This is a genomic window from Hydrocarboniphaga sp., assembly GCF_028291725.1.
Taxonomy (GTDB): Bacteria; Pseudomonadota; Gammaproteobacteria; order Nevskiales; family Nevskiaceae; genus Hydrocarboniphaga.
Map to the genome: position 1 here is coordinate 1 of NZ_JAQGNT010000085.1, position 56,965 is coordinate 56,965.

Genomic DNA, 56,965 nt, shown 5'->3' on the forward strand with positions numbered 1-56,965 from the left:
TCCTGACCGCGCTTTCCCGCCGGAAGCAAGCGAGCTAACCCCACCACCGAGAAGATCGACTCAGGCTTGGTGCATCCTCCCCCCGATTCCTCAGGGTGCACCAAGCCTGACCCATGTCCGTGCTCAGGAAATCGGGGAGCACACGTCGGCAAAGGATTGCCGACCTACGACTCTCACGTACCGAACGCGCTGCTCAATACCGCGGCGACTGATGCCAGCCCCAGGCGGTCTTGATGATCTCGGACAGCTCAGGCATCCGTGGCTGCCAGCCGAGCACGCTGCGCGCCTTGCCGGCACCGGCGACCAGCACCGGTGGATCGCCGGCACGGCGCGGCGCGAGTTCGGCCGCGATCGGGTGGCCGACCACCGCTTCGGCCGCGTGCAGCACTTCGAGCACTGAAAATCCCAGACCGTTGCCGAGATTGTAGAGCTGGAACGCCGGCAGATCCTCGCGATCCAGCGCGACTGCGGCCAGCAGGTGCGCGTCGCACAGGTCGCTGACGTGGATGAAGTCACGCACGCAGTAGCCGTCGCGCGTGTCGTTGTCGTTGCCGAAAAGGCGCACGATCGGCGCCTTGCCGGCCGCGACCTTGAGGATGTTCGGCAGCAGATGCGTTTCGGGTTCGTGCGCTTCGCCGATTTCACCGCTGGCGTCGGCGCCGGCCGCATTGAAGTAGCGCAGCACCACCGCGCGCAGGCCGTAGCTGCGGCAGCTGTCCTCGATCATGCGTTCGGCGAACAGCTTGCTCCAGCCGTAGGTGTTGACCGGCTGCGTCGGGTGGTCTTCGTCGATGTTGCTCTGGCTCGGCAGGCCGTAGACCGCGGCGGTGGAGCTGAATACCAGGCGGCTGCGGCCGTAGCGGCGCATCGCCTCGAGCAGGTTGAACACGCCGCAGACGTTGTTGCCGTAGTACAGCGCCGGCTCGACCATCGATTCGGCAACCAGCGAGCGCGCCGCGAAGTGCAGCACCAGGTCGGGCGCAAAGTCGGGCAGCGCGCGGTCCAGATCCGCCGGCTGCAGCAGATCGCCCTCAAAGACTTTCAGGCCTGCGACGGCCTGGCGATGGCCGGTGGAGAAATTGTCGAATACCGCGACCTCAAAGCCGGCGCGCTGCAGCGCGCGAACCATGTGGCTGCCGATGTATCCGGCTCCGCCGATGACCAATGCTTTCACTTGTTCTTTCCGTCTGTGCCGGAATCCGTTCCGGCGCCGCGCGCCAATCGTCCAGCGCCAATCGAGTCCTGGAAATGTGCTGCCCTAACCAGGCCGGGCAAAGCCTAGCAGCCCCACGCGGCGTTCGCCGGATGCCGGCCCGAGCCTCTAAACTATTGACATGTACTGCCGTTTTGAATGCTCGCAATGAGCTTGCCGAACTATCCCGCCGCCGCGCGTCTGCAACAGCTGCTGGGCGAGCGCTACCTTGACGAGCCGGCGCGTATCGAGCGCTACGAACTGCTCGAGCGCGGTCCGCGCGGCCACACTGCGGCCGTGCTGCTGCCGCAGACCGAGGCCGAAGTCGGCGAGATTCTGCGCATCTGCAACGAGCTGCGCACGCCGCTGGTGATCAGCGGCGGCCGCACCGGCCTGGTCGAGGCGCAGCGGCCGCTGGGCGAGCCGGTGCTGAGCCTGGAGCGCCTGAACCGCCCGCTGAGCTTCGCGCTGGCCGACGGCCGCGAGTTCGTCTGGCCCGCCGGCCTGGGCATCGACGGCGCGCGCGACGCGCTGCTGGCCTGGTGGGACGCCCTGGGCCAGCCGGCGACCGCGGGTGCCAGCATCACGGTCGAGGCGGGCCTCGCGGTCGACGCGCTGAACGATCTGCTGCGGCCGCTGCAGCTGATGTTCCCGATGGCGATGGGTTCGACTTCGTCGGCCAGCGTCGGCGCCTGCGCGGCCAATGCCTCGGCCGGCGCCAACGCGCTCTGCTACGGCACCGCCGCGCACATGAGCGAAGCGGCCTGGGGTTTCTGGGGCAAGGGAGAGCCGGCCGGTCCCTGTCATGCGGCGCCCTGGGCGGCGCCGGACCCGCAGGCGTTCGCGATCAACTCCGCGCATATCGAAGCGTCCTGGGGCCTGCTCGGCTCGCAGGGCGCGTTCGGCTTGATCACGCATCTGCGTCTGCGCACCTACGCGATCCCGGCTCAGCGCGAAGCGGCGCTGATTCCGGTGGCCGACATGGTCGGAGCGATGCGCGTGCTGGCGGCGGCGCGTCAGCGCTTCGGCGCCGATGTCGAGGAGTTCGAGTTCATCTCGCGCTCGGCGATGGTGCTGGTTCGCGAGCTGCAGGGTGAGGCCTTCCGCCTGCCGTTCGCGGCCGACGTCGACAGCCCGCTGTATCTGCTGCTGCAGATCAAGTCCGGCGATGCCGACGCCGATCTTGCCGGCTCGCTGTACGAGTTCCTGGCCGGCGACCTGGCCTTGCCCGACGAGCACATCGGCTATGCGCCGCTGCCGGCGCTGAAAAAGATCCGTCACTCGATCACCGAGGCCAGCAATGCGCGGATGCGCGCGCTCGGCGGCGGACGCCTGAGCTTCGACACCGCGACGCCGCTGGCGGGCTTCGGTGAATACCTGGACGCGATGCGCGCCGAACTGGCGAGCGCCGCGCCCGACGCGGAGCTGGTCGCGTTTGGCCACGCCGGCGTCGGCGGCGCCCATCTGCACGTGCTCGGCACCGGCGCGCGGCCGATCAGCGCGGTCGGCAAGGCGCTGAGCGATCTGGTCATCGACGTGACGCTGGCGCACCAGGGCTCGTTCAGCGCCGAGCACGGCATCGGCTCCAAGTGGGCCGACGAATATCTGAGCCGCACGCCGCCGCAGGAACTCGCGGAGGTCAAGGCGCTGAAGCGCCGCTATGATCCGAACAACATCCTGAACCCGCGCAGCTTCGGCTTCGACCGCCTGCTCATAGCGTGAGATCGGTATGAGCGAGTTCATCCTGCTGGGCCTGTGCCCGCTGCTGGGCTGGCTGGCGATGCGTTTGCAGTGGTTCCCGGACAACGCGTCGGCCGTGTTCAACGCCTGGCTGATGCGGATCGCGCTGCCCAGCGTGATCCTGATCCAGATCCCGAAGCTGCATTTCGACGCGCGCATGCTGCTGCCGGCGCTGGGCCCGTTCGTGCTGATGCTGTCGACCATCGCGCTGATGGCGGTGCTCGCCAGGCGTTACCGCTGGGACCGCGGCACCCAGGGCGCGATGACGCTGTGTTGGGGGGCGGGTAATACGTCCTTCGTCGGCTTTCCGCTGCTGCTGGCAGTGATCGGCCCTAGCGCGCTGGGCCCGGCGGTGATCGCCGACCAGGCGACGTTCTTCAACGTGACGCTGATCGGCTTGCCGGTCGCGGCCTATTTCGCCGGCCGCTCGGCGAGCCCGCTGGAGCTGGTGAAACGGGTCCTCAGCTTCGTGCCGTTCCAGGCGATGCTGCTGGCCGGCGCGCTGAAGCTGGCCGGTTTCGTCTGGCTGCCGCAGACCGAGACGGTGCTGCAGCGTCTGGCCGAAACGCTGACGCCGATCGCGCTGTTCTCCGTCGGCTTCCAGCTGCGCCTGAACGAGCTCCGGCGTCATCTGCCGCTGGTCGGCATCGGCGCGCTATGGAAGATGATCACGCTGCCCGCGCTGATGTGGGGCGGGGCGCTGCTGATGGGGGTGCAGGGCCTGCCGATCACGGTCGGCATCCTGCAGATCGCGATGGCGCCGATGATTACCGCCGGCATCATCGCCGAGGATCACGGCCTGAATCCGCCGGCGAGCAACGCGATGATCAGCGTCGGCATCGCGCTGTCGTTTGTGACCGTGCCGATCTGGTATTGGCTGATCGGATCGTAGGTCGGCAATCCTTTGCCGACGTGAGGCCTCGATTGCGCATCCGGCGGCACACGTCGGCAAAGGATTGCCGACCTACGGGGTGCCTCAATCTTCGATCGCTTCGGCGTGCAGGTCGTGCTCGTTGGACTGCAGCACCTTGGCTCTGACCATCTGCCCCGGCTTCAGCGGGAAGTCGCAGGACAGGTAGACCTTGCCGTCGATCTCCGGCGCATCGGCATACGAGCGGCCGACCAGGACACCGTCCTCGTCGATCTCGTCCACCAAAATGTCCAAGGTGCGGCCGACCATTTTCTTCAGGCGCGCCTTGCTGATCCTGGCCTGGGTTTTCATGAAGCGCTCGTAGCGTTCGGCTTTCACGTCTTCCGGCACCGGGTCCGCGAGTTCGTTCGCGGTTGCGCCTTCCACCGGTGAATACTGGAAGCAGCCGACGCGGTCGAGTTGCGCGATCTTCAGCCAGTCCAGCAGCTCCTCGAATTCTGCCTCGGTTTCACCCGGGAAGCCGACGATGAAGGTACTGCGGATCACCAGTTCCGGGCAGATCTTGCGCCAGGCCTTGATCCGCTCCAGCGTGTTCTCGGCGAAGGCCGGGCGCTTCATGCGCTTGAGCACGCTGGGCGAGCCGTGCTGGAACGGGATGTCGAGGTAGGGGAGGATTTTGCCTTCGGCCATCAGCGGGATGATCGCGTCGACGTGGGGATACGGATACACGTAATGCAGCCGCACCCAGACGCCGAGTTCACCCAGGCCGCGGCACAGGTCGAGCATCGACGTGCGGTAATCCTGGCCGCGCCACTGCCCGCCGGCGTATTTCAGATCCGAGCCGTAGGCCGAAGTGTCCTGCGAGATCACCAGCAGCTCTTTGACGCCGGCTTTGACCAGACGCTCGGCTTCCTTGAGCACGTCGGTGACGAGGCGCGAATCCAGGCGCCCGCGCATCGACGGGATGATGCAGAAGCTGCACTTGTGATTGCAGCCTTCGGAAATCTTCAGGTAGGCGTAGTGCTTCGGCGTCAGCTTGACGCCGACGTCGTTGGCTTTGGCGCGCTTGGCCGGCAGCAGATCGACGAACGGGTCGTGCTGATACGGCACTGCGCGGTGCACCGCGTCCATCACCGTGACGAAGTCCTGCGGACCGCTGATCGACAGCAGGTCCGGGAACCTCTCACGGATCATCCCGGACTTGGCGCCGAGGCAGCCGGTGACGATGACCTTGCCGTTCTCGTTCATCGCCTCGCCGATCGCATCCAGCGATTCGGTGACCGCGCTGTCGATGAAGCCACAGGTGTTGACGATGACCACGTCGGCGGCGTCGTAGGTCGGCGCGGTCAGGTAACCCTCGGCGCGCAGCTGGGTCAGGATGCGTTCCGAGTCGACCAGCGCCTTGGGGCAACCCAGCGAAACGAAGCCCACCTTGGGCGCGGCGGACTTGGAGCGGGGACGGCGGGGAGCGGCAACGGAGGACATCGGCGGGTACGCGACAGATCAAGAACCGTGCATTCTACCGAAACCGCCGCCAATCCCTGCCCGGTGTGTAGGTTGGGGTGAGCGCAGCGAACCCCAACATCGGCGCGAATGAATGTTGGGGTTCGCAGCCGCTCACCCCAACCTACACGGCGAGCGGCGGAAGTAGGCCCGCGTCAGGCCCGGGCCGCGTTCGCCGCAATCAGCTGCGACCACCGCGGCATCAGGCTCGGCGCCAAGTCGTGGCCCATGCCCGGGATCAGCTCCAGCCGCGACGAGCGGATCATCTGGGCGCTGCGGCGGCCGCAGGCCGGGCGCAGCAGCGGGTCGGCGAGGCCGTGGATGATCTGGGTCGGCGCGATGATGCCGGGCAGCAGATCCTCGAAGCTGCCGGTCGCCAGGATCGCGTGGGTCTGGCGCAGCGTGCCGGCCGGGCGGAACGCACGGTCGAAGGCGCGGCCGGCGAGGCTGGCGCGGTATTCGGTGGGTGTCGGGTAGGCCGGGCTGCCGACGCGCTTCAGCATCGCCAGCGAGCGCCGGATCACCGCCTCGCGGGTCTTCGGCCGCGGTGTCAGGCCGGCGACATGCAGCAGCACGTCGAGCCGCGCGCCAGGCAGCTTCGGGTGGTTGGTGCTCGACATGATCGAACTCAGGCTGAGTACGCGCCGCGGGTAACGGGCCGCGACCAGCTGCGCGATCATGCCGCCCATCGATACGCCGACGAAGTGCGCGCGATCGATGCCGAGCAGGTCGAGCACGCCGATGCTGTCGTCGGCCATGTCGTGCAGCGTGTAGTTGCTGGGGCAGGCCGCGCCGCTGCGCGTCCGCAGCCAGTCGCGCGCCAGCTTCACCGGCACGCCGCGGTTCACGTCGGCGGACAGGCCCGTGTCGCGATTGTCGAAGCGGATCAGCCGGAAGCCGCGCCGCGCCAGATCTTCGCAGAGCGCGTCGGGCCAGTGGATCAGCTGGCCGCCCAGACCCATCACCAGCATCAGCGGCTCGCCGTGTGCAGGTCCGGTGGTTTCCCAGTTGAGTTGCAGCCCATTGACGCAGGCGCTGCTCGCGGACCAGCAAAGTTTCATGACGGCTTGGTGTCGCTTCCGTGAATTTTTCGAGGCAGCGGACATTAGCAAGAATTTTTTTTGGAAGTCACCTTGCGGTGTCATACGGCGACGCGCGGTTGAGTTCGCCCGACCCATGATCAGATTCGCCAAGTGACGTTTGGCCCGCCTCTTGCGGATAGCCCTTTGCGTAACGCCACGTACTTACCAACCAGGGATGGAATCAGTCATGAACATGGGATTGTTGAAGGACGACGAAGTGCAGCAGGTGCATTCGATCATGGCGCGGCACGGCATCGAGCAGTTCGATGCGTCGGTGCGCTTCTGGGGCCGTGGCAAGTCGATTTCGGTCGACGGCATGCTCGGAGAAAAGCATCTGACCTGCCTGCTCGACATCGCGCGAGCGCTCGGCCCGGTCACGGCTCCGGCCGCGCTCGCCTCCTAAACGATAGACGCGCTTTCAACTCTTGCGGATGGATTGGCGCGACCATCTGATCACCACAGCCGATGCGATCCGCCGCCTGCTAAATGCAACGCGGCGGATCGCCGTTCTGGGCATAAAGACCGAAAAGCAGGCCGGGCAGCCGGCGTTCTACGTGCCGCAATACCTGGTCGATGCGGGCCTGGACGTGGTGCCGGTGCCGGTTTACTACCCCGATGTTTCGACAATCCTTGGACGGCCGGTCTATCGCCGCCTGGTCGACGTGCCGGCGCCGATCGATCTGGTCGATATCTTCCGCAGATCGCAGGACCTCGCCGGGCATGTCGACGACATCATCGCCGCGCGGCCGAAGGCGGTATGGATGCAACTCGGAATCTTCGATGACGCCGTCGCCGAAAAACTGGCTCGCGCCGGCATCGACGTCGTGCAGAACCGCTGCCTGATGGTCGATCACCGGCAGTGGTCATCGTCGTCATCGTAGGTTGGGGTGAGCAAAGCGAACCCCAACGTCGGCGCGGACAAATGTTGGGGTTCGCTGCGCTCACCCCAACCTACGCCGCATCGGTTCGATCAATTCAACGCACTCGCCGGCACCACCGGAATCACCACGCTCGACGGCATCGCGGCGTTGCTGTAGATCGTCAGCACGCCGGCCAGCGACTGCAGCAGCGTCGGCACCGGCGGCACGCCCTGCGGCAGATCGCTGGCGCCGACCGCGACGCGCAGCTTGTGGCCCTTGGCGATCATCGCGCTGGTGGCGAAGATTTCCACCGGCACCAGCACCGGCGTGTTCGCACCGACCGCCTGCACTGACTCCTGTGTATACGGATGCCAGGGCTGGATCGTCTGGCCGTCGAGCTTGCGGGAGCGGCTGTCGTCGACCGCGTGCAGCGAGGCGGTCTGGATGCCGTTGGTCAGCGACTTGGCGACGCCGCTGGCATCGACGTCGTCGACGCGCACCGACAGGCCGGCGTCCATCGCCGTGGTCGACATCCAGATATCGGCTTCGATCGGACCGTTGAGGTAGGTGTCCTCGGCCATCACCGGCGTTTCGTATTTGACCGACGAGCGCTCGGTGCTGTTGCTGTTGCTGAAGCACGGCAGCGGGATGTAGCCGAGGATGCCGGCGGTCCACTGCGAGGTGCTGATCGAGCACAGGCCCTCGATCGGCAGCTGCACGATCTTGTTGGCCGACTCGTCGGCGGCCGGCGCGCTCGTCGACAGCGTCTTGTCGCCGTGCAGGTACAGGCGCTGGGCGCTGGCCAGCGGATGCGGCCAGTCGCTGGCGGTGACGTAGTGCTCGTAGCCCGAAACCCATTGCGTGACGTTGGGCAGCTTGTCGGCGCCGACGTCCAGGCCTTTCACGTACTGGTCGAACCAGCGCAGCGTGATCTGGCTCAGGGTCGGCACGCCGTCGACCGGCAGGCCCTCGCCGAGCGCCGCCTGCAGATGCGTCCATGGCCCGATCAGCAGCTTGGTCGGCGCCTGCGTCTTGATCGCCTCGTAGCTCATCGGCTCGCTGCGCTGAAACAGATCGTGCAGACCGCCGACGACGAAGGTCGGCACCGTGATCTGGCCGTCGGTTTCCAGCGGCGAGCGCACTTTCCAGAAGTCGCCGTCGTAGGCCGTGCCGGGATCGCCGGCGAAGGCTTTCAGAGTCGTCGGTACCTGGAAGCCGGCGACCGCGCTGAGCAGATGCTGCAGCAATACCGGAACGCCGATCGCGGGATCGGTGATCGCGCTCGGGTTGGTCAGGCCGAGCACCGACACCAGGCCGAGCCAGATCGGGATGAACGTCGGGTTGACCTGGCCGCCGGTGAACACGATGTCGCGGTAGCCGTCGCCGATCGGCACGATCGGGAACGCGGCCTTGACCGCCGGATGACGCTGCGCCGCGGTGAAGATCGCGGTGATCGCCAGGTAGGACACGCCCTGCACGCCGATGCGGCCGTCGCACCAGTCCTGCGCCGTCACCCAGTCGACCACTTCGGCATAGTCGGCCTGCTCCTGCGGGCCGAAGGCTTCCCAGGATCCCTGCGACTGGCCGGTGCCGCGCACGTCGACGGTGATGCTGGCGTAGCCATGCGTGACCAGCAGCGGGTCGGCGCCGCCGAGCGCGGACACCAGCTGGCCGCTGACGCCGTTGTAGGCGGTCTGGATCAGCACGGTCGGGTAGCGGCCGGCCGCCGCGTTGCCGTCGGCATCGGCCGGCAGTGTGATGTAAGCGGCGAGCAGGGTGCCGTCGCTCATCGTGATGTACTGCAGCGGCAGCTGCTTGGTTTTGTCATACGTCGCGGCCGGGTTGTAGTCGGTCCACACCGCGTCGGCGTTGCTGGTGATGTCGCTGCCGGTGGTGGACGTGACTTGGCGAGTGCCCAGCGTGGTCCACTCGGATTTTGAGGCCGCGATCTTTCCGCCGCTAGCGCTATCGGACCCGCCACCGCCGCCGCAGCCACTGACGGCGACCAGCAGCGAACACGCCGTAGCCAGCAGCACCTGGTTCAGGGTTTGATTCATTGCATGTCTCCATTCCGCACTTTTGTTGCTTATAGCCGTGGAGGCGTACTTGCGCCTGATCCATCAGCAGCAGGACATGATGGCACGGTCATGGCCAGGCATTAGTGGCCGTAGCGCGCGGGGAGTGCTGCTTATACAGTGATCCGGATGCAGTGATCCGGCGAGGCTCAAGCGAGCCCCGCCGGGGATCATCAAGCGATCATCAGTTGGCCGGGAAGAAATCCAGCGGCTTGGTCGTGGTGACTACGCCGACGTCCTTGGCCTTGAAGCGGAACAGTTTGACCCGCTCCACCAGCTTGGCCTCGAGCTCCGGGTCCTTGAGTTCGCTCGATACGATCGAGCAGCTCGATACCGAGCCGTCGGGTTCGATCGTCAGCCTCAGTACCAGCTTGCCCTGCAGCGCCGGGTTGTCGCGCAGTGCGCGGTTGTAGAGCGCGTAGATCGCGCCCTTGTTCTGGTCGAAGACTTCCTCGACCTCTTCGCGGTCACGCCCGCCGCTGCCCTTGGCGGCCTTGCCGGCCGCGCTGCCGGGTTCGGCCTGGACCTTGGCGGTGCTGCGTTCCGACAGACCGGTCGCACCGGTGCCGCGGCTCAGCGAGCCGGTGTTGATGCCGCCGCTGCCGCGGGTCACGCCGAGGCTGGACGAGGCCTGCTTGGCCGGCGCCCCGGTGCCGCTGATCGTGGCGGCACCGCTGGCAACGCGGTCCGCGGTCTGCGAGTCGCGCAGTTGCGCCAGGTCTTCGCTCAGCGACATCAGGCCGGACTTGGCCGCGCGCTGGCGCGCCTGCTCGGCGAGCTGCTCGGGCGTCGGTTCGGGCTTGGGCTCCGGCTTTTTGGGCTCGGGTTTCGGCTCGGGTTTCTTGGGCTTGGGTTCGGGCTCGGGCTTGGGTGCCTCGACCGGCGCCGGCTCCGGCACCGGTTCGACCTTGGGTTTCGGCGGCGGCGGTGGCGGCAGCAGCTGCGCGTACTGGCGCACCGGCGGCGGCAGTGGCGGCGGTGCTTCGCGCTCGAAATGCAGGATCGACATCGCGATGCCGAAAATCAGCACCGGCACCGCGACTTCCATGCAGATCAGCCGAAAGCGGCGGTCCGCATCGGCATTCAGCTCCCAGCTTTCCCAGCGGATCGGATGCGCGCTCATGATTTCTTGCCCGATCCGCCGCGGTTGACGGTCAACGAAATCCGCGCGAAGCCGGCGTCGCCGCCGCAGGTCGTCATCACCTTGTTGAGCAGCGCAAACGGCAGATCCTTGTCGGCCATGATGTTGATCTCGCCGCGGGTCAAACGCCCGGACGGATCGTTCGGGTCCGCGGCCTGCGGCACCAGCAGCAGGCGCTGCTTCAGCGGCGCCAGCAGCGCGCCGCTGTCGGCTTCCGCGTCGGCGACGCTCATCACCGGCTCGCCCTGGAACAGGATCGTGTCGCGCGTGACCATCACCACCGCCATGTCTTCCGGCGGCTGCGTCGACACCGACGGCGGCAGGGTCAGCGAGCGCGGCGCGCGCAGGGTCTGCACGCTGGTCGAGGTCAGCATCAGGAAGAACACCAGCGTCGTGAACACATCGATCATCGACACCAGGTTCAGCGGCACCGAATCGGGCCGCTCGGCCTTGCGCAGCATGCGCCGGCGGCGGGTCGCGCTACCGAGCAGGCTCATGGTGTGACTCCGGCGGGCGTATCCGTGGCAGGTGCCGGGGCGTCGGGCGCCGCGACCGGCGCGACACCCACCGACACCTGCGGGAACAGCTCGGTGCCGCTGGCGCCTGCGACCGAGGAATCCGCACGCACCGCGTCCATCAGCGCGACCAGGGTTTCATAGGCGATACCGGGTTCCAGCAGCAGCGAGATGCGCTGGTCGTCGGGCGCGGCCTGCTTGAGTTCGACCAGCTTGGCGACCAGCGCGGTGTATTCGTAGCCCCGGTCGCCGCGCGGATATTCCGCGAGCGGCTGGCCGTTGTCGGCCAGCGTCAGGCCGGCTTCGCGGACGACCACGCTGAGGTCCTGCTGCGGCGGTGGCGGTTCGGCGCTGGTGACCGGCGGACCGGGCAGCTCGATGCCGAGCACCGATACGCCGATCTGGTTCACCAGCAGAAAAAACACCAGCACCGTCAGCACGTCGATCATCGACACCAGGTTGAGCTCGGTGCCGCGACGGCGCCGCGCGCGGCGCATCGCACGTCGGGTGCCCTTGGCGAGTCCTTGCATCATGGCGGCGGCTCGCTTTCGCTTAGTCTTCGAGGCCGAGGCTGTTGAGGAACTTCACGGCCGCCATCTCGATCTGGTCGACCAGCGAATCGGTGACCGACTGCAGCCAGGAGTGGAGCAGCAGGAACGGGATCGCGACCATCAGGCCGAACGCGGTGCAGTTCATCGCCTCGGACACCGCCTTGGACAGCAGGTCCTGCTTCTGCGCCGGGTTGACGTCGGCGAGCGCGCCGAAGCCGTGGATCAGGCCGATGATCGTGCCGAGCAGGCCGAGCAGCGTGGCGACGTTGGCGAAAGTCGCCAGGTAGTGCGTGCGGCGCTCCAGCTGCGGCGTGACTTCCATCAGGCTTTCTTCCATCGCGCGCTCCACCGGCGTGCGCTTGGTCGCGCCGCGCGAGCGGGCGATGCCGAAGCCGAGCACGCGGCCGATCGCGGTGGTCGAGGCCGAGGCGATCTTTTCGGCTTCGCCGTAGTTGCCGGCATTGATCAGCGGCAGCAGCCGGCTCCACAGCACGCGGCTCTCGTTGTGCGCGCGCTTCAGGTAGATCATCCGCTCGATGGTGATCGCAAGGCCGAGGCCGAGCAGGGCCAGGATCGGATACATGAACAACCCACCGGCCTGGAAGAAGTTGGGAATGTTGCTCAAGCTCATGGTGTTTGCCTTTGTACTGTGACGATCTTATGGGGGTGTAGAGACATCGGGTGCGGCAGCCGGGTCAGGGCCTGGTTTGAGAGCTGTTGGCCGGATCGGCGTAACGGAGTTCGCGCCGGAACTCGACCCGGTTCACCGGCTGCGCCACTTCATTCAGCAATGAATCGGGCGGTGCGCCGGGCAGGTCGCTGGTCGGTGCATGTTTCCAAGGCAGGATATTCATCACGGTCGGGAGTTCGCGGCTGCCGGTGATCGCGGTAGTGTCCAGTTGCAGTTCCTGGCGTGGCGGGTCGGCTGCAGGTTTCGCCGGCGTTTTCGCATCCTGCGCGGCCGCGGCCGCGGGCACGGCGGTCGCCATCACCGCCATTGCCAGCAGCCAGCCGGCGATCGGTCCGAGTTGTCGGGTTCCATGCAAGAGCCGGGTCATGGTGCACCATCGCTGGGAGTGGATGGGGTGGGTGCCGACGTGCGGCGACGCAGGTCGACGATCCATCTGGCGACCTGCGGATCGGGTTCCGGCAGCAGGCTTTGATACTTCTCGTACTCGGCCAGCGCCTGCTGCGGACGCTGCAGGTACAGGTCGTTGAGCACGCCGCGATCGTAATGCGCGCCGCGATAGCCAGGGTCGGCGGCGATGGCGAGCGCCTGGGCGTCGTCGGCCTCGCTGAAGCGGCCGTGGCGGCGCAGCCAGACGCCGAGCTGATGCTGCGCCGGCGCAAACCGCGGGAAGCTGCTCGCGGCTTTCTTCAGCGCGGTCTCTTCGTCGGCCGGATAGTTCATCTGCCGGTAGACCAGGCCGAGATTGACCATGGCGCCGGGGAGGCCCGGGTAGTCCTTGATCAGCGATTTGAATCCCGCTTCGGCCGCCGGATAGTTGCGCGCCTGCAGGTTGGCCACGGCCGCATCGAACAGCGGGATCGCGCCGGGTGGGACGGCGGTCCCCGCCGCCGCAGCGGGCACCGAGGTCTCGGGCAACTCGCCCTTGCCGTAGCGGCCCGGCGACAGGCCGGCCAGTTCGGCGTAGCTCTTCTGTACCCAGACGTCGTACAGGCCGTCGCGCGCGCGCCGCGCATTGCCCTCGTGGATCGCGATCGCCTTGTCCTCGAACGGGAAGATCTGCTCGTCCAGCAACAGCTCGTACTGCTCGAGCGCGGCGGCGTCGAGATCGCGCGGACGCTCGGACTTCTTCAGCGCGCGCGCGAGTTCGTGGTACAGCTCGGCGGTTTCGAACGTGGCCTGGGTCAGCACGTCGGCGACGCCGTAGTCGGCGGCGCGTCCGTAGGCGGCGAGCGCGTCTTCCAGGCGCTTGCGCTTGGCCGCGAGGCTGGCCTTCAGCGGCAGATTCAGCTCCACCGCGAGGAAGGCATCGCGCGCGGCCTGGGCCGGCACCAGCGAGGCATGTGCCGCCAGCGCGCGCGAGCGCTCGGTGCGCGCAGCGCCACCGGTGGACTCGAAGTTCACCAGTCGGCGCGACCATTCGTTCTGCACGTCGATATCGCCACCGGTGCCGGCCAGATCGATCAGCTTCTGATAAGCCTCGATCGCGGTGTCGAACGGCAGCGGATAGCGCTCGACGTACTGGCGCAGGCTGCGTTCGGCGGCGGGTTTGTCGATGGTCTGCAGCAGTTCGGCGCTGTGCCACAGCGCTTCGCGCTGCAGCTGCGGATCGGTGCCCGCCGTGTCCGAAATCCGCTGCAGCTCGGCCGCGGCTTCGCGCGGCTGGCCGTTCTTCTCGTAGGTCGCGGCCAGGGTCTTGGTGACCTCGGCGGCCAGCGGCTCGCCGGCGTGCTGATTGCGGAAGGCGAGCAGCATCGGGATCGCCGCCGCCGGTTTGCCGGCCTTGAGTGTCGCCATCGCCGCGTCGTAGTCGGCGGTCATGCGGATCTTGCTGTCCGGCGCCTCGGCGGCGACGCGCGAGAAATGGTCGGCGGCCTGCTGTGCCTGGCCGTCCGCCTGCGCTTTCTCGCCCTGGCGATAGATCGATGCCGCGAGCCGTTCGGCCATTTCCTGGTCCGGCGCCTCGCCAGACGGCGCCAGCTTCTGCACCTGCAGGTAGGCGGCTTCTGCACGCGCGTAGTCCTGCTTGTCGAACGCCGCATGGCCGATCACGCGCCAGGCGACGCGCCTGGAATCGTTGTCGGCTTTCGGGTCCTTGGTCACGCCTTCGGCCGCCGCGACGGCGGTGACCAGATCGCCGGATTCGAACAGGCCGGCGGCGGCGCTGGATTGCACCTGCGCGGCCTCCTTGCGCTCGGAGAAAGTGCTGGAGAAACGCAGGTCCGCGGTCAGGCGCTTGCGATGCCAGGCGTCGCGTTCGCTGCCGGCGAGTGCGGCCTCGTGTTTCTGGTAGGCCTGCAACGCGGCATAGGAGGCGTCGGAGCGGCGGTCGAACTTCGGATAGTCGTAGGCCGCCGCTTCATAGGCGGTGATCGCGCCGGGCAGGTCGCCGCCGTCGTAGAGCAGGTCGCCGAGCAGGAACTGCGCCTGCGGCGCGCGCGGGTCCTGCGGGAAATAGCGCGCATACAGCCGGTACTGCGCGGCCGCGGCGCGTGATTCGGCGGCGCGTTCGTCCGGCTTGGCATTTTTGTTCTGCGCCAGCGCGTGGTGCTGCTGCGCGAGCATCCAGCTGGAGTCGCGCAGGTAGTCGACGGCCGCGGGCTGGTCGGCGGGTTTGCGGCTCGCCCAGTACGGCTGGTCGAGGCCGAAGCGGTGCACGTAGTCGTCGCGCATCGTCAACGCCTGCGTCGCAAAGCCGCCGGCTTCGAGCGCGGCGATCGCCTGGATCTCGAAGGACGGCGCCTGCGGATGCTGCGGATGCGCCTCGACGAAGCCCATCATCGTGCCGGCGACGTCGTTGTAGCGCTCCTGTTTCAGGTAGATCGCCGACAGGCTGTTGTAGAGCATGTAGCCGTAGACCGGGTCGCCGTGCTTGGCGAGCTGTTCGCCGACGATCTTCGGTGAGCCGAGGTTCAGGCAGGCCAGCGCCATCGCGCGCAGGCTGTCGTCGATCAGCTCGCGTTCGGGCCGCGCCATCGCCGCCAGATGCGCGTCGATCGCGCTGGCCGGCACTTTGCCGAGACGGCGGTCGAGCAGCTGGAAGAACAGATCCAGGCTGGCCTGATACTCGTCCTGCTTCAGCCGCGACCAGCCCTGCTTGTACAGGGCCGGCTCGAAGTAATTGTTCTCCGCATCTTTCGCCGCGGCGGTGCCCGGTCCGCGCGCGACCACGGCGGCGAAGGATTTTTCGGCTTCGTCGTAGTGATGCTGGCCGAACAGTACTTCGCCGCGGCGGAATTGGGCTTCAGTGATCAGCGCCGATTGCGGATAGCGCGCCGCCAACTCGGCGAGCGCGGCCAGTGCGGCCTTGGCGTCGCCGCCGCCTTCTTCGGCGCGCGCCAGCTGATACAGGACCTGGTCGTTGTGCGGGTCTTCGGGGTAGCGCTTCAGCAGGTCGCGATAACGTGCCGCGGCCTGGCGATACGAGGTCACGCGCGTCTCGTTGCCGGCATCGGCGAGATCGGCGCTTTCGAGTTCGAGGTCGGCGATGCGCCGCATCGCCTCCGCGGCGAGTTTCGGATCGGCCTGCGGCTGCTCCAGATATTGCTGATAGCCCCGGCGCGCGCGCTCGTTGGCGTCGGCGCTGGGCGGTGGTTCCGGCGGCAGCTCGGGCCTACGGTCCTGCAGGCTGCCCAGCGTGCCTTCGCGCGGCGGCGGCTCCTTCTTGTCGTCGCTGCTGAACGGCCACATCAGCGATGCGGCGAGCAGGGTGGTCGCCACGATCATGGCCGCTTACCGGCGGCCGGCGCGGTCGCCGAACGGTCGAGCAGACGCGCCTGGCCGAAGCGCGCCTCGGTCTGGTATTCGCGCAACCTCTGCCCGGTACGCTGCAGTTCGGCAGCGGCCTGATCCTGTAAGGCGCTGCGCTGCCTGGCCAGCATCCGCTCGCAGGCATCGGAGAGCTGTGCGATGCGCGCGGACTGCGCAGACCAGTTTGCCGACGGTGCCGAGGTTTTCAGCACCGCGACCCGCTGCGACCAGCCGGCGAGATGCTGTTTCAGAAACGCCAGCCGGCGCGCGTTGTGCAGCCCGGCCTGGAAGCCGTCGGACGCGATCAGCTTGGCGAGCGCGCGGTATTCGGGCGCATCGGGCAAATGATCCAGCGGCGCGATCGGTTTGCCGGGGTCTGTTTTCGCGTCGCCCTGCTGCTCGCTCGCTGCCAGCAGGCGGTCGACGAAGGCCGGTTTGGCGACCGCAGCGCCGAGCCCCGCGAGTTGCTGCACTTGCTGCTCGTAGCGATTGACCGCGACCAGGTACTGATCGGCTGCGGCCGTCGGCGCATGGGCGCGAGCCATCGCGTAGGGCACTGCGAGCAGCGCCTCCTGTACGGCCAGATCGCCGGTATCGCGGCTGGCGAGCTCCATCCACGGCACCAGCGCGTCGCGATCGTGCTCGAGCCCCGACTCGGCCCAGCCCAGCCCGAGCAGCGCCTGGTTGGAACTGGGGCCGGCGAGCCGCACGCGCCGCAGCGCCGTGCGTGCGGCATCCCATTGCCGGGCTTGCAGATAGGAGTAGCCGAGCGCGGTGTTGGCGCGGTCGCGCAGCGCCTGCTGTTCTTCGGCCTGGAGATCCGAGTGGTCGACTTGTTCCAGCTGTTTTTCACCTTCGGCGGTGCGGCCGGCGCGGAGCAGCGCGACGCCGAGGTTGTAGCGTGCGTAGCTCATCCAGTCGCGGCTGCCTTTCCAGTTTTGCAGCGTGCTCGCCGCCTCGTCGTAACGCCCGGCGCCGATCAGCAGCTCCGCCGTCAGCATCTGCCGGTCGGCTTCGAGATCGTCTTCCAGCGGCGCGTCGATGTGTTTCAGTGCGGCGAGTGCCTCGGGGTTCGCGTCGCGCTGATGCAGCGCGCGCGCCAGCGACAGCCAGGCCTGGTTGCGCTTGTCCGGGCGGGTCTCGGTTTGCAGGCCGTGTTCGAAGCCGGCGATCGCGTCCCGGGTCTGGCCGAACGACAGCAGCAGGCCGGCCAGCAGCAGCTCGCCTTCGGCGTCGTTCGCCTGCGGATGGTTCTGCGCGCGGGCCGTCATCAGCCGGGTCAGCGCGTCGAAATCCTGATCCTGATAGTAGTGGTAGAGCACGTCGCCGTAGTACAGATCGCGCAGTGGCTTGGCGCCTTCGGCCTGCTTGTCGGCGCCGGCGGCCGCCGTACATAACAGCAGCAGGCCGGCGGCGGCGAGGGTGGCGCGCGTTCGCGTCATGGCCAGACCCTGGCGGTGAATTCGGGCTGCTGGCGATTCTCGCCGTCGCCGACGCGCAGCTCGATGTTGCGCGGACCGGCGCTCTGGTCGAAATCGAGGCTGGCGGCACGCCGATAGGGCCGGCCATGCGGCCCGATACCGGTGAATACCGCGAGCAACTGATGCGCACCGCCGGCGGCGTTGCCGACATATAGCTGCTGCGTCGCGCCGCGGATCAGCGCCGCGGTTTCGGCGTCGGTGTAGGTGTGCTGCGCGACTTCGCGGCCGTCGAGCTGGATGCGCAGGCTCTGCAGTTTGAAAAAGGCACCGATATCCATCGCGACAAAGACCGCGACCCGGGTCGGCGCCGGGTACAGCGTCTGGTCTTCGAGCACGCGCAGATCGCGATCGAGTTCCAGGATTTCGCGTTTCAGATTCTGCGAATCGTCATCGACGAGGCGCGCGTCTTCGGCCGCTTCAGCCGCCGCCATGCTGCCGGCGAGGGCGCAGACCACGAGTGCCAGTACGCGCGTCATCGACGATCGGCGCACGATCAAAAGTAGCCGGCCAGGCCAAACGTGAATTCGGCGTTGTGATCGATCCCGTACGCGGACCAGGCCTGATCCCTGAGTTCGAAGCGGATCGCCAGCCAGTCGGTCGGCATCATCTTCAGGCCGGCGCCGAGGCTGTACGAGGTGTGGCTGTCATCCTCAAATTTTGCGAAGCCGAAGCCGCCGATCCCATAGATCACGAACGGGACGGTATAGCCCCTGGACACGTACAGGTCGCCCGGGATCAGGTTGTAGCCGGCGCTGAAGCCGAAGCTCTTGTACTTGATGTCGGCTCCGTCGCTGCCGCCGAGCAGGTTGCGGGCCTGGTTGTAGCCGACGGTCGATGCGAACGCATAATTGCCCTCGACGAAGAAGTTCTCCGACTTGTGGTACGCCGCGCGCACGCCGTACAGGCCACTGGTGTGATTGCGGTCGAAGACGATGATGCCGGCGTAGCCGCCGACTTCGTAGTCCTGCGACTTGATCTGCTTGATCCCGACATCCGGCCGCTCCAGGTTCGGATCGACCGGCTGTGCCTGCGCTTCTTCTCCGGGCAGCGGCCGCGCATTGTCCCGTTTGTCGTTCTCGTAGCCCGGCCACAGGCTGCACGCGGACAGTGAAGCCAGCACGGAAAGAATCATTGCCGACTGGCGGGCGCGTCGAATCAAGGCCGTCGATTGCGAGGTCACGTGGGGGGTCCTAAGGGTGATAATCGGAGGAGGTTTCCGGGAGCGAAGCCAGTCCCGCGGCGGTCAGCGACGAGCGCAACTGTTCGTCGGAAACCCAGCCTTGTTTTCCCTCGCTGGTGCGGACCTTGTACCAGCGGGCCCGGCGCTTGATCACGCTCACCTGCTGGCCGTGCTCGGCGATATCGTGAATCGGATAACGCTCGTCCGGAGCGGTGTGCAGTTCGACGAAGGGCACCAGGATTTCAACCGAGGGATAGTCCTCGGCCTGGGCGGCCAGCGGCAGCAGCCCGCAGCAGACCCAGATCCACCATCGCAGATAGCTCAATCGACGTCCCTATTTCTGAGGAGTCCGCCCAGCGGCGGAATCGCGAATAATCTAGCAAGCAAGACTTGCTCGCCGGTTAATGACCAATATTGAAGCCGGGTCTCCGACAGCGGCTTTACGCACAAGGTTTCAAATCGACGAAAGGATTCCAGTCGTCGAGGGGCGGGACACGAGCCCCCGTAAACAAAAAGATAAACAAAAAGCGATCACGAATAAGGGGCAGCCCTCACCTGAACGCCCCATCGGAAAATTATCTTTTGGGGCCCGGCTCCCTCATGCGGCGCGGGCGCGTTGTTGGGGTGCAAATAGGTCAGTCATTCGGGTCCTATTAGAATCAGTCGCTTGCTAAATGTCGAGGGTGCCTGCGAATCCAGGCATTGTCGCATTGTCTGAGTGCTTTTTGCCCATTCTAATTGAGTTCGCGAATAGGGGGAGCCAACAAGCCAGAGGTGGACCGGTAAGATGCGCGACGATGAAATCTCCCCGCTATCTCTACACCGCCGGCTACGAGGGTATGACCTCGGAGGCCTTCATCAGCCGGCTAAAGGCGGAGGGGGTTAAAACGCTAGTGGACGTCAGAGAGCTGCCGCTCTCCCGGAAGGCCGGGTTCTCTAAAACTGCGTTGTCTAAACTGCTCGCAGATCGCGGTATTGCCTATGTCCACATGCCCACGCTTGGGTGCCCCAAGGCGGTCCGCGATCGGTACAAGGTCGACGGAGACTGGAAGCGGTACACCGTGTCCTTCATGGCTCACCTCGCTACCCAGCGCGCGGCGCTGGCCGAACTGGCAAAGATCGGCAGCGTGACGACTGCTGCCCTGATGTGCTTTGAGGCTGACTACACTCGATGCCATCGCACCTATGTGGCTCGGGCGGTGAGCCAGGCGGGCGCTCTGCCGGTGGCACATATCACGGCCCGAATAGTGATCCCTGAGCTTGCTCGCCGAGCTGCAGCTTAGGTGGATAAATCAAGCTGACGATCAGCCCCCGATCCGGGAACCGGTGGATGGTCCCCATCAGGAAACCATTGCCATAAGTTCATTGAAAGTAGTCAGCTTGACCCTTGGTCTTGACAACCTAAGGCCTTCGGCCCGCTCGGTCATGTCGATCCGTTGCCAGTCGGCAAACGAAGTTGTGGACGTAGTGCGCTCGGCGAATTTTGTCAGGGTGGTCTTTGCGTCGAGCGTCCCCTGGCGAGGTAGCGCGGCGGACTCAGCGTCGGCCATAAGTGCCTCGACGCAATCACGCGCACACTTCTTGTTGCTGCCGATGATTCCCTGCGGACCGCGCCGTATCCATCCAGTCACATAGGCTCCGGAAACCGGATTGGGGCCGTCCATCACGCGCCCGCACTGACTCGGTACCACGCCTCGGGCCTCGTCGAACGGCAAGCCCGGTAGAGATCGACCTCGATAACCAACTGCGGCCAACACCATTCCGGTGGTCAGAACTTCATTGCCCGCATCGGGATTGCTTGTCGGCGCGATGCGTATGCCTTCGACTCGGTTGTCGCCGATGAGAGCAACGGGAGATGTATGGAACCGCAGAACGATGCGCCGGCTGCCGCTGCGACGAGTCGCGAGCAGATGCTTCAATACCTGCATTTTCTCTGCGCTGCCCGGGCCGCAAGCCAGCACGGCCCTCGCTGCGTTCTCGTCTTCCACGACGATCGCGGTGTCGGGCAAGTCGCCGAGCTCTTCCAGTTCGGGGAAGTTGTACGCGGCGTCTTCGGGGCCGCGGCGACCGAGGATCACGACCTCACGAACCTGGCTGCGAGCCAGCGCCTCCAGCGCGTGGGCGGCGATGTCCGTTCTGCGCAATTCGTCCACCGGTTTGAGCAGGATTCGCGCGACGTCCATGGACACGTTGCCATTGCCGATGATCACCGCGCGTTGGCTGCGCAGGTCGAACGGCAGATGGCTGAAATCGGGATGGCCGTTGTACCAGCCCACGAAACGGCGTGCCGAGCTGCAGCCCGGCAAATCTTCGCCGGGGATGCCGAGCCGCCGTTCGCCATCGGCGCCGAACGCATAGATCACGGCGTCGTACCAGTGCGACAGTTCTTGGGTGGTAACCGACTCGCCCACGTTCACGTTGCCGATGAAACGGAAGCCCGGACGGTGTGCGATCGCGTCGTAGACCCGGCTCATCTTTTTCTTGTCGGGATGATCGGGCGCCACGCCGCCGCGGATCAGGCCCCAGGGCGTGGGTAGGCGGTCGAGCACATCCACCTCGATGGGCCGGTTCACGCGTTTGATCAGTCGGCCTTGCATGAAAGTACCCGCCGGATTCTCGAGCAGATGACCGGCCGCATACATGCCGGAAGGTCCACTGCCGACGATGGCGACTCTCAGGGGGCGTTGCTCAGCCATCGATGGGCTCCGCGCTTTGAACGTGGAAGTACTCGGCGTTGATCCGCGCGTAGTGCACCCACTTCGCTGGCAATTGATCGTGGGCAAAGATCGCCGTCACGGGACATGCTTCCTCGCAGGCGCCACAGTCCGTGCATTTTCCTGGGTCGATGTAGAGCTGCGCGGCCTTGTCGAAGCCGGATTCGTCTGGCATCGGATGGATGCAGTCGACCGGACAAACCTCCACGCAGGAGTAATCGGCCACGCAGGGCGCTGCTACGACGTAAGGCATGAGACGCTCGCCTCCAATGCTTTCAATGAACGGATGCGCACCGCGATTCCATTGACCGTGGCATTGCCGCTGGGCAGATCGGTGGAGTCGACGCGATTGCTGGTCAGGCGGTTGTAGCCGGCGCCGCCCACGGCCACGGCTCGGTTCCAGGTGCCGGTGTGTCCCCAGCCTTGAGGGAGTGCAACGCTGCCGGGCATCATCTCTTCGCTGACCCGAGCCGCCGGCACGCGAATTTGGCCGTAGCGCGAGGTGATCTCGACCGGGTCGCCATCCTCAATGCCGAATCGCGCCGCATCGTCGGGATGAATGCGCAGGCGTTGCACGCGATCGCCGACGATCAGCTTCGGGATATTGTGCAGCCAGGTGTTCTGCGTCCGCAGTTCGCGCAGGCTGATCATGCTCAGCGGATATTGCGCATCCACCTCGGTATTGAATGCCAGCAGCCGCCTCATCTCATCGCGGATCAGCGCGTGGTCGAGCTGGACCTTGCCACCCTTGGTGAAGATGCGCTTCTTCAGAATTCCGGTTGGCACACTGTCGGCGAGTTTGACCGCACCGTTGTTGTCCATGAGCTTCTTGCGCGTCAAGCCGCTCGGGCGCAGGCCGTACCAGTCGCCTTCGGGGCCCGTGCGTAGTCCGACGTCCATCAGGAAAGAAGGCGTGGCTCGCAGGCCGAGCTTGCCCAGCATCTGGGCGCCAGGGAAATCGGCGGGGACGATGCCGATCCGCCTGCAGATCTCGTCCATGATCCACGAGTCGTCACGGGTGTCGCCGCGTGGGGCAACGGTCGGCCCCACCCACTGTGCGTGCGGCACGCCCGAATGCGATTGCGTGAATATCGGAAAGCCTTCGCGCTCGATCCAAACCGTAGGCGGCAGGATGTAATGCGCCAGGCGGCTGGTTTCCGTCATGTAGACGTCCTGCGAGATGAGCAGGTCGAGCTGTTCAAAAGCGTCGCGCAACTCGTCGGCGGCGGGGCTGCTGGTCACGGGATTGGCGCCAATGACCATCATCACACGCAACCGCCCCTTGCCGGGCGTCATGATCTCGCGCGGGATGCTCACCACCGGGGAGGTACCGGCCACTTCGGGGAACTGGTCGACGCGGGTCCGCCAGCGATCGTATCCGGTGCTCTTCGTGCGATGCATCATGGTTTCAAGATCGATGAACGGTCGTCCGAAGCACCAGCCGCCGGGCCGGTCCAGATTGCCGGTAACGATGTTCAGCGCATCGAGAAAGTACTTGCCGAGAGACGCAAACGGGCCGATCGACATGCCGCAACGTCCATAGGCGCAGGCCGATTTCGCCGCTGCGAAATCGCGGGCCAACTGCCTGATCTGATCGACCGGGATGCCGGCGACGCTCGCTGCGCGCGACAGCTCCAGCGACGCCAGAATATCCGGCAGTATCTCGTGCCCGGAAGTCTGTGTCCGCAGCGCCTCCATGTCGGCAAGACCTTCGTCGAAGATCACCTTGAGCAGCGCCGCCAGCAGCCAGACGTCGCCATTGGGCCTGATCGGAATGTGCTCGAACAACACCGCTGTTTCACTGCGCCGTGGATCGACCACCACGACACGTCCGCCGCGCTGCGTGACTTCCACCATGGTGTCGCGGAAGCGGCCGATGTTGGCCATGCTGCCGTGCGACACCGCCGGGTTGGCGCCCAGGCAGAGCATGAAGTCGGTGCGCACGATATCCGGAATCGGATTGAGGAAGTTGCTGCCGTAGAGCAGCTGGCTGATCAGCCAATACCCGTTGATGTCGATGGAGGCGGCGCTGTACAGGTGCTTGGTCTTGAGCGCGCCGGCCATTCCGAACAGGTTGAGGAAAGCACCGAAGTTCCAGGCCACCGAGTTGCCCTGGTAGAGACCGATCGACTCGGTTCCGTGCTCGGCGATGATGGCATTCATCCGCGCTCCGATCTCGTCGAGCGCTTGGTCCCACGACACTTTCACGAAGCTGCCGTCGGCTTGCCGCTTGAGCGGATGCAGCAGGCGATCCGGGTCGTCGCGAACCGCCGAGAAGGCAAGACCTTTGGCGCAGGCGAACCCGCGGGTATTGGGATGATCGGGATCCGGCCGAAGACTCAGGATGTCGTCGCCGCGGACCGTCGCCTCGAGTCCGCAAGAGCCTTCACAAACGCCGCAGAAGATTTTCTTTCTGATGGTCGCGGGTTCGGCGGCGGTGATCGTCGCTGCGCCAACGGCGGCCTGCTTTGTGAGCGATCTTTCTGTCGGCAACTTCTGGCTCGACATCGCGTTACTCCTCACTGATTTTATATTTCGATAATCGCTGCGGCCCCTCATCAAGACCGTCGGAAGTCACTTGAACTTCCGATGAACGGCATCTTGCACTGGTCTAATGGATGTGGCAACGTATGATTCACCGGTAAATCATCTTTGTTAAAACAACAAACGGATTTGTCGGCGTGCCGCAACGCAACATTAAAGTCGGTGTGTAGGTCGGTCTCTCCGTCGAATCCTAATAGGGTTGATGAGTGGCCCTATAAATAATCTGGCACCCGATCGGGATGCTGGCGAAAGTGAGAGGAGAGCAAACGATGACAACGACAAAGACATAACTCGATAGACCGCCTCTGAACGCGGTCCATGAGTTTTGGAAATTCATTTCTATTCGAAGCAGATCTTATCTGCAGTGGTGGCGGCTGCCCTTCGCAAGGCTCAGTCCGAAACTTGGGCTCATAACGGCACGGCGTGAATAGCCGGACGCGGCCGCATTTTATCAACCGGACGGTTAGCTCCTGATAGTGAATCAACCAAGTGCAATGGATAGGGGAGCATCAGTGAGAAGAGCAATACGTCTAGCGCGGGCAACAGGCTTGGCCGTTCCGGCAATGACGTCTGCATCGCAGCGAACAACTTTCCCGGATAGCAGCGTCGCACCGGCGACTCAGCGCGCCGATTAAGGCAGCGCTTGCGATCGGCCGTCGGCCTGCTTGGGTTGTTCGGCAATTATTTAAAAAGCTATTGATCTGAATTGGCAGGAGAGAAGGGAGACATGAAGAACATAGTGCGATTGATGTTGGCCTGTGGTGCAGCGATTCCCGTGATGCCGGCTTATGCGCAGATGGAAACCCCGCCCGCCGAGGCCGCCACTACTCAGCCCGGAACACCCGATCCGACAGCGGCCGATTCTGCACCGGCGCCGGAAACGACGACCGCCTCCGATGCCGTGCCCGAGGCTACTGCGCCCGTGGGCACTGCCATCTCTGTTACTGCCGAAGCTGCGCCCGCCGGGGCTGAAGCATCCGGCAGTGGCAACCGTCTGATCGAAGAGGTCATCGTGAGCGCCCAGCGCCGCGACGAGAGACTCCAGGACGTGCCGATCTCGGTGCAGGCATTCACCGGCGAAAAGCTCGACGCGCTCGGTGTCAAGAAGGTCGAGGACTTGCCCGCCCTCACGCCCGGCCTCGTGCTGCAGAACAAAGCGGGCTATACCGTTATCTTTATGCGCGGAGTGGGCACGGACGCCTTCCTGCCCTCGGCTGACCCGAACGTGCCGGTGTACGTCGACGGCATTCCGCAGCTCTCCGGCCAGGGTGCCGCAAACGTTCTGGGGCGCCTACAGCGCGTGGAAGTGCTCAAGGGGCCGCAGGGCACGTTGTTCGGTCGCAACTCCACGGGCGGCGCAATCTCGTTGACGACGCCCGACCCCCAGGGCGCCTTCGGCGGCGATGTCACGACCGAGTTCGCCAACTACGACACTTTCAACACGAGTTTCTTTTTGAATGTGCCAGTCAGCGAGCAATTCGGCGCCACCCTTTCCGGATACTCCAATCGCAGCGACGGCTACTACCGGAACGTCGCCGGCCCGATAATCGACACCTTCCAGCGTGGCGCGCGCACCAAGCTGGTGTGGAATCCCACGGACCAGCTCACGATCTCGGCATTTGGCGTCTATGGTGAGCAGTCGGATCCGCTGTCGCTCACGACCAAACTGACGCGGCCCGCGCCCCTGCTGTCCTTGGGCGGCATTCTCTTGCCCAAGGATCCGACGCCCAGAGCCCGGTCTGTGGCGCAGGATCTTTCCGGCGGCGACGCACTGATCAACTTCAGCTATGGCGGTAGCGCGGACTGGAAGTTGGATGCGATCGAATTGAAGGCTCTGGGCTCGATCCAGAGGCTCAACATTTCGTTTGCACAGTGGGACTTCGACAGTACTGACCGGCCGCTGATAACGTTCTACACCGACAATCAGTTCCAGGAGCAGAAGACCGCCGAAATCCAGTTACTGTCGAACGAGGGCACGCCTTACAGCGAGTACTTTTCGTTCGTGGCGGGCGCCTTCTATCTCACGGGCAACGGCGGCTTCCCTAGCCTGCAGCTGCAAGTCGGCGGCGCCAATGGTTTCGGCGATCTGCCTGCCGCGATCCTCGGATTTCCGGGCTTCGCCGCTGCGTTCACGACTCCCTTGAACGCGGCGCTGGCCGGGGTAGGGCTCGCGCCGATCGCGGGGCTCACAGGCCCCACCACGCTGACGGCGGGCGGTATCCTTTCGACCGAATCGCTGTCGGGCTACTTCCAGGGCACGCTGAATCTGCAGAGCACCTTAGACCTGAGCACCAGGCTCAACCTGACTCTCGGCGCGCGTCTCGACCAGGAAACCCGCGGCCTCCATGGGGGGCGTCTGGGCATCATACTGCCGCCGAACAACCCGCACAGCGACCGTATCCAAGACCAGACGACGCTGCTCACGTTCCCGGTGCCTGACGTCTCGGCGACGCAGGTTCCGCTGCGGGCTGCGCTGAACTGGTTCCCGGTGGACGATACGCAGCTCTACGCCTCGTTCGCGCGCGGCTTCACGTCGCCCACTTACAACACCATCAACTTCTTCACGCCGCCGGACCAGGTGAAGGCGTCGCGGGTGGACAACTTCGAAGTCGGCGCCAAGACGCAGCTGTTCGATCGCACGCTCACGCTGAACACAGCGGCCTTCTACGTCAACGAGTACGAACTGCTGACGGCTTTCCTGTCGGTGACCTCGGGCGGTGTCGTGCGCTTCGCCAATGCTCCGAAAGCGCGCATCTACGGCGCCGAGTTCGATTCGACCTGGCAAGCGCTGCCCGAAATCGACCCGGGCCTGGCGTTCACCGCGAGCGGCGCCTTCCTCAAAAGCAAGTACGTGAGTTTCCCCGATGGCCGCGGTTTCGACACGGCCACGGGCCTGTCGTTCGGTCCGGGCTCACCGCTGCCGGCGCGGGACTTTTCAGGCAACCGAATCGTCAACACGCCGACCTTCACCTCCAGCGTGGGAGTGAACCAGGCCATCAACTTCGGCAACAGCAGCGTGGAGCTTGCGGCCAACGCGAATTACAACTCGGGCTACTACAACACGCCGCAGCAGGAGAAGCTCTATGCCACCAAGGCCTATACGCTGGTCGATACCCATGTGAGCTATTTCTACACGCCCTGGGGTATCGAGCTGACGGGCTTCGTCAGAAATATTTTTGACGAGAGCTACACGTCGTCCCGCTACGCGGCTGACTTCGGTGTGCTGGACACCCTCAATGCACCCAGGACCTATGGCGCGCACGTCAAGGTGACGTTCTAGTCCGCAGGGATGGGATAAATACTACTGGCGTCGCTCGTATCCAGCGAGATCGAGAGATGCCCAAGGGAAGAGAATCGACATGCAGACTCGTACCAAGCAGTTCCTGAAGTTGTCGTTACTAATGTCCACGGCGATTGGCATGCTGCCGCTTGACGCGCGCGCCCAGGACGACACGGTGGATCCTCTCTACCGCGATGGCGCCTATGCGGGCATTCTGGGCACCGTCACCGGTTTCATTGGCGACGGCAATCGGCCTACCGTGGGTGGCGGCGTCGATGTGCTGGGCGGCGTTCGCCGCGGCCCGGTGGCGCTCGAAGCCGGCCCCACCTATACCTACGCCAGTCACACCAACCTGGCCGGCGGTTACGCGAATGTACTGATATTTCCGTTCGGCAAAATGCCCGGCTTGTACGGGCTGGGCGGCATCGGCATCCTCGATGCCATCACCTACGCCAAAGCTGCCGACCCATTTGTCATTTCGACGGCGCAAATTGGCTCGGGCTACATGTTCCCGTTGGAGATAGCCGGCTACCGCATGGGGCTGCGCGCTGAAGGCTTGTTCCGCTGGGGCCGATACAACGACGGCGTCACCGAACAGCGGCCGGTGGACGACCCGCGGACGAAGCCGCGGCCGGACGTGCCCTACAACTACCACGACCTGATTCTGCGCATCGGCCTGCAGATTCCCCTACCGCTGACTTCGCCGACGCCGCCGACTCCGGCACCAGTTGAGGTCGTACCCGCCACTCCTCCTGTTGATAGTGACGGAGATGGCGTGCCAGACGATATCGATCAGTGCCCCGGCACGCCGCCGAACACATCGGTGGACGCGAAGGGCTGCCCGCTGCCGTTGCCACCGCCGCCCTGCAAGTCGCCTGAGCCGGGGGAGAAGGTGTTGCTGTCGGGCTGTGCGACGGGCGAGACCATCGTACTGCGCGGCGTGAACTTCGAATTCGACAAGGCGCGGCTCACGCCAAACGCCCAGGTCATTCTCGACGCGGTCGGCGACGAACTGGTCGCACATCCGAACATCAAGGTTGAACTCAGCGGACATACCGACTCCAAGGGTTCGGACTCGTACAACCAAAAGCTGTCGGATGCGCGCGCGAAATCAGTCGTTGAATATCTGGAGTCCAAGGGCATCGATGCGTCGCGGATGACGGCGATGGGCTATGGCGAAACGCAGCCGATCGCGGACAACGACACCGATGAAGGGCGCGAAATCAATCGTCGTGTCGAACTCGAGGTGACTTTCAGCGACGCCGCCGTCGCGACTTCGACGGGTGCGAACGATCCGGTGTCGGTGACCGTGCCACCGGAGCCTACCCCGGCGCCGGCTAGCGCACCGGACTCAGTGGAGGCGCCGCCCGCAAATTGATAAAGGGTCCATCACGGCGGATGCAACGAGAGAGTTTCGACTTGCACTCGCCGTAATGGCCAGATTCCCCATTTCATTTCGGCAATGAGGCGGCCGCAATTCAAGCGCTGGTTTCCTGGAATTAGTTTATCGGCAACCCGCAGTCAATCCGAGTGAATGGCTCTTGAAGCGCGTGAAAACCGATTGGCCAGTCACGCTCCCTCCCACGCACTCGTGATCTGGCCTTTTTTAATTGATTGATGTCAGCTGAGTTCGACAACTCAAAAGAGGAGACACCATGTATCGCATCGCCATCCCTGCACTCCTGCTTGCCTTTGCAGCTTCCAGCAACGCCGAGGCCGCCGGCCTGAACCTCAACAACTCGGTTGCCAAGCTCACCGGGAAAATTCCGGTTATCGACAATCTCGTCACTTCCAAAGGACTCGCCCTGCCGGTCCTGGGCAAACTGCCGGGCGTGAACCTGACCTTGGGTAAGCGCTTTGTCCTACTCGGCGGTGTCAACGTCGCCGACCTGCTCAACGGCATTGATGTTGGGGCCTCCGGCACTCAGTATGCCGGCCAGCTCGGCCGACAGGTCCAGAAGGAAATCGACCTGTTTCGATAGTTGACCGCCAGCGTTTCACGGCATGAGGCCGCTGAGGTCCATGCTGTGAAGCGGCATTGTTCCGGCCGTATCGATGTCGATATGAATATCCTCAGGCCGCTCTGATGCACGTCACGGTAATGGGTGCGTTAGTGTCGGAAATGTGGCGGATCACGATGCGACGAACGGCAGCGGCCGCCCCCTTTTTCGATCAGCCGCGCCAAAAGTGCGGTAGCGGTGCTTGCACGCATGTCCGTTGATCTACCGCCTCCGATCCCGGCTGAGCCCGTCGAAATCTCCGAAATTCGCCGTCAGGGCGACGACTTCGTGTCGGTCGCGGTACAGAAGTATCAGGTGCACATCATCGGCCCGGCGCTGGTCGACAGGACGGGACTGGCGGATTCCCTTGGCGCTGCGGTCAAGCTCTCCGAAGTGGTGGAAATCGTGCGGGCGAACTACTACAAGGCCGGGTATCCGGGAACCCGCGTGCGCTATGCGGCGGTCGATCACGACATCTACGTGCAGGTCATCGAGGACCCCATCGTCAGGATCGAGATGGCGCAGCCCTATGCAAGCTATTTCTCTGGAGTGGCGGAAAAGGCGCCCTTGACCGATGCGATGATCGAGCCTGCGCGAACGCTGGCTTCGGAGCTGGCCGATCGCACTGGCTCAACGGCCCAGCTAATTCTCGCTGCGGAATCCGGCGGCCTCGCCCTCGGCCTGGCACAGCAGCCGTCCGACCGCTCCCCCCTGCATTTCGACGCCGGATTCGGCAATCCCGGTAACCGCTTCCTCGGCCGCTACTTTGCCAGCGCGGCAGCGAGTCTGGACACGCGCTGGGGAGACAGCTTGCGCGTGTCCACGACCGACGTGGTGCGTGGGCTAGACGGCCGCAGCGACGGCGTTTCGTATGGGGGCTACACGCTCGACTGGAGTCGTGTCACGCCAGCGGGGATTTTCGGGATTTCGGGGCAAACCCTGCGCTATCGGCAGGAATTGCCGGCGACGGCGACCGGCTTGGCGGCGCTGTTGGGCTTCGCTGATCCCGTGGAGCTGCATGGGGCGCTGGACCAAGTGGAAGCCTCATGGGCCACGATTTTGGCGGCAGGTTTCGACCATCGCGTCGGCGTTACGCTCAAGGCGGATTACGTCGACAAGCGCGTCCACGCCGAAAATCCCGAGAGCACGGTGCAGTCGCAGGAATATCCTTCGCTGGAAGCCGGCCTGCAGTTTCTGAAGGCCGTCCCGCTGTTCGATGAGAAACTGCAGCTTTCCGGCGGACTGTCGGCACGCAAGGGTCTGGACGGCGGCAGGAGTCCGTCGCCCGAGCAGGCCGATCTTGGCTATGTGCTGCTGCGTCCCTCCGTTCGGCTGGAGATGTCCATGGACCAGGGCTGGGGTGGTTCAATGTCGTTGTCGGGCCAGCTGTCCCGCGACAGCGTGCCGGAGCAACAGCAGTTCTTAGGCGGCGGCGTGGGCAACCTCGACGGCTTTTTGCCTGGGGCCTTGATTGGAGACGAAGGTGGCCTTGCACGCTTACAGGTCGATGCAAAGACGTTTCGATCCGGCAACTTCAGCTTGACGCCGCACGCCTTCGTAGAGGTTGCGGGTGCGAGCCTGCACGCCACGCCGCTGAATTCTTCGGAGCATTCCACACTCGCCGATGCCGGAATCTCGCTGGACCTGAGCTACAGAACCTGGCTGACCGCTGCCGTCTCCTCCGCAATGCCGATCGCTCATCACGGCTACAGCTCGACCGAGTTGCACAATGAACGCTCGGATATCGTGTTTTCCCTATCGGCTCATCTCTGAATATGCTCTTGGCATTAATGATCTACGGTGCTTGCGCGGATGCGTGCTCCCTGCAAAGGCGGCGCCGGAAGGACGTCGCAAAAGCCGATCCGGCAACTCCGGGTGATGCGCCGGGTTTGGCCGGGAAACACCGCTGGTCGAGCCGTTCGTCGCAGGTAATTTCAGGCTCTTGCGTTCTGCATTCAAGCTTGCGATCCTTATAGTTCATCGATAAACTACTTGAGTACGAGACATGAAAGGAAAAGAACGTCTGCTGGCAGTTGAAAGGAGCACGCCTCCCATGGCCGCCGCTTTGCCGAATCTGCCGATGGACGCCACTGTGATGATCCGGCTGATTCGGATCAGCGCGTATGGCCTCGGCAACTACTTTGAGCCAGTCTTCCGCGCACTGGATCTGGGCGAGCATTCGTTTCACGTGCTGTGTCTGCTGGTGGCGGCTGACAAAGGTCGTGCTTCACCCAGTGAACTCAGCGAACTGGTTGGTACCAGCCGCGCCAACATGACGCGCATTCTCGAAGAGCTGAACCAGGCCGGTCTTGTGGCCCGCACGGTACAGGCCAGGGACGGCCGCCGTTTCGACATCTGCATCACCGCCGCGGGCCGTAAACGCGTGCGCGACGTGGTGCCGCAGCTCGCCGAGCCGCTTAGCCGGGCATTCTCGGATCTCGATGCCGAAGAGTTCGCACTGCTCGACAAGCTGATGCGCAAGCTGATCGTTTCACTCGACAAGCCCGCCAAGGCGCACCGCGCCGCGGCCTGACGTCCAACGATTCACGACGAAGACTCGACCCTCGATGATTCTTTCCGAAGACCAGAAAGCCCTGTTGGAAGCCGCGCGGCGATTCTCGCGCGAGCGCCTGCTGCCGACGTACATGCAGCGTGAACGCGAGGGCCGCATGGACCGCGCATTGTTGCGCGAGATGGGCGAGCTGGGCCTGCTGGGCGTGGATGTGGCGCCGGAGTTCGGCGGCATGGGCGTCGACGGCGTGACCACCGGGCTGATAGTGGAAGAGCTGGCCTACGGTGATTTCAACGTCAGCGCCGTAGTGTTGGTAATGTCGTTGTGCGCCACCGTGATCGCTCGCAATGCGAGCCCGAAAGTGGCTGCGCAATGGCTGCCGCGCGTGCCTCGCGGCGACGCCATCTTGGCGTTGTCGATCACCGAACCCAAGTGCGGTTCCGATGCGGGCGCGCTTCAGCTCAAGGCGCGCCGCGATGGCGACTTCTACGTGCTCGACGGCGAGAAGACCTCGACCACTTACTGTGACTCGGCCGACGCCTTCGTAGTGTTCGCGCGCACCGGCACACCGGAACAGGGAGCGCGCGGCGTTACCGCGTTTCTGGTGCCTTCGGACATGCCCGGTATACAGACCACGACCTTCAAGGATGTGGGCAGCCGTATGTCGAGCCGCGGCTCGGTATTCTTCGACAGCGTGAAGATTCCGCTCGACCATCGCCTTGGCGACGAGGGCAAGGGCTTCAGCCAGGTGATGGCCGGCTTCGACTACAGCCGCGCGCTGATCGCGCTGCAATGCCTGGGCGCGGCTCAAGCCTCGCTCGACGAGGCCTGGGCCTACACCAAGGAACGCGAAGCCTTCGGCGGCCCGATCGCTCGTTTTCAGGGCGTGAGCTTTCCGCTCGTGGAAGGCGAGACGCTGGTCGCCGCGGCGCGGCAGCTTTCGTATCACGCGCTGTCGCTGCGCGATGCCGGCGAGCCGCACACCGTCGAGGCAGCCATGGTCAAGTGGATGGGCCCCAAGACCGCATTCGATGTGATCCACCAATGCCTGCTGACCTTCGGCCATTACGGCTGGTCCATGGACCTCGCACATCAGCAGCGTATGCGCGATGTCATGGGGCTGGAAATCGGCGACGGCACGGCCGGCGTCATGAAACTAATCGTCGCGCGGGCTCGTGCCGGGCGTGCCGCCACAGCTGAAAGAAATTTGGAGAACGCATGAGTTACCGGTCCGTATTCGCAGCCGACCTTTTCGAAGGTCAGGTCATCATCGTGACCGGCGGCGGCAGTGGTATCGGTCGATGCACGGCGCACGAACTGGCAGAGTTGGGGGCAACCGTCGCAATCGTGGGCCGCAATGTTGAAAAGCTGGTCACGGTCGAACAGGAAATCCTGGCCGACGGCGGCAAAGTCAGCACGCATGTCTGCGACATTCGGGACGAGTCGACGGTGATAGCGACCATCGAAGCGATTCTCGCACAGCACGGCAAGATCGACGGCCTGGTCAATAACGCGGGCGGACAATATCGCGCCGAGCTGAAAACCATCTCCACGAAAGGTTTCGAGGCGGTGATACGCAACAACCTCACGGGCGGCTTCATTTTCATGCGCGAGGTCTATAACCGCTGGATGGAAGCGCATGGCGGCTCGATCGTAAACATGATCGCGGACATCTGGCATGGCTGGCCCAACTTCGCGCATTCCGCTGCGTCGCGCGGCGGCATGCACACGCTCACCGAGAGCGCGGCCTGCGAATGGGCCGTGTCGGGCACGCGCGTGAACACGGTTGCCCCGGGGACCATCGCCTCTAGCGGCCTGGACACCTACGAGACCAAAGACCACGCCTATATCCAGCGCGAAATCGCGCAGGAAGTGCCGCTGCAGCGCTTCGGCAACGAGGCGGAGGTGTCGGCCGCAATCGTATTCCTGCTGTCGCCGGCCGCGTCGTACATCACCGGCTCCTGCATTCGCATTGACGGCGGCGGTCCCAACGCACGACGCATGTGGTGGAAGCTGGAGCCTTCGGATCGCAGCAAGCCCTTCGATGGTTTCCATCGCGCCAAGCTGCCCGATATTCTGAATACATAGTCGCAAGCAAGAGACGACGCAACGGCGTACCGTCGGTCAAAGCATAGGAGGAGAAACCATGCTGAACGTTTCACTGATGGCGACCCGGATTTACATCCAGCGAAATTTCGCCCGCAAGATTGTTTGCGCGGTTAGCCGGCCGCAATAAACCCCATGTCGATCACGATTGCTGTCGTCGGTGGCGTGCGGACCAGAAAGTACCACGCTGAATTATTGATAAAACAGTTACTGATTTCGAAAGTTGTCGAGGGTTTTCTCGCCAGATGCAGGGACCCGAACCGCATGGTCCTGATCGGGCGGTGCCTGTTGCATTCGATCGACTCTTCAATCACGGCCGGTAGTACACCGCGTCGCTGTCTCTCTGCGTTTTGAATGTCGCGTCGCGGCTTTCATCCAATCCATAACTGACACTTCGAGATCCCATGTCGAACAAAGTGCTGTACGAAAAGAAAGGCCCCATCGCCTACATCACGCTCAATCGCCCCGAGGTGAAGAACGCGATTGATCTCGAAGTACATCATCGCCTCGGCGAAATCTGGTGCGATTTCCGCGACGATCCCGAGCTGCGCGTGGCCATTCTCACCGGCAAGGGCGACGCGTTCTGCGCGGGTGCCGATCTCAAGACCCATGTGCCCGAATGGGACGGCGTGGGCCCCAGCCTTGGCCGCGACAAATTGCTCGATGGCTTCGCGGGCGGGATCACGCGCGGCGTGCATCGCATCTACAAGCCGATCATCGCGGCCTGCAATGGATGGGTACTCGGCGGCGGGCTGGAGCTGGCCATGGCCTGCGACATCCGCATCGCTTCCGAGCGTGCGCAGTTCGGCTCCTTCGAGCTACGCCGCGGCATGCATCCGGCCGACGGCGGCATCGTGCGCCTGGTGAACACCTGCGGCGTGGGCATTGCGCTGGAGATGGAACTCACCGGCGAGCCGATCAACGCGCAGCGCGCGCTGATGGCCAACATGGTGTCGAAGGTTGTCCCGCATGACGAGTTGATGTCGGCTGTGGAAGACATGGTCGCGCGCATCCTGCGCAACGATCGCCGCGCCGTGGAATCGGCCAAGGAGACCATCTTCGAAGTTATCGGCCGCACGCTCGACGAGCAGCTCAAAGTGGAATGCCTGTATGGCTACGCGCTCTGCGGCGGCAACCCGGAACTGGTCAAGCGCTCCAACGATTTCCTCGAGAAGAAGGACAAGGGCCGCGTCGGCGTCAATGCCAATTCGCTGTGAGGCCTGATTCCAAAATGACCACCCAGACCGCCCGCACCATGATCAACCTGAGCGACGATAAGGTGATCCGTGCGCGGCTGACGGAATACTTGCTTGCGCAGACTGGAACGACATGGACGCTGGGCGTCTTCAATCGCTATTCGGTGGGCTTCTCCTGGATCACATACGGCTTCGATGCGCAGCAGCAAGGTGATACCCAGCCGCAGGGCATGATCCTGCGCCTCGGCCCGCCTTATGGCTTGTTCGCGCCTTACAGCGCGCTGCCACAGTTCGCCGCACTCAAGGCACTGGAAGGCACCGGTGTGCCGGTACCCAAAGTCTATTGGTGGAGCGACGATGCTTCGCTGCTTGGAGCGCCGTTCTTCGTCTGCGAACGCGTCTCCGGGTCGGCGCCGGTGCCGTGGGTGTCGGGCGACACTTCGGGTTTCGAGGAAGGCTGGCGCAAAGAAATTGCCCGACAGTTTGTGTCAGCACTCGCGGCGCAGCATCGGGCGCCATGGCGCGAGTCGCCGGGCTTCGAGCAGTTTGCGCATATCAACGAGGACAACGCCGCGTTGGTGCAAGTGAAGTTTTGGGAAGAGGCGCATGGGCGCTGGGCTCTCAAGCCCTATCCGATGCTGCGCTGGGCCATGCTCTGGCTGCGCCGCAACCTGCCGGTCGCGCCGCGCGTGAGCCTCGTCCACGGCGATTACCGGCTCGGTAATTTTCTCGAAGTCGATGGGCGTATCACGTCGATTCTCGATTGGGAGCTGGTGCATCCGGGCGATCCGCATGAAGACCTGGGCTGGGCTTTCCTGCCGCAGTTCACCGGCGGATCCGGTCTGGTGTGTCGTCTGGTCAGCCAGGACGATTTCATCGCGCAGTACGAGCGCGAAGTCGGCTTCAAGGTCAACCTGCAGTCCCTGCACTTCTATCGTGTGTTCTCGTTGGTGAAGCTCGCGTTGACGCATCTCGCCGCGGTGCGTTGCTTCGAGGACGGCCAGTTCAACGACCTGCGCATGCCCGCGATGGGCACGCAGGTCGCGCCCGTGTTGCGTCAGATCTCGAAGCTCCTGCAATGAACAATTCTTTCGAACGTCTCATCGACGGCATGGTGGCCACGCTGCGCGCCGAGATCATTCCGAAAATCGGCAGCGAATTCGCGCGTGGCCAGGCTTTCGGTGTGATCTACATGCTCAACTCCATGCGCCTGCGCGCGGCCTGGTCGACGGAGTTCTATCTGGAACAGATCGCGGCGCAGACCGCGCTGCGTGATGCATTGGCCGCTCTAGTTGAGGGTCTCGATGCACCGGCCTTGCCGCAAGCCGCTTCCGGCAGTTCCTCGTCGCCGGTGCTTGAAGCGCTGCGCAACGCCAATGAAGGACGCATTTCCGATCTGATCGTCTGGCTATCCGAGCAGGGACCGCAGATCGACACCGACAAGGCCACCGCAATCGACGCGGCCTTGCATATCTACATGAACCGTCATCTCAAGCATGAGCTCGTGACGTCAGCCAAGCCGATGTTCGCCGAGATTTCGGCAGGCGCTGAATAGGAGACGCATCATGCTTACCGCACAAGACGATCTGATCGGCCACCAGCTGCCTACGAGTTTCGACCACGTGGGCACCAGCGATCCCGCGTGGATGGAACGGCTTTGGTACACCGGCCATCCCAAATCAGGCGAAGTCATTTTCGATATCGGTTTGGGCTACCACCCCAACCGCAACGTGATGGATGCGTTCGCCGGCGTGACGGTCGGCACGACGCAATACAACTTCCGCGCTTCGCGCCGACTGCGGCCGAATCCGCTGGAAACCACGGTCGGCCCGATCAGCATCAAAGTCATCGAAGGCCTGCGCCGACACCGCTTGCAGCTCGCGCCCAACGAGTCGGGACTCAGCTTCGACATCGAGTTCCTCGGCACGATGAACGCGCACGAGGAAGAGCCGCACTTCCGCCGCCGGAATGGACGCGTCACCGAGGACATGGCGCGCGGGCAGCAGCTCGGTGCCTATCAGGGATGGCTCGGAGTGGACGGCAAGCGCTACGAGATCAGCCCCGAGGAATGGCTGGGCCAGCGCGATCATTCCTGGGGCGTGCGCTCGGAGATGCGCACCGACGAGAGCAGCCCGCCGCTCACGTTCTATCCGCCGTTTTTCTACGCCTGGACGACGGTGCAGTTCAAGGATCGCGGCCTGCATGTCTTCTTCAAGGAGCGCGCTCCTGGCGATCCGATCTACATCTCTGGCGAAGAGGTCTTTGCGATTGGCACCAAGTCCGATCCGGCTCGCCATATGTCCGGTGTCAGTCACGACGTGATCTGGGCCGAAGATCCTCACGGCCAGACCGTGAGCGCGGCGACGTTTGACATGCACCTCGAGAACGGCAGCACGCACCAACTCAAGATCCGCACTTTGCCGGCGCGCTACTTCCTCAAGGGCGGGCTCTATGGCGGCCTCAACGGATGGTTTCACGGTGACGACAAGGGCAAGCTCTACGTCGAGCACGATCGCTGGGATCTGAACGATCCGGCCGTACGCAAGCTGGTGCGCACGATTTGCGATCACGTCATCGAAGTGCGCGTCGGCGACGAGGTGGGCTACGGCATCATGGAATACGGTGTCGGCAAGGGATACATCAAGTACCCGTCCGTGCAGCAGCACCCGCCGATATGAGCAGCAAGCCGGACTACCTGGATGACCTGCGTATGCGCGAGCGTGCGACTTATCCATTTTGGTTTCAGGACCATGTGCGCTGGTCGGATACCGACATGATGGGGCACGCGAACAACCTCGCATTCGCCGGCTTCTGCGAGTCCGGTCGTGCAAGGCTGCTGCAGGTTTTTATGCATCAAGAGGCCCAGCCACGCATCCTGGTGGTGCTCGCCGAAATGCGCATCCGCTATCTGGGCGAGGCCAAATGGCCCGCCGTCATCGATATCGGCACTTGCGTGACAACCATCAGTCAGCGCGCGTGCTGGATGGCACAGGGTCTGTTCGACGGTGAGCGCTGCATCTGCGTCGCCGAGTCCGCCTTGGTAGTCGTCGATGAGACAACGCACCGGCCACGCGAGATGCCGGAGCCACTGCGCGAACTGTTGGCCGGCCATCACTTTGAATTCGGCGAGTCACAACTCGCCCGGGCGGCCGCATGAGCATGAAGCCCATCAGCGAATGCGGTGTGATGGTCCTTGGCGGCAGCGCCGGCGTGGGCCTGGAGAGCGCGATGCAGTTCGCCGAAGCGGGCGCGCGCGTGATCCTGTTGGGTCGCGGCGAGCCGCGCGGCGCAGCGGCGCTTGAGATGGTGCGCGCACGCGCACCCAATGCTGACGTGAGTTTTGTGCAGGTTGATGCTCTCGACACCGCGCAGGTCGGCCGCGCCGTGGAAATCTGCGAGGCGCGTCTCGGCATGATCGACGTGCTGGTCTGCACGACCGGTCCCAGCCAACCGCCGAGGCTGCTGAGCAATATTCCGATCGAAAGTATCCGGCCGCGCATCGAGGAAATCTTTCTGCCGCCGCTGCACATGATGCATGCGGTGTTATTAGGCATGCGGCGACAGCGTAGCGGCTCCATCGTGATCGTCGCTTCTGACGCCGGCAAGCTCGCCACGCCAGGCGAAACCCTCGTGGGTTCCGCTATGGGCGCGATCATGATGTTCGCCAAGGCCGCCGCATTGGAAGCCAAGCGTGAAGGCGTTCGCATCAACCTGCTCACGCCCTCGCTCATCGCGAATACGCCTGGCGCCGCGCTGATTGCGGCAGATCCCTTCGCAGCCAAGATGTTCCAGAAGGCCGCATCTCTCGCGCATCTGGGCGTTGCCGAAGCCGAAGACCTTGCGGCCATGGCGCTCTATTTGTCGAGCCCTGCTGCAAGACGCATCACCGGGCAGGCTATCAGCATCAACGGCGGCATATCCGTCGCCTAGTTTTTTATTAAAAGGCACTCGTTGCCAGTTGCAGGAGAACGCTATGAAGGACTATCTGAAGTACTGGGTACCGGTTCTGGTACTGGCCATCGCGTACACGGGAATATTGCTCGGCGGTGATTTCGTCTGGCTCGGCTTCCTGATGTTTCCCACGCTGGCGATAGGCGATGTTCTGCTGGGACGCGACTACAGCCCGCGCCATATGAAGAACGAGTTCGTGGCCGACATTCCCCTGTGGGTCTGCACCGTTGGTCCTATCCTCATGTACTGGGTCTTTGCGTGGCAGGTCTCTCGCGGCGCATTCCCGGAGGTCTCGCAGATGATCGGCGGCGTGTTGAGTCTCGCATGGACCTCGATCGTTCCGCTCGCACCGGCTGCGCATGAGATGTATCACAAGCGTTCTGTACTGGCCCGCACGATGGGCCGCTACGCGCAGCTCTGTCAGCTTGATCCGATGCGCGACATCGCGCACGTCGTTGGCCATCACATCGACGTGGCCACCGTGAAGGACGGCGACACCGCTAAACGGGGCACCAGCTTGTATGCTTTCGTCGGGCACGCGGTTTGGGAGCAGACCCTGCGTGATGTGACGATGGAATCCGACGCGCTGCGCAAGCGGGGTCTGAGCGCTTTCAACTACCGTCATCGCATATATCGCGCGGTACTGGCCCAGGGCGTGTTTCAGGGCGGCTCCTACCTGCTCGCCGGCTGGCACGGTGTGGCTCTCACGTTTGGCGCTGTGTTGGTCGCGCGCTTTTGGGCGGAGGCCTTCAACTACTTCCAGCATTACGGGCTGATCCGGGTGGTGGGCACGACAATCGGACGTCGCCATCTTTGGAACCATCTGCACTGGTTTTCGCGCGTCCTTTCCTTTGAGATCACCAATCACGCCGATCATCATCTGAATTCCTACCAGCGCTACTACCAACTCGTGCCGCATAAGGGCGCGATCGAGATGCCGAGCTTGTTCGTCTGCTTCATCGCCTCATTGATACCGCCGTTGTGGCACGAGAAGATCGTCAAGCCTGCGCTCAAGCGCTGGGATCTCGAGTTCGCTACGCCCGAGGAACAGGTGCTCGCCGCCGCAGCCAATCGTGCGGCGGGCTGGCCGGATTGGATCAACGAACGCGAAGCGCAGGCCTCGGGTCCGCGCGTGCGCGCGACCACGCAAGGCTGCTGATCGCGTCCGGAGCACTTTGCTCATGACCGATGCGCCGATCACCTTGAGCATCGAAAGCGGGCTGGCGCGCCTGGCGCTCAACCAGCCCGCGCGCGGCAATCCTTTCGACGCGGCCGCATGCCGGGAATTCGGCCTGCTGGCCAATCGACTGGCCAGCCGAGCGGACGTGCGTGCCGTGTTGCTGACCGCGCAGGGCAAATACTTCAGTGTCGGCGGCGACCTCGGACTTTTCTCGTCGGACCTGGATGCGGCACCCGCCGCAGTGCTGGACAACACGCAGAGTCTGCACATGGGAATGGCGCGTCTGGCGCGAATGAACGCGCCCATTGTGGCTTGCGTGCAAGGCGCCGCAATGGGCGGCGCGGTGGCGATCCTCGCCAACTGCGATCTCGTCTACAGCGCGCGATCGGCGCGCTTCGGCGCCGCGTACTCGCATATTGGTTTCACGTGCGACCTGGGCGCCTCGTATGGACTCGCCTCGCGCATGGGCATCTCGCGCGCAAAGCGATTTCTGCTGCTGGGCGAAGTGCTCGAAGCAGCGCAGGCCGAGCGAGTTGGATTGGTCGACTTCGTGGTGGACGACGCGGTGCTAAGCAAATGCGCCGAACAGGCGGCGATCCGCCTAGGCCAGGCGCCCCAGCGTCATCACGGTGCCGTCCGACGACTGCTGCCGAGAGTGCTGGATCGGCCGCTGGAGGTTCAGTTGCAGGATCAGATGCAGGAGCTGGCTGACATGATCGACGCTCCGCAGGCCAATCGTGGATCGGTGCTGCAATCAACGACGTAGCTAAGTCACTTCAACGATGTCGGCGCGGCACGTCATCGGGTCGCACGCGAAACGGAGAGCGAAAATGTGGCACTACAGCGAGATCAAAAGCCTGGGCGACATACCGCGACACTACGCCCGCACGAGGCCCAACAGCCCGGCGCTGATCGATGCCTACGGGCCGGTATCTTTCGCGGAACTCGATGCCCGATCGAACCGCGTCGCCAACGTGCTGGCAGAAAGCGGTGTCGTTTACGGTGATCGCGTCGCCTTCCTGGGTAAGAACTCCACGCGGTATTTCGAGACGCTGTTTGGCGCGAACAAGATTGGCGCCGCGTTATTGCCGCTCAACTGGCGTCTTGCCCCGCCCGAACTCACGGAAATACTGCGTGATGCCGGCCCGAGCGTTGTCGTCGCCGATCGCGAGTATGAGGAAGCCGCCAGGAGCGTGGCCAAGGCCAGCGGCCACAAAGTAGCGGTCCTCGTTTACGACTCGTCGAATCCCGGCGTCTCACAACTCGACGAGCTGCTGCGCGACGCATCGTCTGTCGATCCCGCCTCGGTGATCGATCCCTGGCAGACGGCGGTACTGATGTACACCTCTGGCACTACCGGCAAGCCCAAAGGCGTGCAGCTATCGCACCAGGGCTACTTGTACCTGCGGCTATGCGAGCACTTGGAAACCTCGTTCCGCTACGAGTCCGGTGATGTGATGCTCACCGTGATGCCATTGTTCCATGCGATGGGTACGGGGCTTTCGCTGCAGGCGCTCTACAGCGGCGCCGCGATCGCGGTGTATTCGATGCCCGATCCCGGTGAGCTCATGCGCCTGATCGCACGCGACCGGCCCACAGTGCTGCCGCTGGTGCCCACCGTGATCCAGATGCTGCTGGATCATCCGGACGCAGCGTCGGCAGACTACTCGTCGGTGCGCATCGTGGTTTATGCAGGATCTTCAATCGGCGCGCATCTGCTCAAGCGCGCGATGGTGGAGATGAAGTGCCAGTTCATGCAGTTCTATGGCGCCACGGAAACCGGCGCGGGCGTGACTTTCTTGCGCCCCGCTCAGCATCGTCTCGACGACGAGGAAAAGCTCAAGTCCTGTGGTAGCCCTTTGCCGCTCATCGAACTCAAGGTGGCTGATGCGGACGGACATGAGCTGCCGGACGGACAGGTTGGCGAGTTCCTGATCCGCTCGCCCTCGCTGACTACGGGCTATTTCAGGCAGCCGGAGCTGACGGCTGCAGCCTTCCGCGACGGCTGGTATCGCTCGGGTGACGGCGGCTACCGCGACGCCGATGGCTTGTTCTACATGGTCGATCGCGTCAAGGACATGATCGTGAGCGGCGGCGAGAACGTCTATTCCACGGAGGTGGAACAGGCGGTACAGAAGCTTGGCGGCGTGCGTCTGTGCGCCGTCATTGGGCTGCCCGACGACAAATGGGGTGAGCGCGTGGTCGCCGTCATCATCTGTGAGCCGGCGGTGCCGGTTTCCAAGGAGCAGATCGTGGCGCACTGCCGCAAACTGATCGCCGGCTACAAGGTGCCCAAGCAGATCGAGTTTGTCGACGCACTGCCGATGACGCCGAGCGGCAAGGTCATGAAACGCCTGCTGCAGGAACAGTTTCTCAAAACCATCGCTGCATAACAGAACGACTCAGGAGAGCCATCATGTCGGATCGCAACTCGTTTTTCATCGGCGGCGAGTGGGTAAAGCCCGCCACGTCCAGACAGTTCAAGATCGTCAACGCGACCACCGAAGAGATCATTGCGCTCGTGCCTGAAGCAGCCGAGGCCGATGTCGATCGCGCTGTCGCGGCCGCTCGTCACGCTTTCGAACATTCAGGTTGGGCCACCTGTGCGCCAGCAGAACGCGCTGCTGTCATGCGCCGTTTTGTCGCTGCGCTGCAGACGCGCAGCCTTGAACTTGCGAGCACCGTGAGTCGGCAGAACGGCATGCCGCGCCAGCTCAGCGATGGTTTCGAAGGTGGATTCTCCATCGGCGTGCTGAGCTACTACGCCGAGCTGGCAGCCAGCGTGACGGCCGAGGATTCGCGACCATCACAGATGGGCCTCGAGACCATCGTCGGCCGCGGTCCCATTGGCGTTGTCGCGGCCATCGTGCCCTGGAATTTTCCCATTACCCTGGCCATGAGCAAGATCGGCCCGGCGCTGGCCGCAGGCTGCACGATGGTCATCAAGCCCTCGCCGGGCACGGTGCTCGACAGCTATCTCCTCGCCGAGGCTGCAATTGAAGCTGGCATTCCGGCCGGCGTGCTCAACTGGGTGGCGGCGGACCGCGAAGTCGGCGCATATCTGGTCTCGCATCCGGGCATCGACAAGGTCGCATTTACCGGTTCCACGGTCGCCGGCCGCTCCATCGCGCGGACCTGCGGTGAATTGCTGCGTCCTGTCACGCTCGAACTCGGCGGCAAGTCCGCGGCCATCATTCTTGACGATGCCAACCTCGATATCGTAATCGCCGGTCTGCAGCAGGCCTCGCTGATGAACAACGGCCAAGCTTGCATCAACGGCACCCGCATCCTCGCGCCGGCGAGCCGCTATGGCCAAGTGGTCGATGCGCTGGCGTCGATGGCGTCGTCACTCATGGTCGGCGATCCGCTGGATCTCGCCACTCAAGTGGGCCCGATGGCTTCTTCTGCACATCGCGACCGCGTGGAGGGCTACATCGCCAAAGGCAAGAGCGAAGCCCGGCTCGTGGCTGGCGGCGGCCGCCCAAAAAATCTCGGTCGCGGGTGGTTCGTGGAACCGACAGTATTCGCTGACGTGAGCAACAGCGCCACCATCGCACGCGAAGAAATCTTCGGGCCGGTGCTGTCGATCATCTCGTACACCGACGAGACCGACGCGGTGCGCATCGCCAACGATTCGATCTACGGCTTGGGCGGCTCGGTCTGGGGCGTGGACACTGCCCGCGCCAAGAACGTAGCGCGCCGGGTGCAAACCGGTACCATCGGCGTCAACGGCTACGTGCCTGCGATCGGTTCGCCCTTCGGCGGCGTGAAGGCCAGCGGCCTGGGCCGAGAGTTTGGACCCGAGGCACTGGCGAGCTATCAGCAACTCAAGTCGATGTATGTGATGGCTTGATGCTCGGCCGATCGTGATCGCCAGATTTTGCAGGTCGGCTTCGCGCCGACCTGCATAGGCCTTCACTGTCAGGTGCTGCGCTGTGCTTTGGACGCCGCCGTGGCCGCGGTACTCGCCGCTCGGATCTTGGCCCAGGCCTCATCGCTGAGCTTGGTCAGGCCCGCGAATGTCGAAGGCGCGGCGAGGTGATGGCCGCCGTCGATGCAAATCGTCTCGCCGGTGATGTAGTCGGCACCATCGCTGAACAGCAGCACCATGAGATTGGCAAGTTCCTCGATCTCGCCAAACCGGCCCATAGGAATGTCGTCTACCTGGGTGGCGCCGACCTTCGCGTCGTCGGTCGGTGACAGCATCTGCCAGGCGTATTCGGTTGGGAAAGGTCCCGGTGCCACAGCATTGATCCGGATCCCGTAGCGCGCCCATTCCACTGCGAGCGACGCGGTCATCGCATTTACGGCGGCCTTTGCCATGGCAGACGGCACGACAAACGCAGACCCGGTCCAGATCCAGGTGACCAGTGTGGACACCACCGAACCCTTCAGCCCCTGCGCGATCCAGCGTTTTCCGCACGCCTGCGTCGTGAAGAACGCGCCGTTCATGACGGTGGATGTAATCGCCTCAAAAGCCCGCGGGCTCAGGTCCTTGGTTGGGGCAATGAAGTTGGCTGCGGCGTTGTTGATCAGACCAGTCAACGGGCCGTGCTTGTCCCAGATCTCGCCGATTGCGGCGTCGACCATCTCGGGTTTTCGAATGTCGACAGCTTGGGTGAAGGCACGCGTCGCACCACAGGATTGATTGATCTCCGCGGCGGCCGCCTGGAGTACCTCCGGACGGCGTCCCCAAAGGTGGACTTCGGCTCCATGCGATACGAGGAACTTCGCGACGCCCTTGCCGAGGCCGGTGCCGCCGCCCGTCACGAGAATTCTTTTTGTGGAAAGGGCGTCTTGAGAGTAAAGAGGCATTGAAATTTCCGAATAGTTAATCGATAGTTCAGTACAGTACGATATGCCGTATCGTGCTTCAACTGTTGGTTTGCCCCGATTTTGAATTGCTGCAACGCACACAGATTGGAACGAGGAGAAGCAGGTGACATACGAATCGATCACACTAGACGTGAGCGACGGTCTTGCTCGGATTGCGCTCAACCAAGCCGACATCGGCAATCCCTTCAACGCAGCGTTCTGTTCCGATTGGGGCAATGTCGCCAACGAGTTGTCCAGCCGCAAGGAAGTGCGCGCCGTTCTCATCACGGCCCATGGCAAGTTCTTCAGCGTGGGCGGCGATATCCAGATGTTCTCGAAGAACATCGATGTCCTGCCCGACAAGATCCGCGACTGGACGGCCGGCCTGCATATGGGCGCCGCCAGGATGGCGCGCCTCAATGCGCCCATCGTTGCGGCGGTACATGCCACCTGCATGGGCGGTGCCTGTGCATTGGTTGCCCACAGCGATCTGGTGTTCAGTGCGCGATCGGTGAAATTCGGTGCGGCCTATTCCCAGATTGGCTACAGCTGCGATGCGGGCGCTTCCACCGGTCTGGCTTCGCGCATGGGCATTTCGCGAGCACGCCGCTTCCTGATTCTCTCGGAAGTTTTGAATGCCGAGGACGCGGCTACCGCAGGTCTGGTCGACTACGTTGTCGATGATGCGATGCTGTTCGTCGAGGCGGAAAAGGCGGCCATCAAGCTTGCCCAGGGCCCCACGCGGGCCTACGGCGAAATCCGCCGTCTCATGAGTCGCTCGCTTGCGCAGCCCTTCGAGGCTCAGCTTGAAGACGAAGCGCAGGCCCTTAGCCGCGTGGCCGCCGGCAACGACGCTCGTGAAGGAATCACCGCGTTTGTCGAAAAGCGGAAACCCCGCTTTACCGGCCAGTAGTGTCTATAACCATAAAAGAGGAGAGAACCAAATGAGCGCAACGCAGGAAATCAGCTCCAAGGCCGCGCTGGTCCGCAAAGTTGGCGGAACTTTCGATATCGAAGACGTGAGCGTTGCCGCTCCGCGCGATTACGAAGTGCGCCTGCGCATGGTCGGGTGCGGCATGTGCCATACCGACATTGTGGCCCGCGATGGTTTTCCGGTGCCGCTGCCCATCGTGTTGGGACATGAAGGCTCCGGTGTCGTCGAGTCGATCGGTGCCAAAGTGAGCCGGGTCAAGCCTGGCGATCACGTGGTGCTGAGTTTCAATTCCTGCCTGGAATGTCCGAGCTGTGCCGAGTCCAAGCCGGCGTACTGCTTCAATTTCTTTCCAAACAATTTCTCCGGCGTGCGGCCTGCAGACGGGACCAGCGCGGTGAGTCAGAACGGAGCGGTGATTCACGCTAATTTCTTCGGGCAATCGTCGTTTTCCACTTATGCCATTGCGCACGAGATCAACGCGATTCCCGTCGACAAGGATCTGCCGCTCGAGATCCTCGGCCCGCTGGGTTGCGGCATCCAGACTGGCGCGGGCGCGGCCATAAACGCACTCGCTATCAAGGCCGGCCAGTCACTGGTGATCTTCGGCGGCGGCGCAGTGGGCCTCAGCGCCTTGCTCGGTGCTCGGGCCGTCGATGCAGGAATCGTAATCGTGGTTGAGCCCAATGCGGCTAGGCGTGTTTTGGCGCTCGAATTGGGGGCCACTCATGTAATAGATCCAAAGGCGACTACCGACGTACTGGCGTCGGTAAAGAAACTCAGCGGCGGCGGTGTCCGCTATGCGCTAGACACCACCGGCAATCCTGCGGTCGTCGGTATCGCCGTCGAGACGATGCTGCCCAACGGCATGCTGGGCCTGCTTGGCATTCCGCCGCCTGACGCCACGCTGCCGGCAAGCATGATGAGCATGCTGGTCCGCGGAATCGGGGTCAAATGCATCACAGAAGGCGACAGCGATCCCCAGGAATTTATTCCAAGATTGCTCGCGTTCTATCGAGCAGGGAAATTTCCGTTCGACCGCCTGATCACCAAGTTTCCCTTCAGCCAAATCAACGAGGCAGCGCACTCTTCCGAGAGGGGCGAAGCGATCAAGCCCGTGTTGATTTTCTGAATGGCAATGGGTCAAGAATGCAGCGGATTATCTGCTTGGTTGAATCCGCTGGCGCTTTGTTGCCGGAACTGCCGATTGAATCAGCGTTTTGAATGTAATACTTATAACTGCAGACTCCTTATATGAAATCGGCTTCAAGGCCTCAGACCACAGCAAGAATGACGAAAGTCATGGCAGAAATCCGAGCTTCGCACGGTTTGGCCGAGCCGGTTGAGTTTAGCCCTGCGCAGAGATCCGCCCATCCATCAAATTCAGATGTCAGCGAAAGCGAGCATAAAGAAAGTATCCGCCTGTGTTTTCTGATTTACGATGTAGCAAGAATGCATCGAGAAGCATACGACGAATTCATGAGGCCGCTGGGGATTACCCGCGTGCAGTGGTCTGTTTTAGCTCAATTGTCGCGGCACGACGGTCTCGTACAGACGCAGTTGTCGGAATTGCTCGAGGTCAAGAAAGCTCAGGCCGGTGCCATCCTTACGTCGCTCGAAGCTGCGGGTTGGGTCGAACGTCGCGATGATCCATACGATAAAAGAGTGAAAAGGGTCTATCTGGTTCGCCCTGCTCACCACGTGATTCGGCAGATGTCGATACTGGCGGGACAATATGGAAGCCAGATATTGGGCAGCCTTTCGGAGGAGGAGCGTGCGGCTTTAGCTCGGATGCTGGTAACTATCAAGCACGACTTGAAGCAAAGACTTCTGCCACGTATCGAGAACTGACCCTCTCGCCGCTTGCCCGAGATCGATCATTTCAGGCCTGTTCTGTTCAGACTCTTATGACCAGCAAAGGCTGATGTAAAACGGCCTTCTCCATAACGCTGGTCAGTTGTTCTATGAACAGTAATGGCGAAACGGGAGTGGTACCTCGGGAATATCGGTAGCAGGCGCAGCCGTAAGGATCTCGCCAATCGCATCCGCGAAGCGCAAAGCGACCGGTAGCCTGTCTCCAAAAATGCAGGAGTTAAAATTCAGCTTAGTAAGCTGGAAGACTCAGGCCATCAGTTCGCGCTGGATTCTGTGGCCCGACGCGCATGCGCTGCCACTTGCTGATTCAGATGCTAACCGTCTCTTTTCGAGTAAGCGTCTGATTTGCCCGCTACTTATTTCGCAAACCATTTAGCTCATTGACGCAGCGATTTAGCATTGCCGGACTTAATTGTCGTTTCACGGCGTGTTTTTTTTGCAGAGAAGTTCAGCAGGAACTCCATCTGATCGGCAAGGATACGGCGGTTGCTGAGTATCAGATACTCGGCGAGGTTGGGTGTGTACGGCACCGCCAGCAGTTTCATGCCGGCTTCTTCGGGCGTGCGGTTGGCTTTTTTGTGATTGCAGCGCTCGCAGGCGGTGACGCAGTTGATCCACACGTTCTCGCCGCCGCGCGAAGCCGGGATCACGTGGTCGCGAGTCAGTACCGAGGGCGAGAACTGGTTGCCGCAGTACAGGCACAGGTTGTGGTCGCGCTGGAACAGCGTGCGGTTGGTCAGCAGCGGCGCGCCGGCGGCGAATTTACGGGAGCGGTCGGTGACCGCGATGATCGAGCCGATTTCGATGGCGGAGCGTTCGCCGGTGCTGGCGTTGAGGCCGCCGAAGATCCGGAAACGCTCGGCCCCAGCCTCCCAGCAGACGCGCTTGCGCGCATACAGGGTCGCCGCCGATTGCCAGCGTATCCAGCCGACCGGCAAGCCGCCAGCATCCAGTTTCAAAATCGAAGGGATCATCACCGCTCCGTTTCGCCACGCCAACCAATGCATCCTTTGTCGTTGATATTGCTATGCCATTTGCCAGCGCCGTGGCGCCCGCAGTATGAGCGCGCAGCATGGCCATTCTAAGACACTGGCGGGGCGTGTTAGCAACCACCACCAATTACAGCTTTGATCGATAAAAAAACTCAGATATCGGGAGTCTTGAAAAAGACTTCCGCCAAGGCCTCGTGCAGGTCGCTAAGGCCCAGCTGGATCTCGTCGATCAACTCATGCAGGCCTTCTTCTACCAGCTTGTCGACGTTGGCGTCCTGAACCAGGGCCCGCACTCGCCACAGTGTGCGCTCGACGCTGCGCGCTTCCGGCAGATGCGGCAGTGTCGACGCCACCGCGCTGAGGCAGAACGTCACGCTGCGCGGGAACTCGCGATTCTGCAGCAAAAAGCGCAGCACGCCGGTGCGGTTGACGCGCGCTTTCACATGCCGGCGATACATCTGGTAGGCGGTCAGCGAGCGCAGCACACTCATCCACTGGATGTTGTACAGCGGCGCCAGCTGCTCGGCGCGGCCGGTCGGGTCGAGCAGGGACGTCGAGCGCACGTCGAGGATGCGCGTGGTCATGTCGGCCTGTTCGAGGCTGGTGCCGATGCGCAAAAACTGGAAGCCGACATCCTGGCTCATGTTGAAGCTGAGCACCGCGTAGACCAGCATCGTGCCGTCGATCACGCGCTGCAGGAACGCGCCGCGTCGCGAGCGGCTGAGCGCGCCTTCGCCCTGGCCGATCACGTAGTAATGCAGGTCGTTGAGCTTTTCCCAGACTTCGCGCGGGGTCGCGTCGCGCACCGTGCGCAGGATCTCGCGCGCGGCGTGCAGCGAGCTGTGGATCGAGCCCGGGTTGCGCTGGTCCAGCAGCAGATAACGCACGACGTTGGATTCGCTGTAGTCCTCGCCGTACAGCGAGCGGTACAACTCGTCGGAGCCGACGATCTGGACCAGCGGCTGCCAACCGAACGGGATGCCGCGCGGCAGGTCGAGCAGTAGCAGCGCGTTGACGTTGACCAGGCGCGCGGTGTTCTCGGCGCGCTGCAGATAGCGGCCGAGCCAATAGATGTTGCTGGCGACGCGCGACAGCATCAGTCGTCACCCCGCGCGGCGATGTCCTGCGGCGTGGCGCCGTCCAAGGTTTGCGACTGAGTCATGCTGCCCATGCTCTGGCTCTGCGTCGGGGCCTCGTCCATGTCGACGATCCAGGTGTCCTTGGCGCCGCCGCCCTGGCTGGAGTTGACCACCAGCGAGCCGCGGATCATCGCGACGCGGGTCAGGCCGCCGGTGGTCACATACGTGGACTCGACGCTGCCGCGCGACAGGATGAAGGGCCGCAGATCGAGATGGCGGGGCTCCACGGTGTTGTCTTCCATCATCGTCGGTGCGGTCGACAGCGCCAGTGTCGGCTGGGCCATGTAATTGCGCGGATTGGCCTCGATCAGGCGGCGGAATTTCTCGCGCTCTTCGGCGGTCGAGCGCGGGCCGATCAGCATGCCGTAGCCGCCGGATTCGTTGGCCGGCTTGACCACCAGCTTGTCGAGATTGGCAATCACGTATTCGCGCTGCTTGGGGTCCATGCACAGGAAGCTGGGCACGTTGGGGATGATCGGGTCTTCGCCCAGGTAGTACTTGATCATCGCCGGCACGAAGGCGTAGACCACCTTGTCGTCGGCGACCCCGGCGCCCGGGCAGTTGGCCAGCGCGACGCGGCCGCTGATCCAGGCACGCATCAGGCCGGGCACGCCGAGGATCGATTCCGGATTGAAGGCTTCGGGATCGAGGAACAGGTCGTCGATGCGGCGATAGATCACGTCGACCCGGCGCGGGCCGTAGATCGTGCGCATGTAGACGCAGTCGTCGTCGGCGACGAACAGGTCGGTGCCCTCGACCAGCTCGATGCCCATCTGCTGCGCGAGGTAAGCGTGCTCGAAGTAGGCCGAGTTGAAGATGCCCGGCGTCAGCAGCACCACGTTGGGCTGGTCCAGCGGACGCGGCGAAATCGCGGCCAGCGTGTCGTAGAGCTGGGCCGGGTAGTCGTCGACCGGCAGGATCGTGGTCGCCTCGAACAGCTCCGGGAACACGCGCTTGGTGACCAGCCGGTTCTCGACCATGTAGGACACGCCGGACGGGACGCGCAGGTTGTCCTCGAGCACGTACATGGTGCCGTCCTTGTCGCGCACCAGGTCGCTGCCGCAGATGTGCGCCCAGACGCCGTTGGCCGGCTTGACGCCGACGCACTGCTTGCGGAAGTTGACCGACTCGTTCAGCAGATCGGCCGGGAACACGCCGTCCTTGATGATCTTCTGGTCGTTGTACAGATCCTGGATGAACAGGTTCAGCGCGTAGGCACGCTGTTTCAGACCGGCTTCGGTCTTGACCCATTCGCTCAGCGGGATGATCCGCGGGATGATGTCGAACGGCCAGGCGCGGTCGACATTCTTGCCCTCGGAATACACCGTGAAGCTGATGCCCATCACCTTGATGGCCAGCTCCGCCGCAAGCCGCCGTTCGGCCATCTCCGGTTCGGACAGGGACCCTAGATATTCGGCGAGCTTGAGGGCCGCGGCGCGGGGCCGTCCGGGCGCCTCACACAGCTCGTCGTAGAAGTTTTCGCAGCGGTATTGCCGCCAATCGATTGCCATGAGCTCCGCAGGGTGATGGCTGCTTTTTTTCGTTGAACTACTAGGGGGCTATGCTAGAACTACGCTAACAGGAAGACGAAGCAAAACATAGGCCATAGGCGCACTGCTTCGGTGCGGCCCGGGGCCTTCAAAGGCCTCGGTGATGGCGAGCACGGATGCTAGACTGTCACAATTCCTGTAGACGATTCCATGCCCAAAGCCAAGCCTGCTCTGGAGTTCAAAGGGCGCGTGCTGTCCTTGACGCGGGTGCGCGTGCTCGACCCCGATCTGAAAGCGATCGAAGCGCATCTGCGCAATTTCGCGCGGCAGATGCCGCAGGCGGTCGAAGGCCTGCCGGTGATTCTCGAGAGCGAGTATCCGATCGAACTCGCCGGCGTGCTCAAGCTGATGCGCGACCTGGGCATGCAGCCGCTGGCGGTGATGGAGGGCGCGCTCGCCGCTGACGCGCGGCTTTGCGGCCTGCCGGTGCTGCCGCTGGACGTGGTCAGCGAAGGCCGCGGCAGTGTCCGCACCGCCGAGCCGGTCGAGGCGCCGCCGCCTCCACCCCCGCCGCCAGCGCCCGCTCCCGCGCCGCCGCTGGCCGTGCGCCGGTCGACGCGCATCGTCACCGAGCCGGTGCGCTCGGGCCAGCAGATCTACGCCGAAGGCGCGGATCTGATCGTGACCCAGCTGGTCAGCCCCGGCGCCGAAGTGATCTCGGACGGCTGCATCCACGTCTACGGCACCTTGCGCGGCCGCGCGCTGGCCGGAGCCCGCGGCGATACCGCGGCGCGGATCTTCTGCCGCAAGATGGAGGCGGACCTGCTGGCGGTCGCCGGGGTCTACGCGGTCGCCGACCAGATGCAGGGCGCCTTGCGCGGCCAGGCTGTGCAGGCCAGCCTTGTGCAAGGCAAGCTCAAGATCGAACGCCTGGACTCGTGATGCGGCTCGCCGCGCCGGTCCGGACGAACATTTACGAATAGCGGCCGAATAGGCAGCAACGAACTTAAAGAGGGACAGCGGTGACGAAAATCGTCGTAGTGACATCAGGCAAGGGCGGCGTCGGCAAAACCACGACCAGCGCCTCGTTCTCCACCGGCCTGGCCGCGCGCGGCAAGAAAACCGTCGTCATCGACTTCGACGTCGGCCTGCGCAACCTCGATCTGATCATGGGCTGCGAGCGCCGCGTGGTGTTCGACTTCGTCAACGTGATCCACGAAGAAGCAAACCTGCGCCAGGCGCTGATCAGGGACAAGCAGTACGACAACCTGTACGTGCTGGCCGCGAGCCAGACCCGCGACAAGGACGCGCTGTCCGAAGCCGGGGTCGAAAAAGTGCTCAACGAGCTGGCCAAGGATTTCGACTACATTGTCTGCGACTCGCCGGCCGGCATCGAGCGCGGTGCGCACCTGGCGATGTATTTCGCCGACGAGGCCCTGGTCGTCACCAACCCGGAAGTCTCCTCGGTGCGCGACTCCGACCGTGTGCTCGGCCTGTTGTCGAGCAAGACCAAACTGGTCGAGAGCGGCGCCGGCCGCGTCAAGGAGCATCTGGTCATCACGCGCTACAACCCGGCGCGCGTGCTCAAGGGCGAGATGCTGTCGATCGACGACGTCAAGGACATCCTCGGCATCCCGGTGCTCGGCATCATCCCGGAATCCGGCAGCGTGCTGTCGGCTTCGAACTCCGGCTCGCCGGTGATCAACGACAAGCTGACCGATGCCGGTCAGGCCTACGAAGACCTGGTCGCACGTTTTCTCGGTGAGGATCGGCCGCACCGCTTCATCACCGCTGAGAAGAAGGGCCTGCTCAGCAAACTGTTCGGAGGCTGATCATGGCCTTCGACTGGATGAAGCTGTTTCGCACCGAACAGAAAGCCAGTGCGCAGACCGCCAAGGAGCGCCTGCTGGTGGTGGTGTCGCATCAGCGTGCCGGCCGCGCCAACGGCCCGGAATACCTGACGCGGCTGCGCGAGGAACTGCTGGCGGTGGTGCGCAAGTACGTGCCGGTGGACGATTCGGCGGTGCATGTCGACATCAAGCGTGAAGACGGCGACGAAGTGCTGGCGATGACGATTTCGCTGCCGGAACGCAGCTGATTTTCCGTCTCCCTCCCCTGCATAGCGGGGGAGGGCCGGGGTGGGGGCGGATGTCGCGGATTACCGTCGCGCCCCCATCCCGGCCTTCCCCCGCAGGCGGGGGAAGGAGCAGACGCGACAATTCAAGCCTTGCCGCGCAGCTCCTTGCGCAGGATCTTGCCGATCGGCGACTTCGGCAGCTCGGTGCGGAACTCGATGATCTTCGGGATCTTGTAGCCGGTCAGATAAATCTTGCAGTGCTCGCGCAGCGCAGCGACCGTCAGATCCGGATCACGCTTGACGACGACCACCTTCACCGCCTCGCCGCTCTTGTCGTCGGGCACGCCGACGCAGGCGCACTCGAGCACGCCGCTGTGCTTGGCGACCACGTCCTCGATCTCGTTCGGATATACGTTGAAGCCCGAGACGATGATCATGTCCTTCTTGCGATCGACGATCTTGAAGTAGCCGCGCTCGTCCATCGTCGCGATATCGCCGGTGCGCAGGTAGCCGTCCGCGGTCATCACTTTTGCGGTTTCTTCCGGCAGGTTCCAGTAGCCGGCCATCACCTGCGGGCCTTTCACGCACAGCTCGCCGGGTTCACCTGCCGCGACGTCGTGGTTGTCGTCGTCGCGCAGCACCACGTCGGTCGACGGGATCGGTGTGCCGATCGTGCCGTTCCATTCCAGCGAGCTCATCGGATTGATGCAGACGGCCGGCGAGGTTTCGGTCAGGCCGTAGGCTTCGGACAGCGGCTTGCCGGTGACTTTCTTCCAGCGTTCCGCGACCGCCTGCTGCACCGCGGCGCCGCCGCCGAGCGTGAAGCGCAGCGATGAGAAATCCAGGTCGGCGAAACCCGGCGTGTTGAGCAGGCCGTTGAACAGCGTGTTGACGCCGGTGACGGCGGTGAACCTGTGCTTGCGCAGCTCGGCGATGAAGCCCGGCATGTCGCGCGGGTTTGGGATCAGCACGTTCTTGCCGCCGACCGACAGGAACACCAGGCAGTTCGCGGTCAACGCGAAGATGTGGTACAGCGGCAGCGCGGTGATGATCAGCTCTTTGCCTTCATTCAGATAGCCGCTGAGCCAGGCTCGTGCCTGCAGCACGTTGCCGACGATGTTGCGATGTAGCAGCTGCGCACCTTTGGACACGCCGGTGGTACCGCCGGTGTACTGCAGGAATGCGGTGTCCTCCTGCTTGACCGTCGCGCGGTGATACGGCTGCGACCGTCCGCGCGCCAGCGCCTTGCGCAGCGGCACCGTGCCCGGAATATTCCAGTCCGGCACCATCTTCTTGACGCGCTTGACGACGAAATTCATCAGCGGGCGTTTCGGGAACGGCGCCAGGTCGCCGATCTCGGTGGTGATCACGGTCTCGACCTTGGTTTTCGGCAGTACCTGCTGCAAGGTCACGCAGAAATTCTCGATGATCACGATCGCCCGCGCGCCGCTGTCGTTGAGCTGGTGCTCGAGTTCGCGCGGCGTGTACAGCGGGTTGACGTTCACCACGATCAGGCCGGCGCGCAGGATGCCGAACATCACCACCGGATACTGCAGCAGGTTCGGCAGCATGATCGCGACGCGATCGCCGGCGTTGAGCCCGAGCACGTTCTGCAGATAGCTGGCGAAATCCTGCGTGAGCCTGTCGAGCTCGTCGTAGCTGATGCTGATGCCCATGCATTCGTAGGCGAGCAGGTTGCGATAGCGCTTGCAGGCAGATTCCAGGATGTCCACGACCGACTGATAAGTGCCCAGGTCGATCTCGGCCGGCACGCCCGGCGAATACTGCGAGAGCCAGATCTTGCCGCTGGCAGCGGCCTTGTTCCCAGTCATTGGCGAGAGTCCTGCCCTGTCGTTCTTAATGCGTTTATATAGTGTTTTTCAGGCTCGATCCGCGGCACGGCTCGTCCCCCGCGGTCGCCGGATGATAGGGGATTCGAAACCGCGCCGCGAACCCCTGTCAGCGAGCGCGGCGCACCCTTCGCCCGGTGTTTCGGCGGTATGTCGCCGGCTTGGAGACCGGGCACTATTCGGCGGTTTCTGCCGGTGTCTGCTTCATCAGCCAGTCGCGCAGATTCAGATCGCCGCCCTTGGCGTCGAAGCAGATCTCGGCGGAATCGAGCAGCGCCGCAATGCTATGGCCAAGCGGGCCGCGCACGCGCACCGCCATGCCATGAGAACGCAGCGAGCGCCACATCGCACCCAGGTAGATCGCTGCCGGATCGCGGGCCGGCAGCAGCAGCGCGCGGGCCGGGCCGGATTCGATCAGATATTCGCACTCGATCAAGGCCTCGATCGTATGCGTGACATTCTCCGGCGGCGCGTCGATGCCATCGATCAGATCGTCCTGGGTCAGCCCCTTGTCACCGCCGATGAAGCGCTGCGCAGCCAGCGCCATGATCGTCAGCGCGAGGTATTCGGCTTCGCGGCCGGCGATCTGGGTGGCGCGCCGCGACGGGTCCAGATGCCGCGGGTTCTGCACGTAGAACGCGAGCTGGCAACCGATCAGCAGGACCAGCCAGCCAACATAGATCCAGATCAGCAGGAAAATCACGATCGCAAAGCTGGAATACACCGCGTTGTAGTTGCTGGCATTGGCGACGAACGAGGCGAACAGCAGGCTGCCGGTCTGCCACAGCACGCCCGCGGTCAGCCCGCCGGCCAGCGCCGCGCTCCAGCGCACCTTGGCATTGACCAGGAAGCTGTACATGAAGCTGAAAAGACCGACGATGATCAGGTACGGGATCACCCGGGTCAGCAGATAGATCAACCAGCCGAAAGGCTGGTAGCTGGCGATATTGGCGACGACGCCGCTGTTGAGCACGCTCGCGGTCAGGCCCAGCGCCGCGAACACCAACACCGGCCCGACCATCAGCACGCCGAAGTATTCGCCGATGCGCTGCGCGAACGGCCGCTGGTGCTCGATACGCCAGATGAAGTTGAAGCTGGACTCGACTTTCTGGATCAGCGAAATCGCGGTGTAGAACAGCAGCGCGACGCCGACCGAGCTGAGTACGCCGACCTGGATCTTCTCGATGAAGGCCATCACCTTGGCCGAAATCTCGGCGGCCTGCGGCCCCAGCGGGCGCAGGAATTCGGCCAGCACCGGCTCCAGGCTGTTGTGCGCGCCCAGCGCCTTGAGCACCGAAAAACCCAGCGCCAGCAGCGGCACGATCGACAGCAGCGTCGTGTAGACCAGGCTCATTGCGCGCAGCGACAGATCGCCGGCGAGCAGGTCGCGAACCACGGCGTAGGTGTAGCGCCCGCACCGCATCAGAACCCGGTGATGGCGGGCCTGCAGCACGCGCTCATCCCAAAGCAGGGCACGCAGACGGCCAATCGGGGACGGTTTCGGGGACGGTTTCATTGGCACGATCCTAAAGGCCTATGCAGCGGCAGCCGTTGCTCGGTTGGCACTTGACTTTGTTGCAGTGCAAAAATATTCTGCGGTTGTCGCGTTGTTGCAGTGCAACATCGCATTCCAAACAGGCCAAGGTTTCTCAGTTCGGGAAACCGGCCGTACCCAAGCTTAAGG

Annotated in this window: 51 protein-coding genes; 28 read left to right on the plus strand and 23 right to left on the minus strand. The window is 63.7% G+C overall.

Annotation, left to right across the window (positions count from 1 at the left end; translation table 11 throughout):
• Positions 1–193: 193 nt before the first annotated feature.
• Entirely contained in the window at positions 194–1,174 is a 981-nt protein-coding gene (gene galE, locus JWQ90_RS22080; RefSeq protein ID WP_299697155.1) for a UDP-glucose 4-epimerase GalE, read from the minus strand.
• Between the two features lie 186 nt (positions 1,175–1,360).
• Between galE and JWQ90_RS22085 the strand changes: the two genes are divergently transcribed.
• Together JWQ90_RS22085 and JWQ90_RS22090 are read left to right on the plus strand one after the other, a co-directional pair.
• The gene (locus tag JWQ90_RS22085; RefSeq protein WP_299697156.1) at positions 1,361–2,914 is read left to right on the plus strand and encodes an FAD-binding oxidoreductase; all 1,554 of its coding nucleotides are present in this window, start codon (positions 1,361–1,363) and stop codon (positions 2,912–2,914) included.
• A gap of 7 nt (positions 2,915–2,921) precedes the next feature.
• The gene (locus JWQ90_RS22090) at positions 2,922–3,824 is read left to right on the plus strand and encodes an AEC family transporter (protein ID WP_299697157.1); all 903 of its coding nucleotides are present in this window, start codon (positions 2,922–2,924) and stop codon (positions 3,822–3,824) included.
• A gap of 84 nt (positions 3,825–3,908) precedes the next feature.
• On the opposite strand, the gene rimO is transcribed toward JWQ90_RS22090, so the two are convergent.
• Entirely contained in the window at positions 3,909–5,288 is a 1,380-nt protein-coding gene (gene rimO / locus JWQ90_RS22095) for a 30S ribosomal protein S12 methylthiotransferase RimO (RefSeq protein WP_299697158.1), read from the minus strand.
• A gap of 173 nt (positions 5,289–5,461) precedes the next feature.
• Positions 5,462–6,367, minus strand: a complete 906-nt coding sequence (locus tag JWQ90_RS22100) for an alpha/beta hydrolase (protein WP_299697159.1) — start codon at positions 6,365–6,367, stop codon at positions 5,462–5,464.
• Between the two features lie 208 nt (positions 6,368–6,575).
• Here JWQ90_RS22100 and JWQ90_RS22105 point away from each other — a divergent pair, with 208 nt between their 5' ends.
• Both JWQ90_RS22105 and JWQ90_RS22110 read left to right on the plus strand, forming a co-directional pair.
• Positions 6,576–6,791, plus strand: coding sequence for a hypothetical protein (locus JWQ90_RS22105; protein WP_299697160.1), 216 nt, complete (start codon positions 6,576–6,578; stop codon positions 6,789–6,791).
• Between the two features lie 28 nt (positions 6,792–6,819).
• Entirely contained in the window at positions 6,820–7,269 is a 450-nt protein-coding gene (locus tag JWQ90_RS22110) for a CoA-binding protein (protein WP_299697161.1), read from the plus strand.
• Between the two features lie 89 nt (positions 7,270–7,358).
• Here the strand turns inward: JWQ90_RS22110 and JWQ90_RS22115 are convergent, their stop codons facing one another.
• The 11 genes from JWQ90_RS22115 to JWQ90_RS22165 all read right to left on the minus strand — a co-directional run bounded on the left by JWQ90_RS22115 (position 7,359) and on the right by JWQ90_RS22165 (position 18,954).
• Entirely contained in the window at positions 7,359–9,305 is a 1,947-nt protein-coding gene (locus JWQ90_RS22115; protein WP_299697162.1) for a CocE/NonD family hydrolase, read from the minus strand.
• A gap of 202 nt (positions 9,306–9,507) precedes the next feature.
• A complete protein-coding gene (locus tag JWQ90_RS22120; RefSeq protein WP_299697163.1) occupies positions 9,508–10,446 on the minus strand; it encodes an AgmX/PglI C-terminal domain-containing protein in 939 nt (312 codons plus the stop codon).
• Positions 10,443–10,961, minus strand: coding sequence for a biopolymer transporter ExbD (locus tag JWQ90_RS22125; RefSeq protein WP_299697164.1), 519 nt, complete (start codon positions 10,959–10,961; stop codon positions 10,443–10,445). The genes JWQ90_RS22120 and JWQ90_RS22125 overlap by 4 nt, the downstream gene beginning before the upstream one ends.
• Positions 10,958–11,512 carry a biopolymer transporter ExbD gene (locus JWQ90_RS22130; protein WP_299697165.1) on the minus strand — a complete coding sequence of 185 codons (555 nt, stop codon included), beginning with the start codon at positions 11,510–11,512 and terminating at the stop codon, positions 10,958–10,960. Before JWQ90_RS22130 ends, JWQ90_RS22125 begins: the two co-directional genes overlap by 4 nt.
• 19 nt (positions 11,513–11,531) lie before the next feature.
• Positions 11,532–12,161 carry a MotA/TolQ/ExbB proton channel family protein gene (locus JWQ90_RS22135; protein ID WP_299697166.1) on the minus strand — a complete coding sequence of 210 codons (630 nt, stop codon included), beginning with the start codon at positions 12,159–12,161 and terminating at the stop codon, positions 11,532–11,534.
• 64 nt (positions 12,162–12,225) lie between these two features.
• Entirely contained in the window at positions 12,226–12,588 is a 363-nt protein-coding gene (locus tag JWQ90_RS22140; protein ID WP_299697167.1) for a hypothetical protein, read from the minus strand.
• Positions 12,585–15,944 carry a tetratricopeptide repeat protein gene (locus JWQ90_RS22145; RefSeq protein ID WP_299697168.1) on the minus strand — a complete coding sequence of 1,120 codons (3,360 nt, stop codon included), beginning with the start codon at positions 15,942–15,944 and terminating at the stop codon, positions 12,585–12,587. The genes JWQ90_RS22140 and JWQ90_RS22145 overlap by 4 nt, the downstream gene beginning before the upstream one ends.
• Positions 15,941–17,410: a tetratricopeptide repeat protein gene (locus JWQ90_RS22150; protein WP_299697169.1), complete on the minus strand. Its 1,470-nt coding sequence runs from the start codon at positions 17,408–17,410 to the stop codon at positions 15,941–15,943. The genes JWQ90_RS22145 and JWQ90_RS22150 overlap by 4 nt, the downstream gene beginning before the upstream one ends.
• Complete coding sequence (locus JWQ90_RS22155; protein WP_299697170.1) at positions 17,407–17,925, minus strand: hypothetical protein; 519 nt, start codon at positions 17,923–17,925, stop codon at positions 17,407–17,409. Before JWQ90_RS22155 ends, JWQ90_RS22150 begins: the two co-directional genes overlap by 4 nt.
• Before the next feature lie 17 nt (positions 17,926–17,942).
• Positions 17,943–18,581: an outer membrane beta-barrel domain-containing protein gene (locus JWQ90_RS22160; protein WP_299697171.1), complete on the minus strand. Its 639-nt coding sequence runs from the start codon at positions 18,579–18,581 to the stop codon at positions 17,943–17,945.
• A gap of 58 nt (positions 18,582–18,639) precedes the next feature.
• Positions 18,640–18,954 carry an SH3 domain-containing protein gene (locus tag JWQ90_RS22165; RefSeq protein ID WP_299697172.1) on the minus strand — a complete coding sequence of 105 codons (315 nt, stop codon included), beginning with the start codon at positions 18,952–18,954 and terminating at the stop codon, positions 18,640–18,642.
• A gap of 472 nt (positions 18,955–19,426) precedes the next feature.
• On the opposite strand from JWQ90_RS22165, the gene JWQ90_RS22170 reads away from it, so the two are divergent.
• The gene (locus JWQ90_RS22170; RefSeq protein ID WP_299697173.1) at positions 19,427–19,912 is read left to right on the plus strand and encodes a DUF488 family protein; all 486 of its coding nucleotides are present in this window, start codon (positions 19,427–19,429) and stop codon (positions 19,910–19,912) included.
• Positions 19,913–19,969: 57 nt separating this feature from the next.
• Here the strand turns inward: JWQ90_RS22170 and JWQ90_RS22175 are convergent, their stop codons facing one another.
• Genes JWQ90_RS22175 through JWQ90_RS22185 form a run of 3 tightly spaced genes read right to left on the minus strand, consistent with a single transcriptional unit; the run spans position 19,970 to position 23,851 of the window.
• On the minus strand, positions 19,970–21,325 hold the full coding sequence (locus JWQ90_RS22175) for an FAD-dependent oxidoreductase (protein WP_299697174.1): 1,356 nt from the start codon (positions 21,323–21,325) through the stop codon (positions 19,970–19,972).
• Positions 21,318–21,596, minus strand: coding sequence for a 4Fe-4S binding protein (locus JWQ90_RS22180; RefSeq protein WP_366919572.1), 279 nt, complete (start codon positions 21,594–21,596; stop codon positions 21,318–21,320). The genes JWQ90_RS22175 and JWQ90_RS22180 overlap by 8 nt, the downstream gene beginning before the upstream one ends.
• A complete protein-coding gene (locus tag JWQ90_RS22185; protein WP_299697176.1) occupies positions 21,581–23,851 on the minus strand; it encodes a molybdopterin-dependent oxidoreductase in 2,271 nt (756 codons plus the stop codon). Before JWQ90_RS22185 ends, JWQ90_RS22180 begins: the two co-directional genes overlap by 16 nt.
• A gap of 763 nt (positions 23,852–24,614) precedes the next feature.
• Between JWQ90_RS22185 and JWQ90_RS22190 the strand changes: the two genes are divergently transcribed.
• The 17 genes from JWQ90_RS22190 (at position 24,615) to JWQ90_RS22270 (ending at position 43,965) form a co-directional block, all read left to right on the plus strand.
• Positions 24,615–27,167: a TonB-dependent receptor gene (locus JWQ90_RS22190; RefSeq protein WP_299697177.1), complete on the plus strand. Its 2,553-nt coding sequence runs from the start codon at positions 24,615–24,617 to the stop codon at positions 27,165–27,167.
• Between the two features lie 79 nt (positions 27,168–27,246).
• Positions 27,247–28,545 (plus strand): OmpA family protein, encoded by a 1,299-nt coding sequence (locus JWQ90_RS22195; RefSeq protein ID WP_299697178.1) that lies wholly within the window; start codon positions 27,247–27,249, stop codon positions 28,543–28,545.
• A gap of 277 nt (positions 28,546–28,822) precedes the next feature.
• Complete coding sequence (locus JWQ90_RS22200) at positions 28,823–29,149, plus strand: hypothetical protein (protein ID WP_299697179.1); 327 nt, start codon at positions 28,823–28,825, stop codon at positions 29,147–29,149.
• 228 nt (positions 29,150–29,377) lie between these two features.
• Entirely contained in the window at positions 29,378–30,940 is a 1,563-nt protein-coding gene (locus JWQ90_RS22205; RefSeq protein ID WP_299697180.1) for a ShlB/FhaC/HecB family hemolysin secretion/activation protein, read from the plus strand.
• Positions 30,941–31,220: 280 nt separating this feature from the next.
• The gene (locus JWQ90_RS22210) at positions 31,221–31,700 is read left to right on the plus strand and encodes a MarR family transcriptional regulator (RefSeq protein WP_299697181.1); all 480 of its coding nucleotides are present in this window, start codon (positions 31,221–31,223) and stop codon (positions 31,698–31,700) included.
• A gap of 34 nt (positions 31,701–31,734) precedes the next feature.
• The gene (locus JWQ90_RS22215) at positions 31,735–32,901 is read left to right on the plus strand and encodes an acyl-CoA dehydrogenase family protein (protein WP_299697182.1); all 1,167 of its coding nucleotides are present in this window, start codon (positions 31,735–31,737) and stop codon (positions 32,899–32,901) included.
• Positions 32,898–33,767 carry an SDR family oxidoreductase gene (locus tag JWQ90_RS22220; RefSeq protein ID WP_299697183.1) on the plus strand — a complete coding sequence of 290 codons (870 nt, stop codon included), beginning with the start codon at positions 32,898–32,900 and terminating at the stop codon, positions 33,765–33,767. The genes JWQ90_RS22215 and JWQ90_RS22220 overlap by 4 nt, the downstream gene beginning before the upstream one ends.
• A gap of 422 nt (positions 33,768–34,189) precedes the next feature.
• Positions 34,190–35,002: an enoyl-CoA hydratase/isomerase family protein gene (locus JWQ90_RS22225; protein ID WP_299697184.1), complete on the plus strand. Its 813-nt coding sequence runs from the start codon at positions 34,190–34,192 to the stop codon at positions 35,000–35,002.
• Positions 35,003–35,016: 14 nt separating this feature from the next.
• The gene (locus JWQ90_RS22230; protein ID WP_299697185.1) at positions 35,017–36,063 is read left to right on the plus strand and encodes a phosphotransferase family protein; all 1,047 of its coding nucleotides are present in this window, start codon (positions 35,017–35,019) and stop codon (positions 36,061–36,063) included.
• A complete protein-coding gene (locus tag JWQ90_RS22235; RefSeq protein WP_299697186.1) occupies positions 36,060–36,536 on the plus strand; it encodes a hypothetical protein in 477 nt (158 codons plus the stop codon). Before JWQ90_RS22230 ends, JWQ90_RS22235 begins: the two co-directional genes overlap by 4 nt.
• A 10-nt stretch (positions 36,537–36,546) precedes the next feature.
• Complete coding sequence (locus JWQ90_RS22240) at positions 36,547–37,659, plus strand: hypothetical protein (protein WP_299697187.1); 1,113 nt, start codon at positions 36,547–36,549, stop codon at positions 37,657–37,659.
• A complete protein-coding gene (locus JWQ90_RS22245; RefSeq protein WP_299697188.1) occupies positions 37,656–38,138 on the plus strand; it encodes a thioesterase family protein in 483 nt (160 codons plus the stop codon). Before JWQ90_RS22240 ends, JWQ90_RS22245 begins: the two co-directional genes overlap by 4 nt.
• Positions 38,135–38,911: an SDR family oxidoreductase gene (locus JWQ90_RS22250; RefSeq protein ID WP_299697189.1), complete on the plus strand. Its 777-nt coding sequence runs from the start codon at positions 38,135–38,137 to the stop codon at positions 38,909–38,911. Before JWQ90_RS22245 ends, JWQ90_RS22250 begins: the two co-directional genes overlap by 4 nt.
• Before the next feature lie 43 nt (positions 38,912–38,954).
• Positions 38,955–40,091, plus strand: coding sequence for an alkane 1-monooxygenase (locus JWQ90_RS22255; protein WP_299697190.1), 1,137 nt, complete (start codon positions 38,955–38,957; stop codon positions 40,089–40,091).
• Between the two features lie 22 nt (positions 40,092–40,113).
• The gene (locus JWQ90_RS22260) at positions 40,114–40,878 is read left to right on the plus strand and encodes an enoyl-CoA hydratase/isomerase family protein (RefSeq protein WP_299697191.1); all 765 of its coding nucleotides are present in this window, start codon (positions 40,114–40,116) and stop codon (positions 40,876–40,878) included.
• Between the two features lie 64 nt (positions 40,879–40,942).
• Entirely contained in the window at positions 40,943–42,505 is a 1,563-nt protein-coding gene (locus tag JWQ90_RS22265; RefSeq protein WP_299697192.1) for a long-chain-fatty-acid--CoA ligase, read from the plus strand.
• Between the two features lie 23 nt (positions 42,506–42,528).
• Positions 42,529–43,965 carry an aldehyde dehydrogenase gene (locus tag JWQ90_RS22270; protein WP_299697193.1) on the plus strand — a complete coding sequence of 479 codons (1,437 nt, stop codon included), beginning with the start codon at positions 42,529–42,531 and terminating at the stop codon, positions 43,963–43,965.
• Between the two features lie 68 nt (positions 43,966–44,033).
• On the opposite strand, the gene JWQ90_RS22275 is transcribed toward JWQ90_RS22270, so the two are convergent.
• Entirely contained in the window at positions 44,034–44,933 is a 900-nt protein-coding gene (locus JWQ90_RS22275) for an SDR family oxidoreductase (RefSeq protein WP_366919574.1), read from the minus strand.
• A 118-nt stretch (positions 44,934–45,051) separates the two neighbouring features.
• On the opposite strand from JWQ90_RS22275, the gene JWQ90_RS22280 reads away from it, so the two are divergent.
• From JWQ90_RS22280 to JWQ90_RS22290, 3 genes are all read left to right on the plus strand, one after another.
• Positions 45,052–45,840 (plus strand): enoyl-CoA hydratase-related protein, encoded by a 789-nt coding sequence (locus JWQ90_RS22280; protein ID WP_299697195.1) that lies wholly within the window; start codon positions 45,052–45,054, stop codon positions 45,838–45,840.
• A gap of 31 nt (positions 45,841–45,871) precedes the next feature.
• Positions 45,872–46,990: an NAD(P)-dependent alcohol dehydrogenase gene (locus JWQ90_RS22285; protein ID WP_299697196.1), complete on the plus strand. Its 1,119-nt coding sequence runs from the start codon at positions 45,872–45,874 to the stop codon at positions 46,988–46,990.
• A gap of 122 nt (positions 46,991–47,112) precedes the next feature.
• Positions 47,113–47,709, plus strand: a complete 597-nt coding sequence (locus JWQ90_RS22290; protein ID WP_299697197.1) for a MarR family transcriptional regulator — start codon at positions 47,113–47,115, stop codon at positions 47,707–47,709.
• Between the two features lie 401 nt (positions 47,710–48,110).
• Here the strand turns inward: JWQ90_RS22290 and JWQ90_RS22295 are convergent, their stop codons facing one another.
• From JWQ90_RS22295 to JWQ90_RS22305, 3 genes are all read right to left on the minus strand, one after another.
• On the minus strand, positions 48,111–48,707 hold the full coding sequence (locus JWQ90_RS22295; RefSeq protein ID WP_299697198.1) for an HNH endonuclease: 597 nt from the start codon (positions 48,705–48,707) through the stop codon (positions 48,111–48,113).
• A 170-nt stretch (positions 48,708–48,877) separates the two neighbouring features.
• A complete protein-coding gene (locus JWQ90_RS22300) occupies positions 48,878–49,822 on the minus strand; it encodes an alpha-E domain-containing protein (RefSeq protein ID WP_299697199.1) in 945 nt (314 codons plus the stop codon).
• Positions 49,822–51,369 (minus strand): circularly permuted type 2 ATP-grasp protein, encoded by a 1,548-nt coding sequence (locus JWQ90_RS22305; protein WP_366919575.1) that lies wholly within the window; start codon positions 51,367–51,369, stop codon positions 49,822–49,824. Before JWQ90_RS22305 ends, JWQ90_RS22300 begins: the two co-directional genes overlap by 1 nt.
• A 195-nt stretch (positions 51,370–51,564) precedes the next feature.
• Here JWQ90_RS22305 and minC point away from each other — a divergent pair, with 195 nt between their 5' ends.
• From minC to minE, 3 genes are all read left to right on the plus strand, one after another.
• On the plus strand, positions 51,565–52,296 hold the full coding sequence (gene minC / locus JWQ90_RS22310) for a septum site-determining protein MinC (protein WP_299697201.1): 732 nt from the start codon (positions 51,565–51,567) through the stop codon (positions 52,294–52,296).
• Between the two features lie 80 nt (positions 52,297–52,376).
• Positions 52,377–53,186, plus strand: a complete 810-nt coding sequence (gene minD, locus JWQ90_RS22315) for a septum site-determining protein MinD (protein WP_299697202.1) — start codon at positions 52,377–52,379, stop codon at positions 53,184–53,186.
• 2 nt (positions 53,187–53,188) lie between these two features.
• Positions 53,189–53,452 (plus strand): cell division topological specificity factor MinE, encoded by a 264-nt coding sequence (minE, locus tag JWQ90_RS22320; RefSeq protein WP_299697203.1) that lies wholly within the window; start codon positions 53,189–53,191, stop codon positions 53,450–53,452.
• Between the two features lie 122 nt (positions 53,453–53,574).
• Here minE and JWQ90_RS22325 read toward each other — a convergent pair whose 3' ends face one another.
• Both JWQ90_RS22325 and JWQ90_RS22330 read right to left on the minus strand, forming a co-directional pair.
• Positions 53,575–55,263, minus strand: a complete 1,689-nt coding sequence (locus JWQ90_RS22325; RefSeq protein WP_299697204.1) for an AMP-binding protein — start codon at positions 55,261–55,263, stop codon at positions 53,575–53,577.
• 193 nt (positions 55,264–55,456) lie between these two features.
• Entirely contained in the window at positions 55,457–56,797 is a 1,341-nt protein-coding gene (locus JWQ90_RS22330; protein WP_299697205.1) for a YihY/virulence factor BrkB family protein, read from the minus strand.
• Positions 56,798–56,965: the final 168 nt, after the last annotated feature.

Coding starts and splice junctions, on each gene's coding strand:
- JWQ90_RS22085 (WP_299697156.1), top strand. CDS start 1,361: ATGAGCTTGCCGAACTATCCCGCCGCCGCGCGTCTGCAACAGCTGCTG.
- JWQ90_RS22090 (WP_299697157.1), top strand. CDS start 2,922: ATGAGCGAGTTCATCCTGCTGGGCCTGTGCCCGCTGCTGGGCTGGCTG.
- rimO (WP_299697158.1), bottom strand. CDS start 5,288: ATGTCCTCCGTTGCCGCTCCCCGCCGTCCCCGCTCCAAGTCCGCCGCG.
- JWQ90_RS22100 (WP_299697159.1), bottom strand. CDS start 6,367: ATGAAACTTTGCTGGTCCGCGAGCAGCGCCTGCGTCAATGGGCTGCAA.
- JWQ90_RS22105 (WP_299697160.1), top strand. CDS start 6,576: ATGAACATGGGATTGTTGAAGGACGACGAAGTGCAGCAGGTGCATTCG.
- JWQ90_RS22110 (WP_299697161.1), top strand. CDS start 6,820: ATGGATTGGCGCGACCATCTGATCACCACAGCCGATGCGATCCGCCGC.
- JWQ90_RS22115 (WP_299697162.1), bottom strand. CDS start 9,305: ATGAATCAAACCCTGAACCAGGTGCTGCTGGCTACGGCGTGTTCGCTG.
- JWQ90_RS22120 (WP_299697163.1), bottom strand. CDS start 10,446: ATGAGCGCGCATCCGATCCGCTGGGAAAGCTGGGAGCTGAATGCCGAT.
- JWQ90_RS22125 (WP_299697164.1), bottom strand. CDS start 10,961: ATGAGCCTGCTCGGTAGCGCGACCCGCCGCCGGCGCATGCTGCGCAAG.
- JWQ90_RS22130 (WP_299697165.1), bottom strand. CDS start 11,512: ATGATGCAAGGACTCGCCAAGGGCACCCGACGTGCGATGCGCCGCGCG.
- JWQ90_RS22135 (WP_299697166.1), bottom strand. CDS start 12,161: ATGAGCTTGAGCAACATTCCCAACTTCTTCCAGGCCGGTGGGTTGTTC.
- JWQ90_RS22140 (WP_299697167.1), bottom strand. CDS start 12,588: ATGACCCGGCTCTTGCATGGAACCCGACAACTCGGACCGATCGCCGGC.
- JWQ90_RS22145 (WP_299697168.1), bottom strand. CDS start 15,944: ATGATCGTGGCGACCACCCTGCTCGCCGCATCGCTGATGTGGCCGTTC.
- JWQ90_RS22150 (WP_299697169.1), bottom strand. CDS start 17,410: ATGACGCGAACGCGCGCCACCCTCGCCGCCGCCGGCCTGCTGCTGTTA.
- JWQ90_RS22155 (WP_299697170.1), bottom strand. CDS start 17,925: ATGACGCGCGTACTGGCACTCGTGGTCTGCGCCCTCGCCGGCAGCATG.
- JWQ90_RS22160 (WP_299697171.1), bottom strand. CDS start 18,581: ATGATTCTTTCCGTGCTGGCTTCACTGTCCGCGTGCAGCCTGTGGCCG.
- JWQ90_RS22170 (WP_299697173.1), top strand. CDS start 19,427: ATGAAATCTCCCCGCTATCTCTACACCGCCGGCTACGAGGGTATGACC.
- JWQ90_RS22175 (WP_299697174.1), bottom strand. CDS start 21,325: ATGGCTGAGCAACGCCCCCTGAGAGTCGCCATCGTCGGCAGTGGACCT.
- JWQ90_RS22180 (WP_366919572.1), bottom strand. CDS start 21,596: ATGCCTTACGTCGTAGCAGCGCCCTGCGTGGCCGATTACTCCTGCGTG.
- JWQ90_RS22185 (WP_299697176.1), bottom strand. CDS start 23,851: ATGTCGAGCCAGAAGTTGCCGACAGAAAGATCGCTCACAAAGCAGGCC.
- JWQ90_RS22190 (WP_299697177.1), top strand. CDS start 24,615: ATGAAGAACATAGTGCGATTGATGTTGGCCTGTGGTGCAGCGATTCCC.
- JWQ90_RS22195 (WP_299697178.1), top strand. CDS start 27,247: ATGCAGACTCGTACCAAGCAGTTCCTGAAGTTGTCGTTACTAATGTCC.
- JWQ90_RS22200 (WP_299697179.1), top strand. CDS start 28,823: ATGTATCGCATCGCCATCCCTGCACTCCTGCTTGCCTTTGCAGCTTCC.
- JWQ90_RS22205 (WP_299697180.1), top strand. CDS start 29,378: ATGTCCGTTGATCTACCGCCTCCGATCCCGGCTGAGCCCGTCGAAATC.
- JWQ90_RS22210 (WP_299697181.1), top strand. CDS start 31,221: ATGGCCGCCGCTTTGCCGAATCTGCCGATGGACGCCACTGTGATGATC.
- JWQ90_RS22215 (WP_299697182.1), top strand. CDS start 31,735: ATGATTCTTTCCGAAGACCAGAAAGCCCTGTTGGAAGCCGCGCGGCGA.
- JWQ90_RS22220 (WP_299697183.1), top strand. CDS start 32,898: ATGAGTTACCGGTCCGTATTCGCAGCCGACCTTTTCGAAGGTCAGGTC.
- JWQ90_RS22225 (WP_299697184.1), top strand. CDS start 34,190: ATGTCGAACAAAGTGCTGTACGAAAAGAAAGGCCCCATCGCCTACATC.
- JWQ90_RS22230 (WP_299697185.1), top strand. CDS start 35,017: ATGACCACCCAGACCGCCCGCACCATGATCAACCTGAGCGACGATAAG.
- JWQ90_RS22235 (WP_299697186.1), top strand. CDS start 36,060: ATGAACAATTCTTTCGAACGTCTCATCGACGGCATGGTGGCCACGCTG.
- JWQ90_RS22240 (WP_299697187.1), top strand. CDS start 36,547: ATGCTTACCGCACAAGACGATCTGATCGGCCACCAGCTGCCTACGAGT.
- JWQ90_RS22245 (WP_299697188.1), top strand. CDS start 37,656: ATGAGCAGCAAGCCGGACTACCTGGATGACCTGCGTATGCGCGAGCGT.
- JWQ90_RS22250 (WP_299697189.1), top strand. CDS start 38,135: ATGAGCATGAAGCCCATCAGCGAATGCGGTGTGATGGTCCTTGGCGGC.
- JWQ90_RS22255 (WP_299697190.1), top strand. CDS start 38,955: ATGAAGGACTATCTGAAGTACTGGGTACCGGTTCTGGTACTGGCCATC.
- JWQ90_RS22260 (WP_299697191.1), top strand. CDS start 40,114: ATGACCGATGCGCCGATCACCTTGAGCATCGAAAGCGGGCTGGCGCGC.
- JWQ90_RS22265 (WP_299697192.1), top strand. CDS start 40,943: ATGTGGCACTACAGCGAGATCAAAAGCCTGGGCGACATACCGCGACAC.
- JWQ90_RS22270 (WP_299697193.1), top strand. CDS start 42,529: ATGTCGGATCGCAACTCGTTTTTCATCGGCGGCGAGTGGGTAAAGCCC.
- JWQ90_RS22285 (WP_299697196.1), top strand. CDS start 45,872: ATGAGCGCAACGCAGGAAATCAGCTCCAAGGCCGCGCTGGTCCGCAAA.
- JWQ90_RS22290 (WP_299697197.1), top strand. CDS start 47,113: ATGAAATCGGCTTCAAGGCCTCAGACCACAGCAAGAATGACGAAAGTC.
- JWQ90_RS22295 (WP_299697198.1), bottom strand. CDS start 48,707: ATGATCCCTTCGATTTTGAAACTGGATGCTGGCGGCTTGCCGGTCGGC.
- JWQ90_RS22300 (WP_299697199.1), bottom strand. CDS start 49,822: ATGCTGTCGCGCGTCGCCAGCAACATCTATTGGCTCGGCCGCTATCTG.
- minC (WP_299697201.1), top strand. CDS start 51,565: ATGCCCAAAGCCAAGCCTGCTCTGGAGTTCAAAGGGCGCGTGCTGTCC.
- minE (WP_299697203.1), top strand. CDS start 53,189: ATGGCCTTCGACTGGATGAAGCTGTTTCGCACCGAACAGAAAGCCAGT.
- JWQ90_RS22325 (WP_299697204.1), bottom strand. CDS start 55,263: ATGACTGGGAACAAGGCCGCTGCCAGCGGCAAGATCTGGCTCTCGCAG.
- JWQ90_RS22330 (WP_299697205.1), bottom strand. CDS start 56,797: ATGAAACCGTCCCCGAAACCGTCCCCGATTGGCCGTCTGCGTGCCCTG.